Raw genomic sequence first — 57671 nt, 5'->3', positions numbered from 1 at the left:
CCGCCAGCATCACGCTGTTGGAAATTCCCAGCAGCGCATTGCGCGATCCGCCGTCCAGATGATCCACCAACTGGTGAACCATCACGTCGACTGAGGCCAGCGTTTCCACCAGGTAAACCACCAGGGTTTCGGTCGTGGCTTCTGGGTTCACGGTGAACAGTGTGCCGGGAGTACGCGGCGTGGCTTTGATGTCGGCGATCGAGGGGAAGTGAAAGGCGAGGGCGCGTTCGGCGGCTTCGTTGAGCTTTTTTGAATCGGGTTCGTACGGGGAAACCGGATCGGTGTCCGGCGGGTTGGGTGTGACCTTGAACATCAACTAGATCCTTATATGGAGTGCCATCCCTTTTGCTGCTAAACGAAAGAGGAGGCAGCTGTACGCAGGTTAGCAGACCGGGGATCTAGTAAACCGGCGCGCCCGAAGGCGCCCTGCGCACAGCTACCATCAAGTGCAAGCATGGGAATGCCTGACTGATAGCGCCTATGCACTTCACTAGAAAACCACCGGGCTGCTAAACCCGATCACTGATGAGCAGTGACACGAATCAAGTTACCGATGGCCCCCCAGGCGCACAAGCCGGCGGATTCTGGCGCAAGCGTAGGCAACGGCGCAAGGTCCTGTGGCTTTCATGAAGTAACCTTAAACACCATTAAACACGCGCTCGCGAGGTGCCGTGTTGCGCGATTTGAGATAGGGTTGTGGCCAGGAATACGCGCGACAGGAGAACGCCATGCGCTACTCAGCCTTGACCCAACGAATCGCCGGTGACGGAGCGGCAGCCTGGCGGATTCACGATCGAGCGCTGGCGCTGCGCGAGCAGGGTGTCGATGTCTTGCTGCTATCGATCGGCGACCCGGATTTCGACACCCCACAACCCATCGTCCAGGCCGCGATTGGCAGTTTGCTGGCCGGCGACACGCACTACCCGGCGGTGCGCGGCAGCCAAGGCTTGCGCGACAGCATCGCCCGCCATCATCGCCGGCGCAGCGGCCAGGCCGTGGATGCGCAGCACGTGATCGTATTCCCCGGGGCGCAATGCGCGGTGTATTCGGTTGCGCAATGCCTGCTCGACCCGGGGGACGAAGTGCTCGTCGCCGAGCCGATGTACGTGACCTACGAAGGCGTGTTCGGTGCCTGCGGGGCGAAAGTGGTACCGGTGCCGGTGCGCTCGCAGAACGGCTTTCGGGTCGATCCGGCCGATGTCGCGGCACTGATCACGCCGAACACTCGCGCGATGTTGCTCAACAGCCCGAACAACCCCTCCGGCGCCAGCCTGTCGCTGACGGCCTGGAAAGCGCTGGCCGCATTGTGCATTCGCCATGACCTGTGGTTGATCAGCGACGAGGTGTACAGCGAACTGCTGTTCGAGGGCGAGCACATCAGCCCCGCGAGTTTGCCGGGCATGGCCGAACGCACGGCGACGATCAATAGCCTGTCGAAATCCCACGCCATGAGTGGCTGGCGGGTGGGCTGGGTCATCGGGCCGCAATCGCTGTGTGAACATTTGGTGAATCTGTCGTTGTGCATGCTGTTCGGCATTCCGGATTTCATCCAGAACGCCGCGCAATTGGCGCTGGATGAAAACCTGCCGCACGTGGCGCAGATGCGAGAGGAATATCGCCAGCGTCGCGACCTGGTGTGCGCCAGTTTGAATCTGTGCCCTGGCATCCAGGCGATTCGCCCCGATGGCGGCATGTTCGTGATGGTCGACGTGCGCCAGATCGGGTTGTCCGCCCAGCATTTTGCCGAGCGGCTGCTGGACGGTTATGGCGTGTCGGTGCTCGCCGGTGAAGCCTTCGGGCCCAGTGCGGCGGGGCACATTCGCATCGGTCTGGTGGTGGACCGGGCGAAACTGGCGGATGCCTGCCGACGGATTGCGCTGTGCGCCACGGACTTGCTTGAGGGGCGGCGGGCTTGAGTTGCACCGCCTCCAGCATGCAAAAAAAAGTGGCGCTACCTGTCAACTTTGACAGTTACGCACTTTTCTAAAACACGGTTTACTGCTCCAAAGCGCAGAACGACGGGATGCGTTTGGTAGTGCCCGGTAACATTCGGTCTGCTTTTCCGGCCTGACGCCATGGCAAGCCCATGGCGCGAGGTTATGAATATGGAGAGCGACAACATGGCAGGTTCAGATAAAAAAGAGCAACAGTTTGCGGCACGCGAAGCTACCTCCGGCGGGGCGGCACCGTTGGAGGTCCAGTCCCCGAATGTATCGCACATTGTGATGGCCGGGAACCCGGTGGGGCTTATTCCCAGGGCAAGTCTGGATGCCGATCAAACCATCACCATTCAGGTGTGGGACGGGCCACTTCCAACCCGACCCACACAAACTGACAGGTTCAAACTGGAAATCGCCCGCAGAGGCAGCAACGAATGGACGTTGATTTCTCCTGAACTCACGTATACGGGCGATGATAAATGGGAGCCGCTGGTATTTACCTTGCCCAGTGCGTTCATGCTGAACCCGGACAATGAGGGCGCGTTCGACCTCAGGTATTGGCATATGAGCTATTTGGATGTGCCGGACCAATCCCTACCCGTGCCCATTCATATCGACAAAGTCCCGCCCAATGGCTCGATACCGCCGGCCAAGATGGGATACACGTTCACAACACCCATTACCGATTTAACGTTTGGCACTGATGATTTTCTTGAGTTTACGATTCCTGGCTGGACTGGCGATTCGGCTGACGTGAAGGTCGCGTTCGGTTGGCTCAAAGGTGAATTACCGGACGATCCAGCGGACATTGATCTCATTGGCCCGCAAGCCATTGTTGCGAACGGCAAGGTAAGAATTCCCAAAGACAAGTTCATCACGGCGGGGGACGGTGCATGCTGTGGCGGCTATGTTTTGATCGACAAGGCCGGCAACATCAGCCCGCTGTCATTGTATGAGCTGATGTCCGTGGCGCTTGGGCCAACGCCGACGCCAGTGCCATTACAGGCGCCGATTGTCACAGACGCCACAGGTGGTGAATTACTGCGCTCGGACATCGTCAACGGCGGTGTCATTGTCAGGTTTCCAAAGATCCCCAATGGCAAACCCACCGATGAAATTGCCCTGAAATGGGGCGGCGTCGAGGTTGCAAACAGAATTCCCGTTGGCGATAACCCGCAAACTCACAGTTTCTTTGTGCCCTGGGAACACATCAAGACGCGGTATGGTGCAGCCAAAGGTCCGGTGGCGACCGACGTCCAGTACATCGTGTACCGAGGTCTGGAATCTTTCGTATCTATCATCGTCCCCAAGACTTGCAACCTTTCCAATGCCGGGCCGGATAACCCAAACCCCGAGCCCGGTAACCCCAACCTTGAACCCGTCACGATTGTTGGCGAGTCAGGCGTTGACAACGAACTGGTCGACACGGATGAGGACAAAGAGGTTCTTGCCAAGATCGAACTCGTGGCGCCGTTGGCTGACGGCGACACCTACCAGGTGATGTGGAATGGAACCCGGGTTGCTGGACGTGGTTTGTGGCAGGTCAATGGCGCCGATCACCGTGCCGGGACTTGCGTCCCGCGGCACGTACAAGGTGCCCATGTCACGCTGGTAGTTCTTCATCGTCGGCCCGCCCGCCGGCACCCATTGGCAATTGGCAGACCAGGCCAGGGAGGGCAGGCAGGTAGCGGCCAGGACCGTGGCGCCCAGTAAACGGCGTTTCGAATTTTTCATGCTTGAGTCCTGATGGATGGCCATTGACGTCGACAGGCGAATATTGGAATCAGAGGCACGTGAGCTCCTGCAGGCGATAGCCCTGGTCTTGCTCCATGCTGTCCGGATCGATCATCAGCCGGCATTGTGGGGTCGGCTCCTCTCCCCAGTGAACGTCGAGCATCTGTGGTTGTGTATGAGTCGACAGCAACATTTGTCCGGCCTGACCGACCGTGCCAAGCACGCTGCCCTCGGCATCGCTGACCTGTGCACCAAACGGCAAGGGCTGTCCCGTGGCGGTTCGGGCGGTGATGACCAGGCGACTGACCTTGCGGGCAGCGAAGGTGGCCTTGACCACGGCACCGCGCCTGGGGACGACCTGGGTCACGCCATTGTCGATCTCCACCTCGGGGCCCACTTGGTTTGTTTGCAATTCGATCTGGTTCAGCCGATAGGGGCGCAGGTAAGGCACCAGGGCGTAACCGTGCCGGTCCGTCTTCACGCCGGTGGCGTTCACCACTTCGACCCCGGCAATGTCGGGTACTTCGAGCAATGCACTGGTTTCCCCAAGGTAAGGCCCGACGCTCAGGCCATCGGCATGCAGCAACATGGCACCGCTGGCGTTGATTGACGTACTACGGTAATCGCTGCCTTGGGTCAGCCCGGCGCCGAGTGTGCCGAAGGGCGCTTGATAGCCGAGCGTCAGGGCGCCTGCCTGCTGTCGATTGTCGTCGTTGCTGAGACTGACGCGGTAGTTGAGCCGGTTGTCGTGGGCATTGCCCCCCAGACTGGCCCGCTGGCTGTACCGGTCACCGTCGTTGTGCACATCGAACGTCGCCGAACCAGGGCGCCCGAAATCAACAGGCAGGGAAATGCTCAGGCCAAACTGGCGATCCGTGCCGCGTGTATTGCTCAACGACTGAGAGGCGTAGGCGTTGTAGCTGACATTGCGTAACTGGGTATTGAAATTGAACTGGAACTGCCGTTGTTCATGACGGCTACGCCAGTAATCCTGTTTGGACAGGGTCAAGCCCAGCGCACTGCGTTCGCCCACGGCCTGATAGAGGGAGGCCTCCAGGCGACTGCGCCGGCTGCCCAGGAATGTCGAGCTGTGGCTTTGCTGGCGCACTGCCTCGTCGAAGTCTCGATAACCTTCGGTCGAGTAGCGGTAACCGGCGAAACGCAAATTGGTGCGGGTTGAAAAGGATTTGCCGTACTTCAACGCATAACTCACCCCCTGGACACGCTGCGAGTCGGCTGTTTCGATTTCAGCATCGGAGCGCGTCACATCCAGGGCCAGGGCGCCGAAGCTGCCCAGGTCCCTTGCCAAGCCAAGTGTTCCCGCGCGGTAGTACTCGCTCGTCATCAAGCCGCCGTACAGCGTTGAGTTCCACACGGTGCCCATGGCCAGTGTGCCCTGCCAGAACAACGGGTCATCCAGGTCATTGGCGGCGTTGTATCGACCCACGGCAGCGCTGTAGCGCCAGACGCCTTCACGCAGCAGATTGCCGATAGTGGCGTAGTTCTGGGTAAAGCGTCGTACCTGTCCGTCGGCCTCGGTCAGCACGATTTCCAGCTCGCCATTGCCGCCGATCGTACTCAGGTCATCGATTTCATACGGGCCGGCACTGACATAGGTGGAATAGATGGGGTAGCCATTTTGCAGCACTTCCAGCTTGGCGCGGCTTTGCGCCACACCGCGAATGATCGGGGCATATCCCTGCATGGCATCCGGCAACATGTCGAGGTCCGAGCTGATTAGCGCGCCTTTGAAGGGCACGCTGCGGAATACATCGCCGCCGCTGAAGGTTTCACCGAGTGTCAGGCTGGCGTTTGTGCCGGGCAAGTCACGCTGAGCATAGGTGTAGGCGCGGTTCCAGACGCGTTGACCGCGTTCGTCCTGGCGCATCGACTGATTACCGCGCAGACGCCAGGGGCCCAGGTTGATTCCGCTGTTCAGATACACATCGTCACTGTTGGTGTTCCCGCCATAGCGGCTGGTGCCTTGCTGCGCCGAGACCTGGTAATTGACGAAGGCGGCGTTGATGCCGTAATCCCAGCGTTCGGGGTCGACATGACCCACCACAGTGCGGCGCATGGCAATCTGTGGAATGGAAATCGTCAGCACCAGTTTGTTGGGGTCGAAGTCGAGTTCGGATCCCGGTATCGCTGTTGCCAAATCGATGCACGACGCTTGCAACAGGGCGGGATCGGCCAGGCTGTCGAGGCGAACCCCCAGCTCATCCAACAGCGCGAACGACAGGCAGGGAGTCAGGTGATCACCCTCGGGGCTGAGTTCGAAGGCGAGCTCGCGTTCGCCGAAGTAACGAAGGTTGACCTGAATGGCCACCCAATATTGGCCTGGGCCGAGGTCGTGACCACGGGTCAAGGCATTGAGCGCGAAGACGCCGGCATCGCTGGGATGAGTTTGGGTTTGGCGCATGAAACCGCTTTGAAACTGCGCAGGTTGCGCAGCCAGTGCAAGCTTGGTTTCGAGCGCAAGGGTGCCGCTACCGCCGATCAGGAGCAAATATGCGAGGCGCAGGCGCTTAGGCCCGCCCGCGCAATCGCGGTCGAGTAATGAAGTCATGGTGGTATTCCTGGCAGTTAAGGCAGAGGGCGAAGCCTCAGGGAGCCAGTTGAATGGGCACGGTCAAAGGCTCGCTGTAACCGCCGTAATCGTTGATGGCCGAGAACAGAATCTGCGCACGCTCTTGCAGTTTGATGCCGTTGAGGGCGTAGGTCTGGCTGCTGAACGGTTCGACCATGACGGCATTGGGTACAATCTGATTCTTGATGTCGCCGAGAACTTCGAGGCGGACAAAGGACACATGAAAAGGTGTCGGGTTGTTCACGATGAGCCGTCGTTCGCCCGCTACGTCCTTGAGTGACCATTGCAGGTCCTTGAGACGCGCCATCGGGTTGTCCTTGATCTGCGCGGGTCGATAAAACAGCTTGATCCGGGTGCGCAGTGCAATGTTCAAGGCATTGCCATCGCTGGTTTCGGCTTGCGGGATTTCCTGCACATTCAGGAAAAACAGTGACTCCCGATCATCCGGCAATGTATTGGGCAAACCGTTGATTTGCAGCTGTTGCTCCTTGCCTGGATTGAGTCGGAACAAGGAAGGTGAAGGGATAAACGGAACAGGGGTGACGTCATCGTCAGCGACTGTATTGACCCAGGTCTGCACGGCAAAAGGCCGGTTGCTGGGGTTGGCGACAATCACTGAAGTGCTGCGTTTGTTGCTGTCGAATACCACGCGTGTGGCGCCGAGCGTCAAGGCGGCCTGGGTCACGGGGGCATGGACCATCAGCAACAACAGGCTCATGCAGGCGCCAACGGTCTGTCGGTAAAGGGCGGTGTGCCGGGTCAAGCCAAACATGGAGTTCTACCTCTATACGTCCGGGCAAGCGAAACCTGTCCGGACGTATTGATAAAGTCACTTGCACGCGATGATCAGCATCGTGTGCAAGGCGAGCGGGTGGGTATGACTTGCGTGGCCGGTTGACCAGCTACGCCTGTGAGGGCACTCAACCCCCGGTCGATCCCTATAATAAGGCCATCATCAGTCAGTTGTTTTTGTTCAGCGCACTGGACAACCTGCAGGGTGTGATGACGACCTTTCCCGGTGGCAGCAACCGGGCCCTCTATACCTATGACACGGTTGATCCGGCGCAACTGCGTAAAGTGACGAATAACCACGACGATTACCCGGCAGAAATCCTGCTGGAATACAACGTCGACGGCCACCTGATCCGCGACGAAGCCAACCGCACCCTCGAATACGACCCCCTCGGCCGCTTGATCAGCGTCAGCGGCCCATCGGGTGGCGCAACCGGCTACAACTACGATCCGCTTGATACGCTGGCCGGTACGACCGACAGCGGTGGCAAGGAGCAGCGTTTTTACCAGGGCAATCAATTGGCCAACCAGATCACGGACAACACGAGCAGCACCTTCATCCGCGGCGACGATATGGTGCTCGCCGAGCTCAAGGCAGGTGCCGACCCAAAGTCTTTACTGCTGGCCAGTGACCACAAGAACAGTGTGTTGAGCGAGGTCAGCAAGACCGGGCGCAAGGATGTTGTTTATACGGCGTATGGACATCGGGCGCAGGATGCAGCGGTGAGTGGTGCGCTGGGGTACAACGGGGAGCGGCGTGAAGATCCAACGGGAAGGTATCTGCTGGGGAATGGGTATCGGGCGTTTAGTCCGGTGTTGATGCGGTTTACTGGTCCGGATGATTTGAGTCCATTTTATGATGGCGGACTGAACGCGTACGCATATTGCGGAGGGGAGCCGATGATGAACTCAGATCCTAGTGGACATATGTTCAGAGGCATAACACATCAGCCTCCAACGGCGTCACCGCCACGGAATCTTTTTCGGGCAAAAATCCAGACACAACAGCGGCAAATGGACGAGTTCATGAAAGGGAACACAATCCAGGCAGGCGACAAAGCACCGAAGAGAACGGAGATTCAAACAACGTCTGCCCAGAAAGGTGCAAGTCAGCGCGTGGGCAACCGATCAACTGGGGCCGACACTACAAGCAAAACCGGAGGGGCGTCTGAGGTCGAACGTACTGAAGCCCGGTTGGATGAAATCTACAAACAACATAGTGAACGGGTAATTAATGAACAGATCCTCATGTCCCGTAAGCTCGCAAAATATTCGTCCTCTGAATGGAAAAAAATCAGCAATGAAGAACGCGGTTCTCGTTTTGAGGAAACCTCGCGTCCGCATGTGGAGAAAAAAGTGAAATCTGTTAGGCGCCCTGAAGAGAAAACTGGCAAAAGAGGACTTTTCGGCTTTAGTAACTCCCAGAAGGAGGGCTGGACGTGATCGTGAAGTACCGAATGAAATATCCGGGAAAGGGCTTATGGTGACTCTTCACTCTTAGCCACAAAAAAACGCGCTTACCGCCAGGGTTCGTTTTCGAATCCTGGCGGTTTTTTAGCCTGCGGTTTGTTAAATTATTGTGCAATTCAATGCAACTGAATCAACCCCAACTCCAACGCCATCATCATCGCCACCCATCTCGAGCTGACATTAAACTTGCGCCGGATATTGCTGAAGTGGTAATTCACCCCGGCTTCCGAGCAGTTAAAGATGCGGCTGATTTCCCACGACGACTTGCCTCTGGCACTCCATAACAACGCTTCTTTTTCCCGTGCGGTCAGGGTGACGGCCGGCTTCTTGCCGGCATCCAGTTTCGGCGATTTAGCTTTGGGGGGGCGGGTACGAGCGGGGACTGGGGTCTGGTGGTTCATGACAGATATTCCCATTTCGATCAATGAGGCGGGCGCGGCGGTTCCTTCCTGACGGGGCGTGGTTCCAGCGTCCAGCGTGTAGCTTCAGCCCCGTTATAGCGTGGTTCCCGCGCGTTGAAACCTGTAAGAACTACCAGTTTTGCGATTTTTGATCGGCACTCGGGCAGGTGGCCGCGAGTGGCTTTTTTTGACGGATGTCATTGTTTTGGCTGGATTAACATCGAGGGCAGGGTGCAATGGGAAGCGGGTTCCGTTCGTCGCTTTTGCGCATGAGATTGACGAGGGCGGACTTGATGAGGTGTGTTGCTTGCACTGGCGACATCGCGAGCAGTGGTCGGTGGTGAACGTATGAATTGTGAACACCACTGAACCTGTAGGAGCGAGCCTGCTCGCGATGGCTGCCTTAAGGACAACGAATGTCTCAAGCCTTCCACACCCCGGGATTCACCAGATTCACCGGCCGCTCACCCGCCAGCGCCGCCAGCAGGTTGTCCACCGCACACCTGGCCATCGCTTCCCGTGTTTCATGGGTTGCCGAGCCCATGTGCGGCGTCGCCACCACGTTGTTCAATTGCAATAACGGCGAATCAAGGTTCAACGGTTCGCGCTCAAACACATCCAGCCCCGCCGCGCGAATCTGCCCACTGCGCAACGCCTCGACCAACGCCGCTTCATGCACGACTTTTCCTCGAGAAATGTTGATGAAGATGCTTTCCGGGCGCATCAGTGCAAATTCCTCGGCACCGATTAACCCTTCGGTTTCGGCCGTCAGCGGCAAGGTCAGGCAAATGAAATCCGCTTGCTGCAACAACTCGGGCAGGCTGCGGTATTGCGCGTTGAACCGTTTTTCGACCGCCAATTTCGGCGAGTTACTGTGATAGATCACCGGCATGCCGAAGCCGAAATGCCCGCGCTGGGCCAGGGCCTCGCCGATGCGGCCCATGCCGATGATGCCCAGGGTCTTGCCGTGTACGTCACTGCCGAAATGTGCGGGGCCGATGTTGCGGGTCCACTGGCCGTCGCGAACCATGTTCGCCAATTCCACCACGCGCCGCGCAGTGGCCAGGATCAGTGCGAAACCGGTGTCGGCGGTGGTTTCGGTGAGCACGTCCGGCGTGTTGCTGAGCAGGATGCGCCGCTCGGTAAGGTAATCGATGTCGTAGTTGTCGACGCCCACCGAAACGCTGGCGATGGCTTCAAGGTTGGGCGCCAGGTCCAGCAGTTCGGCATCGAGTTTCAGGCTGGCACCGAGCAGCCCGTGGGCACGGGGCAGGGCGTCGCGCAGTTTGCCGAGACCTTCGGCATCGAGGCTGTCGATCAGCGTCACATCGGTGTGCTCGTGCAGGCGAGCCATGAGCAGCGGCGAGAGTTTCTTGTACAGGACGACCTGCTTTTTCATCTTCGTGATCTCAACTTCAATTCAGGAATGAGCCGTGAGGGGGCGCGCTACCGTGGGCCGCTCCCGGTCGCTGGCGCCGGGCTTGAGGAACACCGTGAGCACCACCGAAAGCATCAGCGCACCGCTCATCAACAGATAGGATGCGCCGGGCGAACCGGTGGAGCTGTTCAGGTAACCGACCAGATAAGAGCCGCCAAACGAACCGAGCGCGCCCATGCTGTTGATCAGCGCCATGGCACCGCCCGCGACGTTGGCCGGTAGGATTTCCGGGATGATCGCGAAGAACGGACCGTACGGCGCATACATGCACGCACCGGCAATCACCAGCAGGGTGTACGACCACCAGAAGTGTTCGGCGCCCAGCGCGTAGGAACCGTAGAAAGCAATCGAGGCAATCAGCAGCGGCGGCCAGACGAAGCGTTTGCGCTTTTGCAGTTTGTCCGAACCCCAGGACACCAGCAGCATGCCGATCACCGCCGCCAGATAAGGCAGCGCCGACAGCCAGCCGGCCTCGACCATGTCCATCTGCGCGCCGGCCTTGAGGATCGACGGCAGCCACAACACGAAACCGTAGACACCAATGCTCCAGCAGAAAAACTGCAGCGCGAGGATGATCACTTTGGGTGAGCGAAACGCTTCGGCGTAGTTTTTCACTGCTTTGATGCCGACCTGTTCGGCCGCCAGTGCGCTTTCCAGATCCTGTTTTTCCTGATCGTTGAGCCACTTGGCCTGGGACGGACGATCATCAGCCAGGCGCCACCAGATGAACGCCCAGAGCACCGCCGGCAAACCTTCGACAATGAACATCCAGCGCCAGCTGTAGTGCTGCACGAGATAGCCCGAGACCACCGACATCCACAGCATGGTCACCGGGTTGCCAAGGATCAGGAAGGTGTTGGCCCGCGAGCGTTCGGCACGGGTGAACCAGTGGCACAGGTAGATCAACATCGCCGGCATCACCGCGGCTTCGACCACGCCGAGCATGAAGCGAATGACGATCAGCCAGTAGGCGTTGGAGACGATCCCGGTCAACGTCGCCAGGCTGCCCCAGAGGATCAGGCTGACGAAAATCAGTTTCTTCACGCTGTGTTTCTGCGCGTAGATCGCCCCCGGCACCTGGAAGAAAAAGTAACCGAGGAAGAACAGAGCGCCGAGCATCGACGACAGGCCCGGCGTGATCATCAGGTCGGCGGCCATCCCGGAGGCGGCGGCAAAACCGTAGTTGGCGCGATCGAGGTACGCCAGGCTGTAGGTGATGAACACGATGGGCATGATGTACCACCAGCGGCGGGTGGCGAGCGTTGCGGTTTTCATGGGTGATGCTCCTGAGCTTGTTGTTTTTGTCGCAGCAGGTAACGGTTTGTTCTTCAGTGCCTGTACTGGCCTCATCGCGAGCAAGCTCGCTCCTACAGGGGAATTACATTGGAATACGATCCAGTGTGGGAGCGAGCTTGCTCGCGATGGCGGCCTCAAATTCGCTGACCATTTCGGATCGGGTCGGCAACCCCTCCATATCCCCCCGACTCTGCACCGCACGGCTGCCAATCCAGTTGGCCCGCCGCACGGCGTCGGCAAAGCTGTGGTTTTCCAGGAGTGCACTGATCATGCCGACGGCAAACCCGTCGCCGGCGCCGACCGTGTCGACCACCGTTTCCACCGGCACGCCGGCGACGAAACCTTGATCAAGATGAGTACGGTAGTAAGCACCGTGCGGCCCCAGCTTGATCGCCACGGCTTCGGCGCCCTGGTCGAGGTAGAACGCGGCGATATCGGCAGGGTCTTCGAAGCCGGTGAGCAGGCGACCTTCGCTCAGCCCTGGCAACACCCAATGAGCGAGGGCGGCGAGGCGGTTGATTTCCGTGATCATCAGGCGCTCGCTGGCCCACAGGCTCGGGCGCAGGTTGGGGTCGAACGACACGCTGCGCCCGGCATCGCGCATGCGGGTCATCAATTCGAAGGACATCTGCCGTGCCGTTTCCGACAACGCCGCAGGAATGCCGGTGGCGTGCAGATGCCGGGCCTTGAGCAAGTCGGGCACGATCGAATGCGACGACAAGTGACTGGCCGCTGAGCCACGGCGAAAGTACTCGACGACGGGATCGCTGCCATCGTCGGTGCGCGACTTGAGTTGGAAACCGGTGGGGTGCGCGGGGTCGATGTCGACGTGGCGGCAATCCAGGCCTTCCTTTTCCAGCGTGTCGATCACGAATCGGCCCAGGGAATCGGCGCCGACGCGGCTCAGCCATGCCACGTTGAAACCCAGGCGCGACAGGCCGATGGCGACGTTGCTGTCGGCGCCGGCAATGCGTTTGTGGAACGCGTTGACGCTGGCCAGGTCGCCGGTCTGCTCGGCAACGAACATCGCCATGGTTTCGCCGAACGAGAGGATATCGATCTCAGACATGAGCATTCTCCAGCGACGATTGGCCGAGGTGGGCGAGGGCGGCGACATGCTCGGTTGTCAGCTGCACCAGGTCTTCACCTTGCAGCGGGTATTCCGCGGCTCGCATAACGCCTTGGTCCATGTGCCGCAGCAGGTGTTCCCACTGTTGCAAGTCGCTGGCGGCGGGTGGGATGGCAACCAGTTTGCCGTCGGCACGGCGCGTCACCGCTTTACAGTGCACATAACCGACGTGCCGTCCGAGCAACCGCGCGGCGCTGGCGGCGGACTGGTCCTGCCACTGCCAGTTGCCGATATCGAAGGTCATTTTGATCGGCAGGTTGTGTTGCTCGACTTCATTGAAGAAACGCTGGAACGGTTCGATGCGGCCACCGTGCAGGGTCTGGTCGTTCTCCACCAGCAATTGCACCGCACTTTCGCCGAGCATGCGGGCGAGGCGTTGCAGGTCGCTGTTGTCGGTGAAGTAACCCAGCGATACTTTCAGCCATTTGGCGCCGAACATTTGGGCGCGTTGCAGTGCTGTCAGCAATTCGGGATTGGGTCTGGATTGACCGGCCAGCCACAGTTCCATCGGTGATGAGTACACGCTTTCCAGGCCCTCGGCCTGAGTCGCGTCGGCCAGGTGCTCGGGATTCTCAAAGGTCAGCAGCTCTTCGCGCCATTCGATGCGCGTGGCCCCGGCGGCGGCCAGTACTGCGATGAAACTGCCCTGGCCGCGCTGGCGCACCAGATCGGCGCCGTAGCTGGAGAGGCTGATGGAAACGGCTGGTTTATTCATTGTTTTTCTACCTCTGAAACCGGTTTCATTTTTGTTCAAAAAAATATCAGTGAGTGATGTGTTGTTCTTTCGGGCCTCATCGCGGGCAAGCCCGCTCCCTCAGTGTTTTGTGTCGTACAAAAATGTTGTGTACCCCAGCGATTCCTGTGGGAGCGAGCTTGCTCGCGATGGGGCCAGTCCAGTCATCTGAAAACGCCAAGGGTCGACCCCCGCACAACCAGCTGCGGCGAAAAATCCAGCGTCCGCAACGCCCCGTCATCCCCCCGCAACCGCTTGAGCAAACACTCGAACGCACTCGCGCCAATCTCGGTGGTCGGCTGGGCCAAAGCGGTGATGCCACTGCCCACCAACGGGTACCAATCCAGATCGTCGAGGGCTATCAGCCCCACGTCTTCAAACAGATTGCACTTGAGCTCACGCAAGGCATGAGTGCTGGCCAGCGCCGCGATCCCGTTCGCGCAAAACAGCGCTTTCGGACCGGGGCCTGGCGTGTCGAGGAAGTTTTTCAGGTGCGCAGTCAGTTCGCTGCCGGTCTCAATCATCGTGCCGCGCAGGGCCGGGCGCTGTGCGATCTGTGCCTTGAAACTGCTGACCCGCTCGATCCGCGAACTGGTGCCGTCAAACGGCTCTGTCACCAACAGCACGTCGCGATAGCCGCGCTCTTCAAGGTGGGCAAGGGCCATCTCGACAGCCGCCGGGTTATCCAGGCCGACCATGTCACTCTCAAGATGCTCGACCTTGCGGTCCACCAGCACCAGAGGCATTTCCCGGTGCAGTTCATGCAACTCGTCACGGTGATGGCCGAGGGTGTTCACGATCAGGCCTTCGATGTTATACGAGCGCAGCAGGGCCAGGTGCTGACGCTCCTGCTCGTCGTCGCGATCGGTGTTGCACACCACCAGGCTGTAGCCGTGCTGACGGCAGGCGGTTTCCACCCCGTGCATCACGGCAATCGAATATGGGTTGCGGATATCGGCCACCAGCATGCCGATCAGGCGGGTGCGCCCCCGTTTCAGGCCACGGGCCATCTGGTTCGGGCGATAACCCAGTTCGGCAATGGACTGTTCGATGCGCTGGGCAATGGCATCGGAGAGCAGGGCGCGGTCTTCGCCGATGAACCGCGAAACGCTGGCCTTGGAGACCTTGGCGTGTTCGGCCACGTCGAGCATGGTCACGCGGCTTCGCTGGGCGGCGGAGAAATCGTTCACGGTCTGAAACCTTCTTATTGGATTTATAAGGCAGAGCGCATGGCGCTGAAACCGGTTTCAGGAAACACCAGAAATGAATCCGTCGTCAAGTGTTCGATGAATCACAGGCCGACAAAAAACGACCAATGGAACTCAGGCGAGCACGCTCAACCACGCCGAACCCAGCAACAACAGGCCCATGCAGCGGTTGAAGCGCTGCATCGCACGAGGTGAACGCAGCCAGCGACTGGAGCCGGCGCCGAGCACTGCCCAAGCTCCAAGACACGGCAGCGAGATCAGGAAAAACGCCAACGACAAATACATCACATGCACAAACCGGTCTTCACCCACCCCGGCAAACACGCTGACCACCGCCAGTGCCATCATCCAGGTTTTCGGGTTGATCCATTGCAGGCTCGCCGCGCCCAGCAAGCCGAGGCGCTTCTCGGCATTTTTGGCGGCAATGGCGACAGCCGGGGTGCGGAAGATTTGCCAGGCCAGATAACTCAGCCATGCCACGCCGGCCCACTGCATGAGCGTTTGCAGCGCAGGCCATTGGATCAGCGAAGTCCCGGCACCGGTGCCCACCAACAACACCAATATCGCCGCACTGGCACAGGCACCAAGAATGATCGGAACGGTAGCCATCAAGCCGAACCGGGCACTGTTGCTAAGCACCAGAATGTTGGTCGGGCCGGGGGTGATCGAGGCCACAAAGGCGAACAGCAGAAAGGGCAGCAACGTCGGAAAAGAGGACAGCATCGCAGGCAAACTCCGGTGAAGATCATTGAAGTTGATCTTCACAAGCCGGGCGCTTATCTGTCTGGAAGATTTGAGCAACGCTTGCGGTACAGTGCTGGTGTCAGACCGTAGGCGCGCACGAACCAGCGACCCAGGTGACTCTGATCGGCAAAGCCCAAGGTCATGGCCACGGTTGCAGGTTGCTCACCACGGGCCAGCATTCGACGCGCCGTAGCCAGGCGCAATTGCACCAGATATGCATGGGGCGCCATGCCGTATGCAGCCTTGAATGCACGGGTCAGGCGAAAGCGGTCGACCCCGGTGACGGCGGCCAGTTGATCGAGACCGATGTCCAGTTGTGCGTTGGCGTGCAGATAGTCCCGAGCCTTTTGCGCAACCAGGGGCAGGCGCGGATCTTCGCCATAGCGAGTGCGCCAGTGCAGATGGCTGGTGAGGCGTTCAAGCAAGTCATCGAGCGCGGTCTGGCGGACGATCTTCATTTCACCACCGTGCAGCGTCTCAAACGCAAGGCTGGTGGCGTGGGTCAGGCGCGAATCGCTGGCCAGGGTGTTGGCGAAACTCAACTCGCTGTTGTCCGGCGCGTTGTCAAACACCGCGCCTAACTCACGCTGCAACCACTGTGGGTCGAGGTACAGCATGCGATAGGTAAAACCATCCGCGGTCGGCGCCTCACCGTCGTGGATGTCGCCCGGTTCCAGCAAAAACACCTTCCCCGGCGTGCTTTGGTGTCTGGCTCGTCGACAATTGAATTGCTGCACCCCTTGCTCGGTGACACCCACCAGATAGCTGTCATGCCAGTGCGGGTCGTAGGCATGGCCCTCGAAATGCGCACGCAGGGTCTCGATGCCGGTATCGGCGTCCTGGGCCAGATCGAGCCAGTTTTGAGACGTCATGCTGAACCTGTGGGATCGTTTTTCCTGCTCATTTAACGCCCGTCTCGAGGGTAATGGTTAGAACATTTGTGCACTGGAGGGACGTTGTTACCATGCACAAGCCGGCCAGACTTAGCACAAATACACCGTCTTGCCACTCACAGTTCTGATAGTGGTGCAGTCGACGCAAATGTTTTTTACTGCGGCGACATTACTTGTGCAGAGTACCCATGACATGAAGCCGTTTGATTCCCGTTCATCCACTGTTGCCACAGGAGCGGTTGAGGTACAGATCTGTGCTCCAGGTCATCTGATTGGCGGACGAAACGGTCCGACAAGCGCCTTGTTGAGTTGGGACGAGCCCTATTCAACCTGCAACTTGTGTCCGAATGCAATTGGTTATGAAGTGTTCGGAGAAGGTATTCAAACAAGAAGTGTGACCCGACCGCCTTTTGAATTGACGGGGTTGAACGCAGATACCGAGTACTTGCTTTACGTCAGGGCAATAGCTGCCAGCAATAATGTTTCGCAGCCCAGTCCGTTACGCTTGTTCAAATTCAAATTACTCGCGCCCTCCAGACCGGGCCCTCTGGAGTTGAGCGAGTTAACCAGTACCTCTGTAAAAGTGAGCTGGACCCCGTCCACTGACAATGGCGGGGACATTCGCTATAGAGTTTTCCTGAACGACTTTCTCATCAAACAGACCGCCCAGCCGTATGTCCTGATTACGCACCTGCAAAATCATAGCGACTATCACGTCAAGGTACTGGCGATCAATGCTGCAGGCAGTTCCGAACCTGTTGCCACTGCTTTTAAAACCAGTCTGCGCCCGCCAACCAATCTGAGGTTCAGCCACCTTAACGGGATCTGTAGGCTGGCATGGGATCCGCTCTTCAAAAAACGCCCGGCACATGAAATATCCATCAATGGCGAAAATTTTACGGCTGCCCCTGGCCGCTGGGGCTACAACTTCAAGTTGTCGGATCTTTCTCCGGGACCTGCTCCGCATCACTTCAAGTTTGCGGTCCACGCACAACTTGACGGGGACACCTCGGCAGTGGTGACTCTGGAGGCGACGCTTGCTGACACGACCCCTCCAAGCCGGCCTGGAGCCCCCGTCGTCACTGAAATTACAGACACTTCCGCGTATTTGACCTGGCAGCCCTCGAACGACAATGCAGGCGTCACCGACTATCGGGTTACCCTGAACGGATTTGTATTGTTCAACACTCCGGACACTCACATGAACTTCAGTGGGCTGGCTCCTGGTGCCTATCACTATGTTTTCGTGCGCGGCCGCGACAAGGATGGAAATATCTCTCAACGCAGCCCGATGAGCGTCTTCAAAACGACAGGGCAGGCGCCAGCGCCTAGACCCAATGCACCGACCGTCAGTATCAGTGCACTGAGCTCCAGCTCAGCCAAGTTGGAGTGGACTTTCGCGCAGGGTGATGCGGCTACGGGTGTAAGGATCATGAAGGATGACGAGCACCTGCAAGACGTACTGTTCATTCAAGGCATTCACCTCAATAACTTGATCCCGGACACGGAGTACAGAATCAGCGTCAGTGCTTTTGATATCTACGGACAGTTGTCCGAACCCACTGTCGTTGTTTATGAACCCCAGGATCTTATCCCGCCCAGCGCTCCTGGAAACTTGCGCAAGATGGGATCGACCCTTGATTCCGTCACGCTCGCGTGGGATGAATCCACCGACGACGTCGGTATCTGTGATTACGTTATTTACAATAATCAGCAGTATTTCGATCGCACACCATTGACCCATTACACTGCCGTTGACTTGCCTTCCGGTACATACTCATTTGAGGTGTGTGCGCTGGATCTCAGCGGTAATCACTCCGCGCCTGCGTCAGTAAGTGTTGAAATCGAGGGCGAACTCTAGTTCGCCAAGCCCTGAAGTAACCACTCATGCCGATTTACTCAAATAACCCGGCGGCGATGTTGATCGAGAACCCGAGAATGGCCGTGTTGAACAGAAAACCGATCAACGACTGCGCCAGCACGATCTTGCGCAATTCCCGTGTCGCCACGCCGACATCCGAGGTCTGCACCGCCACGCCGACGGTGAACGAGAAGTACAAAAAGTCCCAGTAGTTGGGTGTCGTCAGACCTTCGGCAAAACGCAACGCCGGCTCTTTGCCTTCCCAGGTGTAAAACAGGCGCGCGTAATGCACGCTGAAAATCACCCCGATCAGCAGCCATGAACCGATCACCGTCAACGCGGTGAAGCCGTAGTGCAGCAGTTTGCGGGTGGTTTCCAGGTCTTTGCCGCCGGCCAGTTCGAGGGTGATGGCTGCCAGGCTGGCAATTGCCGCAATGCACACCACGAACAGCACCAGCCCGGCGTTCTCGTCCTCGATTTCGGCAATGCGTTTCACATCAGTCGCTTTCGAACGCACGACGAGCCAGGACATCAGGATCAGGTAAGTCCAGACCCCGGCATTCCAGCCGATGAGTATTTTGCCGATGACCGAATCGGCCGGAACCAGGATACCCGCCGCGATACCGAGCGTCGTGGCGGCGGACAGGCGAGGGTGGGTGTGGCTGAGGTAGGGCATGAGCGCTCGATGGGTCGGAGTATTGCAAACACCTTAGCCCAGGTAAGCACAATCTTGAAATCACCGGGATCCCCTGTGGGAGCGAGCTTGCTCGCGATAGCGGTGTAACAGTCAACATGGATGTTGAATGTGACGGCCTCATCGCGAGCAAGCTCGCTCCCACAGGTAATCGGTGGTGTTGGTTAGATGTTTTTATGGCGCTTGGGCACCAGCTTCATCACCACCACAAAAAACACCGGTACGAACACCACGGCCAGCGTCGCGGTGATCATCCCGCCGATCACCCCGGTGCCGATGGCCTGCTGGCTCGCCGAACTGGCGCCGGTCGCGATCGCCAGAGGCACCACGCCAAGGATGAACGCCAGGGAGGTCATGACAATCGGCCGCAACCGCAGGCGTGCCGCTTGCAGGGTCGCGTCGATCAGGTCGTGGCCGTCGTCGTACAGGCTCTTGGCGAACTCGATGATCAGGATCGCGTTCTTCGCCGACAGGCCGATGATGGTGATCAGCCCGACCTTGAAGAACACGTCGTTGGGCATCCCGCGCAAGGTCACGGCCAGCACCGCGCCGAGCACGCCCAGCGGCACCACCAGCAGCACCGAGGTGGGGATCGACCAGCTTTCGTACAACGCCGCCAGGCACAGGAACACGATCAACAGCGACAGCCCCAGCAGGATGGGCGCCTGGCTGCCGGACAACCGTTCCTGCAACGACAACCCGGTCCATTCCTGGCCCAGTCCCGCCGGGCCTTGCGCCACCAGCCGCTCGATCTCGGCCATGGCCTCGCCGGTGCTGTGGCCCGGGGTCGGTTCACCGGAAATGCTGATCGCCGGATAGCCGTTGTAGCGGGTCAACTGCGCCGGGCCCTGAGTCCACCTGGCCTGTACGAAGGCTGACAAGGGCACCATTTTTTCGTGGGTGTTACGCACGTGAATCTTCAGCAGGTCTTCCACCTGACTGCGCTGGTCGCCCTCGGCCTGCACCACGACGCGCTGCATCCGCCCCTGATTGGGGAAGTCGTTGATATAGGCTGAGCCCACGGCCGTGGACAGCACATTGCCGACGTCGGCAAATGACACCCCCAGTGCGTTGGCCTGCTTGCGGTCGACGACCAGTTGCACCTGCGGTGCCTCGGCCAGGGCACTTTCGCGCACGTTCATCAGGATCGGGCTTTTTTCGGCTGCCGCGAGTAACTCGGTGCGCGCTTGCATCAACTTCTCATGGCCGAGCCCCCCGCGATCCTGCAGGCGGAACTCGAATCCGCTGGACGTACCCAGGCCATCCACGGGCGGCGGCAGTACGGCAAACGTCACCGCGTCCTTGATCTGGCTGAGGGCGACGTTGGCCCGGTCGGCAATCGAAGCCGCCGAGTCGTCGCTGCCTCGCTCGGACCAGTCTTTGAGCGTGCTGAACGCCAGCGCCGCATTCTGCCCGCTGCCAGAGAAGCTGAATCCGAGAATTACCACGCTGTCCCGAATGCCCGGTTCCCCTGCGTTGTGCGCTTCAACCTGCTCGGCCACCTGCACCGTGCGATTCTTGCTCGCACCCGGTGGCAACTGGATGTCGGTGATGGTGTAACCCTGGTCTTCCACCGGCAGGAACGAGGAGGGCAAGCGACTGAAGGCCAAGCCCAGGCCGATCAGCAGCACGCCGTAGATCAGCAGGTAGCGCCCGGTACGTTTCAACGCATAGGCGACCCAGCCCTGATAGCGCTCCGTCAGTTGTTCGAAGCGACGGTTGAACCAGCCGAAGAACCCGGTCTTTTCGTGGTGCTCGCCTTTGGCAATCGGCTTGAGCAGTGTCGCGCACAGGGCCGGGGTCAAGGTCAGGGCGAGGAAGGCCGAGAACAGGATCGAGGTGGCCATCGACAGCGAGAACTGCTGGTAAATCACCCCGACCGAACCCTGCATGAACGCCATCGGAATGAACACAGCGACCAGCACCAGAGTGATGCCGATGATGGCCCCGGTGATCTGCTGCATGGCCTTGCGCGTGGCTTCCTTGGGCGACAAGCCCTCGGTGGCCATGATGCGCTCGACGTTTTCCACCACCACGATGGCGTCGTCCACCAGAATGCCGATGGCCAGCACCATGCCGAACATGGTCAGCACGTTGATCGAAAAGCCGAGCGCCAGCATTGTCGCAAAGGTGCCCATCAGCGCCACCGGCACCACCAGCGTCGGAATCAGCGTGTAGCGGATGTTCTGCAGGAACAGGAACATTACCGCGAACACCAGCAGCATCGCCTCGAAGAGGGTGTAGACCACTTTGGTGATCGAGACCTTGACGAAGGGTGAGGTGTCGTACGGTATCGAGTACTCGACGTTCGCCGGGAAATAGCGCTTGAGTTCGTCCATCTTCGCCCGCACCAGGGTTGCGGTGTTCAGGGCGTTGGCGCCGGGCGACAGTTGCACGGCGACGGCGGTGGACGGTTTGCCGTTCAGGCGCGTGGAAAACTGGTATTCCTGGCTACCGATCTCGACCCTCGCCACATCGCTGATGCGCACGGTCGAGCCGTCCGGGTTGGCCTTGAGGACGATGTCGGCAAACTCTTCGGGGGTCGACAACTGGCCCTTGACCAGAATGGTCGCGGTGATTTCCTGGGTGGTGCGGGTTGGCAGGTCACCGATGCTGCCGGCCGACACCTGGGCGTTTTGCGCGACGATGGCGGTGTTGACGTCCGCCGGCGTCAGGTTGAAGGCAAGCAGCTTCTGCGGGTCGATCCAGATCCGCATCGCCCGTTCGGCGCCGTACAGTTGCGCCTTGCCGACGCCGTCCAGACGCTTGACCTCGTTCATCACGTTGCGCGCCAGGTAATCGCTGAGCGCCACGTCGTTGAGTTTGCCGTCGCTGGAGGTCAGGGTGATCAGCAGCAGGAAGCCGGATGAGACTTTCTCCACCTGCAAACCTTGCTGGATGACCGCTTGTGGCAGGCGAGACTCCACGGCTTTCAGGCGGTTCTGCACATCCACCTGAGCCAGTTCCGGGTTAGTGCCCGGCTGGAAGGTGGCCTTGATGGTGGCGCTGCCCAGGCTGCTCTGGGATTCGAAATACAACAGGTGATCGGTGCCGTTGAGCTCTTCCTCGATCAGGCTGACCACGCTCTCGTCCACGGTTTGCGCCGAAGCGCCGGGGTACACGGCGTAGATTTCGATTTGTGGCGGTGCAACATCGGGGTATTGCGCCACCGGCAATTGCGGAATGGCCAGCGCACCGGCCAGCAGGATGAACAGGGCAACCACCCAGGCGAACACCGGGCGGTCGATAAAGAACTGCGGCATAAAAAAGCGTCCTGCTTACTGACCAGTCGCCTGGGCAAGTGGAAGAGGGGTGTCGTCGATCTGCACTTTCTCACCGGGGCGGGCGTGCTGCAGCCCTTCGATGACGATGCGGTCGCCCGCCTTCAGGCCTCCGGTGACGATCCAGCGATCGTTCTGCACGGCACCCAGTTCGACCGGTCGCTGCCCGACCCGCTGTTCGGCGTCGAGCAGCAGCACCTGGGCGATGCCGGCGCTGTCGCGCTGGATGGCCCGTTGCGGCACGCTGATGCCCTGCTGGTTGATCGCTTGTTCCAGGCGTACGCGCACGAAACTGCCGGGCAGCAAGTCGAGGTCGGGGTTGGGGAACTCGCTGCGCAGGATGATCTGGCCGGTGCCCGGGTCGACGGTGATATCGCTGAACAGCATTTTGCCCGGCAGCGGGTAGAGGCTGCCGTCATCCTGAATCAACGTGGCCTTGGCCTGGTCCTGGCCGACCTGCTGCAACTGACCTGAGCGGAAGGCGCGTCGCAGATCGTTGAGTTCGCGGGTGGACTGGGTCAGGTCGGCATGAATCGGGTTCAGTTGCTGAATCAGCGCCAGGGGCGTGGTTTCGTTTTGTCCGACCAGTGCGCCTTCGGTGACCAGTGCGCGACCGATACGCCCGGAAATCGGCGCGGTGACCGTGGCGTAACCGAGGTTCAACCGGGCGCGTTCCACCGCCGCCTTGTTGCCGGCGACGTCGGCAGCGGTCTGCCGGGCGTTGGCCCGGGCGTTGTCGTAGTCCTGGCCGCTGATGGCCTTGTCGTCGATCAACCGGGCGTAGCGCTGTTCCTGCAATCTGGCCTGGAACGCGTTGGCTTCAGCCTTGCGCAACGCGGCTTCGGCGCTGTCCAGGTCAGCCTTGAACGGCGCCGGGTCGATGCGGAACAACACTTCGCCCTGTTTCACGTCACTGCCTTCACGGAAGGTGCGCTGCAAGACTACGCCAGCCACCCGGGCACGCACTTCGGCCATGCGCGGTGCGGCAATCCGCCCGCTCAGTTCACTGCTGATGGTCAGTGGCCGAGCTTCGATGGTCTCGATGCGAACTGTGGCCAGCGGCGCCTGTTCCTCGGCATTCGAGGGCTTGTCACACGCGCCCAGTGTCAACGCCAGTGCAATCAGGCTGAGCCTGGCAAGCAGATTCTTCGACATGTAATACCCCAATAAAGACCCCCAGCATCCTACTGGGCGAAGGCGAGGGTAGCGGTGAAGCTTTGTTGGTGCTGTGTGAAATTGTGTAAGGGTTTTACTCAGGTGTGCGTGAGGGCGTATATCCTGCAGTCCTTGATTTCTATTGCGCCAGATAGATTGCCATCGCGAGCAAGCTCGCTCCCACCGGGATTTGATGTGAACACGAATGTTGTGAACAACACCGACCACTATGGGAGCGAGCTTGCTCGCGATGGCGGCATATCTGGCGCCACGGCTCTTTCTGGAAACACCCCATGCCCAACATCCTCCTGGTCGAAGACGACACCGCCCTCGCCGAACTGATTGCCAGTTACCTGGAACGCAACGGTTATTCCGTCAGCGTGATCGGTCGCGGTGACCATGTGCGCGAACGTGCGCGGCTCAATCCGCCGGACCTGGTGATCCTCGACCTGATGCTGCCCGGCCTCGACGGCTTGCAAGTCTGTCGCCTGCTGCGCGCCGATTCGGCGACCCTGCCGATCCTGATGCTCACCGCCCGCGACGACAGCCACGACCAGGTCCTGGGCCTGGAAATGGGGGCCGACGACTACGTCACCAAACCCTGCGAGCCGCGGGTGCTGCTGGCCCGGGTGCGGACCTTGTTGCGCCGCAGCAGCCTCAGCGAGCCGCAGACTGCCAACGACCGCATTCTGATGGGCAACCTGTGCATCGACTTGTCCGAGCGTACCGTCACCTGGCGCGGGCAATTGGTGGAATTGTCCAGCGGCGAGTACAACCTGCTGGTGGTGCTGGCCCGGCATGCCGGAGAGGTGTTGAGCCGCGACCAGATCCTGCAACGCTTGCGCGGCATCGAATTCAATGGCACCGACCGTTCGGTGGACGTGGCGATTTCCAAGCTGCGACGCAAGTTCGACGACCACGCCGGCGAGGCGCGCAAGATCAAGACCGTGTGGGGCAAGGGTTACCTGTTCAGCCGTTCCGAGTGGGAATGCTGAGCCGATGTTCAGAATCCTCTTTCGTTTGTACCTGGTGACAATCGTCTCATTCAGCGCGGCGATCTATCTGGTGCCGGATCTGGTGGTCAAGGTGTTCCAGGAACGCTTTGTCACCTACAACCTCGATTACTCGCGAGGGCTGCAAACGCTGATCGTCAAACAGTTCCAGGGGGTCCCGGCCGAACAGTGGCCGACCCTGGCCGCTGAAATGGACAAGGACTTCTCTCCTCTGCACATCGTGCTCAGTAGCAATGACGACAGCAGCCTGACGCCCGATGAACAGCAGCGCTTGCGCCGCGGCGAGAACGTCGTGCGCGTGGGCGACTGGGGCTGGCGCACGCTGGCGGTCGCGCCGCTGAACGAGCGCACCGTGGTGCAAATGGTCGTGCCACCGGATCCGCTGGACGTCAATCTGTTGTACTGGAGCATCAACGTCCTGATCGGCGCGACCATGCTCGCGTGCCTGTTGTTGTGGCTGCGCCCGCACTGGCGTGATCTGGAGCGCCTCAAGGGCGCCGCCGAACGCTTTGGCAAGGGCCACTTGGGCGAGCGTACGCAAATTTCCCCGAGTTCCAACATCGGCAGCCTGGCCAGTGTGTTCGACACCATGGCCGGTGACATCGAGAACCTGCTCAACCAGCAGCGAGACCTGCTCAATGCGGTGTCCCACGAGTTGCGCACGCCGCTGACGCGCCTGGATTTCGGCCTGGCGCTGGCCCTGTCCGACGACTTGCCGGCGGCCAGCCGCGAGCGCTTGCAAAGCCTGGTGGCGCACATTCGGGAACTCGATGAATTGGTGCTGGAGCTGCTGTCCTACAGTCGCCTGCAAAACCCGGCGCGGCTGCCGGAGCAGGTCGAAGTGTCGATGGATGAATTCATCGACAGCATTCTCGGCAGCGTTGACGAAGAAATGGAGTCTCCGCAAATCGTCATCGACGTGTTGCTCCACGGCCAGCTCGAACGCTTCAGCCTGGACCCGCGCCTGACCGCGCGAGCCCTGCAAAACCTGCTGCGCAACGCCATGCGCTATTGCGAGAAGCGTATTCAGATCGGTGTGCAGGTCTATGCCAGTGGCTGTGAAATCTGGGTCGACGATGATGGCATCGGCATTCCGGATGACGAACGCGAGCGGATCTTCGAACCTTTCTACCGCCTCGACCGCAGCCGCGACCGCGCCACGGGTGGTTTCGGACTGGGACTGGCGATCAGCCGCCGAGCACTGGAAGCCCAGGGCGGCACGTTGACGGTGGAAGCCTCGCCGCTGGGCGGGGCTCGGTTTCGTTTATGGTTGCCGGCTTCGGCCTGACGCGCTTCGCAGGCGCTGCCGCAGCGCCTGCGTTGTGCCAGGGATTCTCAGGTGCTCAGGCGACTACGCAGCAGTTTCGCCATCTCCTCCAGGTCCGCCATCGGCTGATGCCCGATCAGCATCCAGGCGTGTTCCATGTCAGCCCAATACACGATGTTCAGCTCGCGCCGCTGTTCCCGTGCGAAATGGCGGCTGCCGCTGTTGGAGCGGGTAACACACAGCGCCATGGGGCCATGGGCCGGATCGAGGTAGGTGATCTGGGCGATGGTTGCACCGTCGTACTCGAGGATTTGCGCGCGCCTGAACTCGGCACGGGGCAGGCTCAGTTTTGCCGGCGCGAGGTTGAGGCCCAGACGCGCATCGATCGTGCGCAGTTGTGCCCGTTGGGCAGCTTCATCGCCGGGCAGGTGATCCAGGGTTTCCGGCACATAGAGCGCCATGTAATCGGCCACCAGGCCGCGCCAGCTATGTGACTGTTGGCTCGCTTGCCAGCCGAGGAACAAACGGTCCGCCAGCACGCCGCCGGCCAACAGCCCGGCCGCGGCGGCCAGGAACCAGCGTCGATTGAGCCCGGGGCGGGCGGGTGAGGGCAGTGTGGCAAGCATGGTTTGCAGGCGATCGACCGGCGCCTGTCGGGCCAGTTCATCGTAGGCGTCCTTGAACGGCAGGCTGCTGCGATCCAGCCATTGCAGGCGCAGGCCGAGCATCGGGTCGGCGCTGATGGCCGCGTCGATGCGCGAGCGCTGCTCGGCATCGAGTTGGTTGTCGAGGTAAGCCACCAGTTGTTCGTCCGAGGGTATCGCGTTCATCAATGTTCTCCTCGGTTAGGGGTGGGCACCGTGTGCAACGGTGGATATTCGGCCAGTTTCGCCCGAGCGGCGGCCAGGCGACTCATGACGGTGCCGATGGGCACTTGCAGCACCTCGGCGACTTCGCGGTAGGACAAGCCTTCGACATAGGCGAGAAACACCGTTTCGCGCTGGGCCTCGGGCAAGGCATCGACGCGGCGGATGACCTGCGCTGCCAACACGTGGGTTTGCGCCACGGATTCTCCATCGAACGACAAGGCCTGATCGGCGTCTACCTGGCCCTGCCCCTGGCGCACCCGCCGGGCGCGGACTTCGTTGAGCCAGATCGAATGCAGAATGCTCAGCAGCCAGTGGTCCATGCGCGTCCCCTGCACGTATTGCCCGGCCCGTTCCAGCGCCCGCAGGCAAGTGGCTTGCACCAGGTCATCGGCGACATGCCGTTGCCGGGACAGCAGCAGGCCGTAGCGCCATAAACGCGCCAGATGCTGGTTCAGTTCCGTTCGTATTGCCTGATCGCTGGCGATGGCGACCTCCGTCCGCTCGGGTTGTCAGGTTTTCGATGAACCGTTGATGGCTTCGGCCAGGTCCTGGTACTCCTCGCACTGGGTACTGCCACAGATGGATTCGATCTGCCGCAGTTGCTCCTGTGCAAGATCCAGCCGGCCTTTGACCACATAGGCTTCGCCGAGGTATTCGCGGACCTGCGCATATTGCGGGTCGAGCTTCACCGATTGCAGGTAATAGCCGATGCCTTCGTCGGTACGTCCCAGTTTACGCGTGGCGTAGCCGCGATAGTTCAACGCTTTTGCGGTATTTGGCTGTTTCAGCGTGTCGAGCAGGGCCAGGGCTTCTTCATAACGCCCGTCCTTGGCCAGTCGATAGGCATAGTTGGTACGGTCTTCGTCCGGCACCAGGCTACTGGTCTGCCGGACGCAACGTTTCGATTTGCTGTCGAACACCTGACCTTTCGGGCAGTTGGGTCTGATGGGCGCGTCGTCGTCCCCGCCACCGCCGTTGGCCAGGGCGAGGGAACCGGACAACGCAACGGCCAGCAACAGAGGGGGCGTCAGAACAGCAAAACGAATATTCATGGGCTTTGCTCCAGAGCTTCATGGGTTCAGATCGGGGCGCGTCCCGCTAGACGCAGTGCAAGGTTGATGTGACGAGAACACCGCAGCATGAACAATTATTCGTTACGCCCTGATGGTGTTTTCAAGGAAAACTCATATCGGGGCGGATGCATGGTTTTTGTGCCTCGTGCAGCGTTGTGTGCGCCGAAGAGTCCCTGTGGGAGCGAGCGTGCTCGCGACGCGGAGTGTCATTCAACTTTGATTTCGACTGATACACCGCTATCGCGAGCAAGCTCGCTCCCACAGAGGATTTGTGCCGGGCACAATTACTGCGTTCGCCGATGTAACCCTGTGGGAGCGAGCTTGCTCGCGATGCGGAGTGTCATTCGACGTTGATGGCGACTGAGCCTCCGCTATCGCAAGCAAGCTCGCTCCCACAGAGGATTTGTGCCGGGCACAATTGCTGCGTCCGCCAATGTAGTCCTGTGGGACCGAGCCTGTTCGCGATGAACGATGACGCGGTATCAACCCAGCAAACGAATCGGAGCACCCGCCGACCAGGCCTGAATGTCCTCGATCATTTGCGAGAAAAACAGCCGGTAGTTCTGTTGGCTCACGTACCCGACATGGGGCGTCGCCAGTACATTGTCCAGGGTCCGGAACGGATGGTGGGCGGGTAGCGGTTCCTGCTCGAAGACGTCCAGGGCGACACCGGCCAGCCGTTGTTTCTGCAGCGCCTTGATCAGCGCCGCTTCATCGACAATGGGGCCACGAGCGGTGTTCACCAGCAGCGCCGAGGGCTTCATCCAGCCAAGGGCTTGTGCGTCCACCAGACCGCGACTGCGCTCGCTGAGCACAAGGTGCACCGACAGCACGTCGGCCTGTTCGAACAGTTCCTGTTTGCTGACACGGGTCACACCGACCTGCGCCGCGCGTTCGGCGGTGAGGTTTTCACTCCAGGCGATGACACGCATGCCGAACACCTGACCGAACTGCGCGACTCGCTGACCGATGCTGCCCAGACCGAGGATGGCCAGTGTCTTGCCATGCAAGTCGCCACCCAGGCCTTGCTGCCATTGGCCGGCGCGCAGGGCATTGGCCTCGACCACCAGGTTGCGGGTCGCGGCCATGATCAGCGCCCAGGTCAGTTCCGGTGCGGCGTGTTTGTAGCTGTCGGTACCGCTGACCTGAATACCCAGCGCGGCAGCGGTTTTCAGGTCCAGGGCCGCGTTGCGCATACCGCCGGTCACCAGCAGCTTGAGCTTGGGCAAGCGCCTCAGCAGGTCTTCATCGAAGCGGGTACGCTCGCGCATCACGCAGATCACCTCGAACCCGGCCAGGCGCTCGGCCAGGGATGAGGTATCGGTGGGGTAGTCATGGAGAAAACTTACCTCACCGACGCTGTCCAGTGCCGACCAGTCCACTACATTGCGCGCCACATCCTGCCAATCATCGATCACTGCAATCTGCACAGGCATCAGCCTTTCCTCTTCAATGCACGGGGTTGGTCTTGCTCAGCCAGGCGAGCAGGGCCTGGTGGAATCGGGCCGGTTCTTCCATCTGCGGCGCGTGGCCCATGCCAGGGAATTCGACCAGCGTGGACTGGGGAATCAGCCCGGCTATCTGTTTGCCGAGGACGTCGTAGTGCCCGATCTTCGCCTTGACCTCGGGAGGGGCGATGTCACTGCCGATGGCGGTGGTGTCGGATGTTCCGATCAACAGCAAGGTCGGCATCTTCAGGTTCTGGAATTCGTAATACACAGGTTGAGTGAAGATCATGTCGTAGATCAGTGCCGAGTTCCACGCGACTTGCGTATGCCCCGGGCCTTTGTTCAGACCGGCGAGCATGTCGACCCAACGATCGAACTCCGGCTTCCAGCGACCGCCGTAATAGGTGGTGCGTTCGTAGTTGCGGATACCCTCGGCACTGAGTTTGAGTTCGCGCTCGTACCATTGATCAACCGTGCGATAGGGCACACCGAGGGCTTTCCAGTCTTCCAGGCCGATGGGGTTGACCAGCGCCAGTTGCTCGACCTGTTCGGGGTATTGCAAGGCGTAGCGAGTGGCGAGCATGCCGCCGGTGGAATGCCCCAGCAGGGTGGCTTTCTGGATGCCCAGCGCCTTGAGCAATTGCTGGGTGTTCGTCGCCAGTTGCTGGAAGCTGTACTGATAGTGCGCCGGCTTGCTGGAGGTGCAGAAGCCGATCTGGTCCGGGGCGATGACCCGATAGCCGGCGTCGCTGAGGGCTTTGATCGAGGTGTCCCAGGTGGCACCGCAGAAATTCTTGCCGTGCATCAGCACCACGCTGCGGCCATTGGCCTTGCCGTTGGCGGCGACGTCCATGTAACCCATTTGCAGGGATTGGCCCTGGGAATCAAAGGCGAAGTGCTTGAGCGTGTAGGGGTAGTCGAAACCTTGCAACTCGGGGCCGTATTGCGGCCCTTCGGCGTGGGCGATGACGGGCAGGACGGCGGTCAGTAACAGGCTGGGTAACCAGCGGGAGAAGGGGCGCGACATCGGAGAGCTCCATGGGAATCCGCCTATATTGGATCGACACGATTAGGGCGGCATTAATCACAGGCAATCGCCGCCCTTGAAGGTTCAACCCATCCAGCCCAAAGTCGCCAACGCCAGCACGCTGTAGCGGGCGCCTTTGGCCAGGGTGACGATCAGCAGGAAGCGCCCCAGCGGCTCGCGCATGACCCCGGCGACCAGCGTCAGCGGATCGCCGATCACCGGCAGCCAACTGAGCAGCAATGACCAATGGCCGTAGCGTTGGTAATGAAGCCGGGCCTTTTCCAGATGCCGGGGGCTCACCGGAAACCAGCGTCGGTCGTGGAACCGCTCGATCCCACGCCCCAGCCACCAGTTGATTAACGAGCCCAGAACGTTGCCGAACGTTGCCACCGCCAGCAGTGCCCAGAGCCAATAGCGATCGCTGAGCAGCAGTCCGACCAGCACGGCTTCGGATTGCAACGGCAGCAGCGTGGCGGCACCGAATGCCGCGAAAAACAATCCGAAGTACGCGCCGGACATCAATGGGCGGGGTAGTCCGCAACCACCACGTCAGTGCCGTCCTTTTTCAGGCCGATGACCTGATAGGCATCGCTCATGCCGTCCATTTTCATGCCGGGCGAACCCATGGGCATGCCGGGGGCCGCGACGCCCAGCAGATCGTCGCGTTTGCTCAAGGCCAGGACCTGATCGGCCGGGACATGGCCTTCAACGAATTTGCCATTGATCAATGCGGTGTGGCACGACGCCAGGCGTGGCGGCACGCCGTGCTGTTGCTTGAATTCGCTCATGCTGGCTTCTACGTGGTCATCGACCTTGAAGCCATTGGCCTCCAGGTGGGTGATCCATTTTTTGCAGCAACCACAATTGGCGTCGCGATGAACCTCGATCGGAATGAGGTCGGCGGCCTGGACCAGGGAAGACATGAACAGGGCGCTCAGGGCGATCAGACGCAGAGGGTTTCGCATGGGATTCGTCTCGGCTAACGGGCAAAAAACGCATTCTGACCATTTTTATGGGTCAGGTATTCAAGGAGTGTTTCCAGTTGCTACAAGATAGGCCATTCAATGATGGTAGATCAACGCTGTCAGGGAGATGAGGGGGACATTACAAAATTGTCAGCTTGAAATGTGGAGGGTAAGTATTGGTGTTGATATAAACCAACTATCCGCCCTGTACGAAAAGTCTGAAAGACTATTCATCAATCTTCCGAAGCCCAATAAACATGAAGTTTTACAGCATGTATCTTAATTGTACGAAAATTGTTAAAGCGCTGAATTAAAGTTTGGTGGCGTTAGTGCTCCGGCCGATACTTCTGACCTTCTAACTTGATCAAAAAGAAGGAGTTTTCAATGACTATCGGTTATACCGGCGCCTGGACCCCGAAGGCGGGCTTGTTGGTTCGAGATACCGCCAGCAGCTCAAAGTCTGTTCCCCAGAGCGTCAAGGTCAGGCAGATGCTTGACCTGGTGGGCAACAATCCAGTTGAACTGGATACGGTCAAGATGGACAAGATGAAATTGCGCAAGCAGATGAAGGGTTTTGATCCCACTAATATTTCAGTCAAATCCATGGGCAGTCTCAGTGTCTTACTGAAAGAACGCGGCCTGATCAGTGATGTGACGGCCGTCACGCTGAGTAATGCCGGTGACAAGTTCGACCGGTTTGGCATCAAGGACCCTGATGCGAAGTTCAATGCACTGGAATATTTCGCGACGCAACTGGAGAACATCCAGAACAACAATCTGAAGGGTAACAAGTACGCCAATTACTTGGTTCCCGAGTTCAAGAAAGCGATCTACGTGCTGCAAAACCTGGAAACTTATGGCAAAAGCAACGGCCCCATGGTGAGGCCGGGCACTGTTCTCTCGGACGAAGCCTGACGCCCTGTTGCCCGGCCCGCCCGGTTCATTGAGCGGGCCGGCGACCCTTAGCGGTCGAGCAGCTTCATGACTTCTTCCGGATAACGCAGGCCAGCGGTGGCATTTGCCGTAAAGACCGCATCCAGCGCGTGCAGTTCTTCGGCGCTCAGCGTCACCTCCAGAGCGGCCACGTTTTCTTCCAGGTATTTACGTTGCTTGGTGCCCGGAATCGGAATCAGGTAATCACCCTGGGCCAGTACCCACGCCAGCGCCAGTTGGCCCGCCGTCACGCCTTTTTCTGCCGCCAGCGCTTGTACCTGTTGCACCAGCAGCAGGTTTTTCACGAAGTTTTCGCCCTGAAAGCGCGGGCTGAAACGACGGTAATCGTCGGCCGCGAAATCATCCGGGCTTTTCAACGCGCCGGTCAGAAACCCTCGGCCCAATGGGCTATAAGGCACAAAGGCGACGCCCAGGCGTTGGCAGGCCGCCAGGCAACCGTTTTCTTCCTGATCGCGGCTCCACAACGAGTACTCGCTTTGCAACGCACTGATCGGATGAACCTTGTGCGCTCGTTCCAGGGTCGCCGCCGAGGCCTCGCTCAAGCCCAGATAACGTACCTTGCCGGCACTGACCAGTTCGGCCATGGCACCGACGGTTTCTTCGATGGCCACCTGCGGGTCGATTCGGTGTTGGTAATACAGGTCGAGGGTGTCCACGCCCAGGCGCTTCAACGTGCCGTCGATGGACTGGCGAATGTATTGCGGCCGACCGTTGACGCCACGGGCGGTGGGGTTGGCCGGATCGCGGACGATCCCGAACTTGCTGGCCAGGAACACCTGATCGCGCTTGCCGGCAATGGCCTTGCCGATCAGCTCTTCATTGGTGTGCGGGCCGTACATATCGGCGGTATCGAGCAGGTTGACGCCCAGTTCCAGCGCGCGATGCAGGGTGGCCGTGGCTTCGCGGGCGTCGGTGCCGGTGGTGTAAAAATCCGGCAACTGGAGGAGGGGCGTTTGTGTGAAGTGCTGAGGGAAGTGCCGCCACCGGGCATGCCGATGACGGCGCTTTATCCGCCGCACCGCCAGTTATCCCGGCGGGTGCGTGTGTTCGTCGATTGGTTGGTGGGACTGTGCGCCCAGCCGGGCAATGACTTTTACCGAAAGGATTCAGGCCGTTGAGCCACTGTTAACGATGTGGGTAGTAACCTGGTCCGCCATGGTTGGCATAGTGATCGTGATGCCAGCCCCCGTGGGGGAAAACAATGCATCCGCTCAGGGTCAGGATGGCAAGCAGGGGAATCAGCAATGTGATTCGACGCAACATTTGAAAGTCCTCATGGTTATCGCCGTAATGAAGCCAAAACTCTTCATCGGCTGTAACATGAGACCCCGCTTGTAGCCGCTTATCCCCGAAACAGGGTAAGCGCTTGGCATGCGCGTCGATACAAACCGGATACATTTTCAGATTCAGGAACCCGCAATGACTCAGTCGCAACGTTTGAAATACTCGATTCTGATCTCCCTGGTGGTGCTGGGGATCATGTTTGGCCTTTCCTGGTTGCAGAACACCGGCGTCATCAGCGAAAAACTGTTCCAGTACATCGCCATTGGCGTGGCGGTGGTCGTGGTGGTCATCAATGGCGTGATGCGCCGCAAGGTCAAAGCCTGATCATTCGATCATCGGTTACGCAAAATGGCAGCAGCCTGGGGATGCAGGCTGTAGCTCTTGTCGGGGTTGAGGACAATCACGCCTTCGCTGCACAAGCGCTTCAGCACTTCACGCACGCTGAGAAAGGACAGGGGAATATCCAGGTCCAGCAATTGGCTGTGCACGCCACGCACACCAAGGCTGCGGTCGTTTTCGGCGGCCGTCAGCAGGGCATCGATGACTTTCAGGCGGATCAGACTGGTTCGAAGGCCAAAGCTTTTGAGCAGGACCCTGATCCGCTCGTTGCCGTGGCGATCGGTACGCGGCTCGAATACGCCGACTCCCATGGAAGTACCCTTTGGCGCGTTGCTACCGTCCGTTGGCAGTTGCGAGTTGTACATTGCAAAACTCCTTTCAGAGCCTGATCAGGAAAAAATGGGCGCTCTTACAGCATTAGACGTATGAGCAGCCCGAATCATGAAGGCTCGAATGTAGAAATTTTGTCGCCATCGCGTGATCAACCTGTCAGACCATGGGGCGTTGCGCAGTAATCTCTAAAATTTTTGTAGTGAGCTTCGTCCCTACAGGGAGGCCCGGTGCGCGTGGGTAGGCGCAGCCGTGACCATCGTTTTTTCGATCAGGAGCGAGCGTGATTATTTCCAGCCAGTTAACCAGGTTGAGCCTGGTGGGTGTGACTCTGGGGTTGAGCCTGGGGCTGAGCTTTGCGGCGAGCGCGAGTGATACGCCTGCGCAAACGAGCGCCGAGATCCGCCGCACCGGTTTCGGCGTGCCGCACATCCGCGCCGACAACGAGCGCGGGCTCGGCTACGGCATCGGCTATGCCTACGCCCAGGACAACCTGTGCCTGTTGGCCAACGAAATCATTACGGTCAACGGTGAACGTTCGCGGTATTTCGGGCCGGATCAGTTCACCGTCGAAGAGCGCGAGAACCTGGCCAGCGATGTATTTTTCACCTGGCTGAACACTCCGCAAGCCGTCGCCGGTTTCTGGCAGGCCCAGACCCCGCCAGTGCGTGAGTTGGTCGAAGGCTATGTGGCGGGGTACAACCGCTCCTTGAGCGAGCGTCGCGTCCAGGGATTGCCGCCGCAGTGCCAGGGAGATTGGGTGCGCGACATTACCACGTCGGATCTGGTCAAGCTGACCCGGCGCCTGTTGGTCGAAGGTGGCGTCGGCCAGTTTGCCGAAGCCCTGGCCGGTGCCACGCCGCCCCAGGCCGTGGCCCGGGCGTCGAGCGCACAGGCAGCGTTCCAGGTGGCCGCTACGCGGATGCAGCGTTTTGCCCTGGACCGTGGCAGCAACGCCATCGCGGTCGGCAGCGAGCGTTCCTTCAACGGACGCGGCATGTTGCTGGCCAATCCGCACTTTCCGTGGGTGGGCGGCATGCGTTTTTATCAGATGCACCTGACCATTCCCGGCAAACTGGACGTGATGGGCGCGGCGTTGCCCGGCCTGCCGGTGATCAACATCGGTTTCAATCAACATCTGGCCTGGACCCACACCGTGGATTCGTCCAGGCATTTCACGCTGTATCGCCTGCAGCTCGATCCCAAGGATTCGACCCGTTACCTGCTCGACGGCCAGTCCTTGCCGATGGACAAGCAGACCGTGACCGTCAACGTCAGGCAGGCGGACGGACAGGTCCGGGCAATTTCCCACGAGGTCTACAGCTCGAAATTCGGTCCGGTGGTGCAATGGCCGGGAAAACTGGATTGGGATCATCAATACGCCTACAGCCTGCGCGACGCCAATCTGGATAACGACCGGGTTCTGCAGCAGTGGTATGCGATGAACCGCGCTGAAAACCTAAAGGATTTCCAGGCTTCGGTGCACGAGATCCAGGGCATTCCGTGGGTCAATACGCTGGCAGCGGACGATCAGGGGCAGACGCTGTACATGAACCTCTCGGTGGTGCCCAACGTCAGTGTCGACAAGCTGGCGCAATGCAGCGATCCGCGCGCTGGCTTGCAGATGATCATTCTCGACGGCTCCAACAGCGCCTGTGCCTGGGACATCGACCCGCAGGCTGCACAACAGGGTATCTATGCTGCGGACAAGTTGCCGCAGTTGCTACGCAAGGACTTTGTCCAGCACTCCAACGACTCGGCATGGATGGCCAACCCGGCGCAACCGCTGACCGGCTATTCGCCGTTGATCAGCCAGGACAGTCAGCCACTGGGGCTGCGCTCGCGCTTTGCCCTGGACCGTTTGAGCGCGCTGGCCCAGGCCGGCAAGGTCGAGGCAGCGGACTTGCAACACATGGTCATGGACGATCGGGTTTATCAAGCCAGCCTAGTGATGCCGGACCTGCTGCAATTCTGCGCGGCGGATCTCGGTACCGATGCCAAAACGCTCGCGCCACTGTGCGCCAGCCTCAAGGCCTGGGACCGCAACGCCAACCTGGGCAGCGGTTTGGGCTTTGTGCACTTCCAGAATGTCATGGAGGCGTTGGAGTCGGTGCCGGACGTATGGCGTGTGGCATTCGATCCGCGGGATCCGCAACATACCCCACGGGGTCTGGCAGTCGATCACCCGCAGGTGGCGAAGGCGCTAAGGGCAGCGATGCTGGCTTCGGCTGAACAGGTCAAGGCGGCAGGACTCAAGCCGGACAGTCGCTGGGGCGATATCCAGGTGGTCAGCAGCGGCGGACAACAGACACCGATCCACGGCGGGCCGGGAACGTTAGGGGTCTACAACGCCATCCAGAGCGTACCGCGCAGCGATGGCAAGCGCGAAGTGGTCAGCGGCACGAGCTATCTGCAAGTGGTGACCTTTGACGAAAACGGACCGCAGGCCAAAGGGCTGCTGGCATTCTCGTTGTCCAGCGACCCGGCCTCGAAGTATTCACGGGACCAGACGCAGGCCTTTTCCAGGAAGCAATGGAGCGTACTGCCTTTCACCGAGCAACAGATCCTGTCCGATCCGGACTATCAGGTGCAGACGATCCGCCGGCAGGATGCAAAAGTGGCCGCGCAGTAAGGTAGTGGGGTTTCGCATGAATGCTGAAGGCCGCATCCGCAAGGGTGGCGGCCTTTTCAGCTTTTCGGGGAGATTTGCGGAATCGCGTTGACCACCAGATTGCCGTTCTGGTTACGGGTCAGGTAGACCGGCAGGACCCGCGGCAAGGACTTTACCAGGCCGTTGATCTCTTTGATGTTGTAGATGCCGCCGATATGGATCGAGCCGGTGCTGTGGTCAGCCACCATCAACGGTTTGTCCAGGTAGCGATTGATCAACGGCAGCGCATCGCTCAAGGCCAGATCGTCGAGCACCAACTTGCCCTGGCGCCAGGCCAGCGAGCTGTCATTGTCATAGGTCTGGCTGATGCGGGGAATGAAGTCGCCGCGGCGATACCTGGCCTGCATCGCCGGGCCAAGGCGCAAACCATCGCCTTGCAGGTCGGCGTTGCTGCTGACCAGTACCGATCCTTCGATCAGGTTGACTTTGACCTGGTCTTCATACATCCAGACGTTGAATTGGGTGCCGGTCACGCGAATCCGGCCTTCGGCGGCCTTGACCACGAAGGGGTGGCGGGTGTCATGGCTGACCCTGAAGAAGGCTTCGCCTTTATCCAGCGTGACTTGCCGCTGATCCTTGTAGTTGCTGTACGTCAGCTCGCTGCCCAGGTTCAGCTCCACCTGGCTGCCGTCTTTCAACGTGACGGTACGCACATTGTCGGTCGCTTCGAAATGCTGGTACGCGTTCGGTACCCAGCCCAGGTGCCAGCCGCCATAACCGGCCAAAGGCAGTGCCAGGGCACATACCGCCGCGGCAATGGCCAGGCGGCGCCACGGGGTTTCGGGTTGGCGGCGAACCAGCGGCACGACGGGTTCGGGACGAGGCAACTCGCCGGCGACATCCCAGATCTCCAGCATCGCTTCGTACTCGAAGGCATGGAGCGGATGTGCATCACGCCATTGCTCGAACGCCTGGCGCTCTTGCTCGGTGCAGTCACTGGCGTGCAGACGCATGCACCAATGCGCGGCAGCATCGGTGATAGCGTCGAATTCGGCTTCCGAAAGTGTGTGGTCGGTCATTGGCCCTTCCTGATTTCCTGCATTCTAACCTTGGGGGAAGTCTGCGAGAACATCAGTCATGGCATTTAACCATCAATGTGTTGTTTTTTTTCAACGCATCGCCTTTGGAACATCTGTTGTCGAATAAACAGTATCCATAGGGTGCGTGAAAAAAACATCAAGTCAAACACCGTTGTGCTGCGCAGACCCGGGGATCTGCGCGTTGTTACGCCGCGGTCAGGTTTCAGCGGTCGGAGTGACCGGCACCGGGTCTAGTTGCCGGCCCAATTCGCAGATCAAAAAGGCGATCGAGTCGGCATTGTGCAAAATGACATCGGTTCGGAACTTCGATTCCTGCCTGTTTAAAAAAGCTTCCCGTGCCTTATCCATGGTCTGGCTGCCCGTCAGCCGTAGAATGGCCTTGCCAATGTGATAAGAATCCGGAATCGAATCCAGGCTGATCCAGGATTGCAGGCCACTGTTCCAGCGTGCGAACAGTTCCTCTTTCGGCGTTTTCATCGATAAGGCTTCTCGCTGGAAATCCAGCTGAGACTGTTTCTTTGCCGCGCCATAGCCGGTGACCGACGCTACCAGATCGCTGAACGGCAGCCTGGCCTCAAGGTATGCAATGTCAACGGCCCCGGAAAACAAATGAGCGAATTCGTGTATCAGGGTCGCGGCCTGGCTGTGGCCGTCGACATCGAAGGGCTGTGTCAGGCTGGATTTGTACCAGTCGAGTTGTTGATTGAAGAATTTTTCCGTGAAATGGACATTGCGCTGTAGATCCTTGTCCACGACAAACGCGATGAGGTTGTCCTTCGGGTCCCGACTTGAACCCACGATAAAGCGTTGCGAGTTCATCCAGTCTTCATCGGGATCGACCAGCGCGTTGCAGACGGGGACGATGGCCTGTTTGATTTTTTCGAGCAGTGCTTTGTCGACCTGACCAACATCAAAGAACTGTTTGAGGAAGGTATCGAGCCGTGTGCCCGGGAGGAGTTTCCTGAGTTGCACCAGATTGTGCAGGCTGTTGAACGCATAATAACGAGCCATGTCGATGGCCTGCACGATCATGCGGGCTTTAGCGGGATGCTTTGCCCGGATTTCGTCCATCCCCCGGGCCTCGATGTTCAGGACCGCCCGCGCAACATAGGCGTTGGCATACTGATTGTGCATTTTCGAGACGACTTTGCCGAAGTGAACGGTGTGGAAATCCGGGTCGATGACCAATTGTTTGTCAGGAGTAGTCGTTAACACGGGGCCTTCTTCCTTGCCTTTGACCGTTCTCCAGACCGCTCCGGTCTTGTTCACGCCGTACACCTTTCCGGCAATGGCGGCATAGGTTTTCTTGCTGCCCGCGTCCAGATAGGTGCCGTCAGTGCTGTTTTTCGCCAGGTCCTTGAGTTCAACCGTGGTTTCGAACGGTTGCAGCCGGGTGCGCATTGCTGCTGTCGACCGAATCTTCGACCAGGGTTGAGCGATCACGAGGGTGACAGCCGGTGGAGCAACGGCTTCACCGGTTTCCTGGGCGCTTTCGCCCCATCCATCAAGTGACAGCCGGCCCAATGACAGGATTTGCGCCGTCCCGGCAATAAACTCGCGCAACGCGGTCATCCAATGATGGTCCTGCAAGGCTTCGGCCGAATTGAGGGCATCCTTGTAGGCTTTCCAAAGAAACTGCACGTATGCGAGTTTGCCCGGCAGCAGGCTTGAAATGCGCTCGATGCCGGCGCCGAACAGGTGTTTAACGGCCTCCCAGTCCGACTGACCGCTAGCGTGTGACTGGGTGGCGAGCATCTTCACCAACAGTTGGGTGTTGTCATGGAACAAATGGGTGAGCAGGTTTCCGTCGATGGGGTTGGACGCAAGGGTGATTTCGCTCGACTGGCCGACGGTGGACTCCAACAGGTTGCGAAACACCGTTTGCTCACTGTCCGGCAGGCGACGTATCAACATGTCCTGCAATGGCCCCGGTGTGTTGAGTGCCGAAACAACGCTGGCCTCATTGTTGAATTCAACGAAGGGTGAACCACCCGGGTGGTAAGGGGCATAGAGGATTTGCGGGCCTGCCTTGCCCGAGCCTGGACCAATCAGGTACAGGCCCAGCGCCTTGACGGCGGCGGCGCCGGTTGTCTTGATCAGTTCCAATGGTCGGGCAATGGCGTGAGCACCTTCTACGGTCGCCCGGGCGATGGCGTCCGGCATGTCGAATACTTGCCGAAGCAAATCGAAAGCGCTGTCGGAAAGCCGTTGCTGCAGTTTCAGTTCGTGCGCGTGTTGCAGCAGTTGCCAGGGCAGTTGCTTGACGAAGCGCAACATCTTGCTTTCGACGTCGGCCGCTTGATTCGACAAGCTGTCCGTGACCTGTTTGGCGTAGTTTTGCGCGATGTCCAGTGATCGCAACAGTTGGCGGACAGCCGCCTGATCCAGATTCCGGGGCAGCGTTTGAGTGGTCGACGACCCGACCTTGAACCCTGTGCCTTGCGCAATGTTGATGTGCTGCAAGGCGAACTCGGTGAGGCTCCGGGCGGGGCCGACCAGGGCCAGGTCCGGGGTGATTTCGATATTGTCAGGGTCCAGCGCTGTTGCGGGGAAGCGGCTGGCGAGCAACGATTTCAGTGTTTCCTGCACATACGACTTGAGGGGGTTGGTCCCGTGTAAATAGTCTTTGTCCTCAACAACGCTGTGGCGGTATTGCTCCAGCAGTTCAAGGTGCAGTCGCTGCTCTTGCAGCGGAGCCATTCCCAGCCAGGCGGGCAGGGACTGCTGCTGGCTGATCGCCCGGGCAATCGACGTGGCTCTTCCCAGGTTGGTGTTGAGGACCGTTGTGGTCAGGTCTTCAAGGGCTTTTTTCTGCTTCGTGTCGCTCAGGTCGAAAGTACGTACGTGTTCGCAGCGAGCCAAAAAGTGCTCGATGGACGATTGCGCGACCCGTTCCAATACAGACCCTTCAATCAGCCGCAACGGTCCCAGTGAGTAGCGTTGGTGAAAGACGCGCTGGGCCGGGGTCAGGTTTTCCAGCAGCGCCAGGCGTTGCTGCGGCTCGAGCAGGCGGCGGTTCAGTTCCAGCCGTGCACGACTGATGGTGTCAAAGACTTCCAGGCCCTCGGCGGGCGTCCACAGGATCGTCCGGCCGGAATGCGAGGGATCGAGTCCGCCACGCTCGGTCACGAGTAGACAATGGGCCAGGGGCAGGACATCCTGCTGGCCGGAGCGCTCCAGCGTCAACGAGTAGGCATCGGGGCGGAAACCCTTGAGTGACAGGCGGTTTTGCCGGTCGGGCTGGTCCGGGTTGAAGACTGTTTCGACAATGGCCCGATCCGCATCCCGCAATGTTGCACCAAGCACCCGCAGGCTGGCCTCGCCACGCAGGCCAACGGCAAGTGCATGGGCCAGGCGGGGTTTCATGTTTTCCAGATAGACCCGTTGCAAGGCCATAGACGCAACCGGTTGTGCTGCAAAATCCGCGTTGATCAGTGTTTCGATGTCGCGGAAGGTTTTGACGAAAGCTGCCGCTGTATCGGCCAGCACGGTGGAGGGATGCTGATTGCCGGATAACACGGGGCGTGTGCTCCAGCGTCCGCCGGCATCCAGCGTCAGCAGTCGCTCGCTGATCATCGAGCGGATATCCAGCGCCTTGTCGAACAGGGCGTGGATGTCCACGCTGCCGTCACTGTGACGGAACACCTGCAGGGCATATTCCATGTTATGCCGTTGCTTGCTGATGATCCCGTCGAAGAGCTTGGGGATGATCGCGCCGCCAATCACTTCCCCGGTCACATTCGGCCGGTCAAAACCAATGAAACGCTGGCGTTCATCCAGGCTCAGCAGACCATAGAGTTCATCCTCATGACCGGCCGCACTGAACTTGCTCAGCACCGTATCGCACAAGTCCTGATAGTTCTCGAGCACCTGCAGGCCTGCGGTGGGCGTGTAGAGAAACGCATTGCCGGCGCTGACCATCAGTGAGCCGGCCAACTCTACATAGTTGGCCTGGTACTCCCACAGACGCACGGTTTCGACCGTCATAGCTTTGTTCGTCCGGCTGGCCGTCGAGATCAACGCGTGCAAGTCCTGGCTTTGCTCAGGGGTGATGATCCCGGCTTCGCGCTTGAGCAGCAGTTGTACCCTCGCCTGGTCGGCGATGGCCTGGCCGAAGAACTGGCGACGCGATGCACCTTCGGTACTCGCCGCAGCCCAGAAACCTTCGAGCTGCCCGATCAGCAGGCCGATCAGTTGGCGCGAGATTGTCGTGACGGCTGTTTCCCAGAGTGGCTGGTCGGCTTTTGCCGGGGACTTTCCCGGATGGGAAAATTCATGGGACTGCCCGGATGGCCAACGCTGATGGCGATAGTGCAGGAGTACCGCGTCACTCAGGGAAAGGGTGTTGACCCAGCGTCGCGCCGGATGGCTTTCGCCCGCATTTTCTGGCGTTGTAGCCAGGTAGAAGTTCACTTGGGTCCGGCTCTGATCCAGACCGGGAAACGACGCCGCCAGACGTTGACTCAGCAATGTGTCGAGCAGAGAGGTCAGGGACGGCAGCGCTTTCAATTCGTCGAGCAGGGCCTGGTCGTTAAGTTGCTGCTGGGTGGAGAGGGTGTTGCGCTGGTCTTCGAACACGTCCCCGTCGATGGTTTGAAAGTCCAGTTCGATTTCGGTGGCGCCCACCACGGCCTTGCGTTGAGACAGCGCCATGAAGGCCAGCAGGTCGTCGTCTTCACCGGCCGCTTTGAGTTGCGTCACCAGTTGTTCGGTCAGGGCCGTACGGTCGACGAACTTTTTTATTCCCGCGTACGGGGTGTAGAGAATCACGCCATTGTCATCGGGTGTCGCAGTCAGCAAAAAGCTGCCGGCCAGCGCCACGGGTTCCAGTCCAGGGATTTTCAGCAGGATTTTCTTCGCCAGCATGGGCGGCGTCTGCTCGTCGCGCAGTGCCTGGGTGGCCAGTTCGATATGGCTGAACCATTCGAAGTCCCTTCGCGTCAGCCCGTGGGTTTGGCCAAGTTCTCTCCAGAGACCGCGCAACGTCAGCGCCTCGGGGAAAAACAGCGGAGTTAATGGTGTAGACATCGTCGAGTCTCGTTCTAGGTGCCACTCAAAGGCGCCTGTGGATTGAGCATCGAGACTAAAAGCCGGTGCGTTGACGCGGGTGGTAAATAGATAACGCACGGGTCGCGGGCGTTTGTGACAGGGATAGACCTCATCGACCCTGAGCGAAAGGTTGACAGGTCGCACGCCGCGCGTTGTTAATCGGCGGGTCTTTGTACGCTGTTGTTCCCTCCAATAATCAGTCTGGAGCTTCAGATGTCTGCGCCACACGATCACGCCTCTACCGCGGTCCCGTCACACCTGTCACTCGAAGCGCTGAGCGCTTTGCTGGAGAAGATTTTTCTGCGTCACGGCACGTCGGCCGAAGTTGCCCGGGTGCTGGCGCAAAACTGCGCCGGTGCCGAGCGCGACGGCGCGCACAGTCACGGGGTATTCCGCATTCCTGGTTATGTTTCGACGCTGCAAAGCGGCTGGGTCAATGGCCAGGCCGTTCCGCTGGTCGAAGATGTGGCTTCAGGGTTTGTGCGGGTCGATGCCAATAACGGTTTTGCGCAGCCGGCCCTGGCGGCGGCACGCGAGTTACTGGTGCAGAAGGCCCGAAGTGCCGGCATCGCGGTGCTGGCGATCCGTAACTCGCACCATTTCGCGGCCTTGTGGCCGGATGTCGAACCCTTCGCTGAAGAGGGCCTTGTGGCATTGAGCGTGGTCAACAGCATGACCTGCGTGGTGCCCCACGGTGCCGACCGGCCGCTGTTCGGCACCAACCCGATTGCCTTCGCTGCACCGCGGGCCGAGGGCGGGCCGATTGTCTTCGACCTGGCCACCAGCGCCATTGCCCATGGCGATGTGCAAATTGCCGCCCGCGAAGGTGAACGCTTGCCGGAAGGGATGGGCGTGGACAGTCTCGGCCAGCCGACCACGGACCCGAAGGCGATTCTCGAGGGCGGCGCGTTGCTGCCTTTCGGCGGGCACAAGGGCTCGGCGTTGTCGATGATGGTCGAGTTGCTCGCGGCGGCACTGACCGGTGGCAACTTTTCCTTCGAGTTCGACTGGAAGAACCACCCTGGTGCCAAGACCCCCTGGACTGGCCAGTTGCTTATCGTGATCGATCCGGACAAGGCAGCGGGGCAAAGCTTTGCCGAGCGCAGCCAGGAACTGGTGCGGCAAATGCACGGTGTTGGCCTGAAGCGTTTGCCGGGTGACCGGCGTCATCATCAACGCGCGAAGTCGCAGGTCAATGGCATTGAGCTGGATGCCAAGACACTGGCGAACTTGCGGGAGCTGGCGGGGGAGTGATCCGTTAGATACGCCCCAACCCCCTGTGGGAGCGGGCTTGCTCGCGAAAGCGGTGTGTCAGCCAATATCCAAGTTGCTGACACACCGCTTTCGCGAGCAAGCCCGCTCCCACAGGGTTCAGTCTTTGCCAGTGCTTAGCGACGTCCCAGCAACAACCCCACCACCAGGCCGAACCCGGCGGAAATCGCCACGGTTTGCCATGGATGCCCGCCGATATAGGTTTCAGTGGCCTCGACCGCGGGCAGGGTGCGGTCGCGTACGCTGCTCACCGAATCCCCTGCCTGTCGGAGTTTCAGGGCGATTTGTCCACGAAGGGTCTCTGCTTCTTCCCCGACCAGCGAGGCGCCGCTTTTCAGCAGCTTTTCCGATTCTTCGATCAGCGTTTGAAGTTCGCTGAAGGCTTGATCCTTGATTTGATCTTCGGCGGCTTGCACGGCGGTTTTGCGGGCCATTGAAGTACTCCTTGCAGGTAAGTGGACAGTGAACAATGGAGTCTGCCGTCGTCGGAAAAGTTGCAGCTATTTTGCCCGGGGAGGCCATCTTGCTGAAAAACCGGCGCAGGACCTTTCGTCCTACAGTGTAAGATGTCGCCTATTTTACGCAGCAGGAAATTCCCATGAGCTTCAATCTGGCCGACAAACCCCTCGCCGAGCGCGCAGCGCTTGAAGACGAGAAATCCCGACTGTTCGAACTCTGGCAAAACAACCTGGGCAAGGCCAAGGGTGAGGCTGCGAGGTTGTTCGGCGAACGGGCCAAGCGCAAAGGCAAATGGGCCGAATGGGTGCGCGCCGAACTGGACGGCATGTCGCCGCCGGAATACGCCAACATGGTGCGCAGTGAAGTCAATCGCCTGATGGCGGCCAACAAGTAACAACGGCTGTCAGGCGAAACTCGCGACGATTGCCTCGCGCACTTTCAAGAGCACCGGGTCGAGCTGGGTGCTGGTCCGCCAGCCCAGTTCGATCGGGTAGCGCGGCAACGCCAGGGGGCAGGGCAGCAGCACCAGCCCGCTGAGCGTTGCGATGCTTTGGGCGGCATGGGCCGGAATGGTCGCCACCGCCCGACTGCCTTTTAGCAAGTGCGGCAACGCGGCAAAATGCGTGGTCGAGGCGCACACCCTCCGGCTCAGCCCCAGCGCCGCCAAGCCCTCATCGGTAATCCCGATAAAACCGCCGGACGACACCAGAATGTGTTCGCGGGCCACAAACTCCTCGAGACCGATGCTCTGCTGGCCCTCGACCAGGCTCGACGGGTCCACCAGGCACAGATAGCCACCTTCCCCCAGCACCTGACGGCTGAGCAACCGCTCGGCAAACCCGCCCGCGGCAATCGCCAGGTCAATACTGCGCTCCATCAACGCCTGGGCGACGATCTGGCTGTGGGTCTGGCGGAAAATCAGCCGCAGTTTCGGCGCGCAACGGGCGATCTCTTCGATCAGCCGCCGGCCGTAGGAAATCTCGAAATCATCCGACATGCCGACCGTGACCGAGCGACCTTCGTACTGTTGCGCAGCCGGATCGACCATCGCCAGGCTCTGCCGGCATTTGTTCAGGGCATCGCTGACCACTGGTTTGAGCTGATTGGCCTTGAGCGAGGGGGCCAGGCCGCGTCCGGTGCGCACGAACAGCTGATCGCCATACAGCTCGCGCAAGCGACGCAAGGCCGCGCTGACGGCCGATTGCGTCACGCCCAGGCGCAGCGCGGCACGGCTGGCGCTGGACTCTTCGTGCAGCGCTTCGAAGACTTTGAGCAGGTTGAGGTCGACGTCGGTGATATTCATTTCGTTCATATCATTCAGCAGTGAATCGGTCTTTATTGATGATTACCTGACGCAGGAGAATGAGCAACACCTGATGCGAATGGAGTTTCCAAGATGGCCAAATCAATTGTCGCGGCCCTGCAGATCGGCGCCTTGCCCGGCGGCAAGGCTGAAACCCTGGAACAGATCCTGTCCTATGAAAACGCAATCATCGAATCCGGCGCCGGGTTGGTGGTGATGCCGGAAGCGTTGCTGGGCGGTTATCCCAAAGGCGAAGGCTTTGGTACGCAATTGGGCTATCGCCTGCCGCAAGGGCGCGAAGCCTTTGCCCGCTATTTTGTCAATGCCATCGATGTACCCGGCGCGGAAACCGAGGCGTTGGCGGCGCTCTCCGCTCGCACCGCAGCCAATCTGGTGATCGGCGTGATCGAGCGCGCCGGCAGCACCTTGTACTGCACCGCGCTGTACTTCGATCCGCAGGCCGGGCTGGTGGGCAAACATCGCAAACTGATGCCCACCGGCACCGAGCGGCTGATCTGGGGCAAGGGCGATGGCTCGACCTTGCCGGTGATCGACAGTCAGGTCGGGCGTGTCGGTGCGCTGGTGTGCTGGGAAAACATGATGCCGCTGCTGCGCACGGCGATGTACGCCAAAGGCGTGGAGGTATGGTGCGCGCCGACCGTGGACGAACGGGAGATGTGGCAAGTCAGCATGCGCCACATTGCCCATGAGGGGCGCTGTTTCGTGGTCAGCGCCTGCCAGGTCCAGGCATCGCCCCAGGCCCTGGGCCTGGACATCGCCAACTGGCCGGCGGATCGACCGTTGATTGCCGGTGGCAGTGTGATCGTAGGCCCCATGGGCGACATCCTCGCCGGACCGTTGCGCGACAGTGCCGGGCTGCTTACAGCGCAAATCGACACCGACGACCTGGTGCGCGCCCGCTACGACTATGACGTGGTCGGCCACTACGCGCGGCCGGATGTGTTCGAACTGATCGTGGACGAACGCGCCAGGCCCGGGGTGCGCTTCACCTCCTGATGCCCAGCGGGCTTTGGCCAAAGCAGTCAGACAACTTGATAGCTTTGACCATTGCCCGGTAACCCGCGCAGAGCGAGTATTTCCCTGTTGATTACGGTTCCCCCCAACCTAATAAAAAACACAGTGGGATTCTGGCAATGCGCGATTACTTGTCTGCTACTTCTCAGTTCAATTATCAGCACACCGTCGATGCCGCGCTCGCGGGCGACTTGACGGCCCTCAACGCCTGTGTCGAATGCTGTGACCGGCATGCCTTTCCGGGTCGCATCGCGCTGTTCTGGGAAGGACGCGATGGTACTGGTGCTTCGTACACCTTCACCGACTTGCAGGACAAGGCCGCGCGTTTCGCCAACTACCTGCTGGCCCAGGGCGTGAAGAAAGGCGACAAGGTCGCCGGCCTGTTGCCCCGCAATATCGAACTGTTGATCACCGTGTTCGCCACCTGGCGCATCGGCGCAGTGTATCAACCGCTGTTTACCGCATTCGGCCCCAAGGCCATCGAGCACCGCCTGGGCAGCTCTGGCGCCAAAGTGGTGGTGACCGATGCAGTGAACCGGCCGAAACTCGCCGAAGTCGCCGATTGCCCGACCATCGTGACTGTCACCGGTGCCAAAGGGCAGGGCCTGGTGCATGGCGATTTCAGTTTCTGGGCCGAACTGGCCAACTATTCCGCCGACTGTGAACCGGTGCTGCTGACCGGCGAAGATCCGTTCCTGCTGATGTTCACCTCGGGCACCACCGGCCCGTCGAAAGCGCTGTCGGTGCCGCTCAAGGCCATCGTAGCGTTCCAGAGCTACACCCGCGATGCGGTGGATCTGCGCCCGGAAGACGCCTTCTGGAACGTCGCCGACCCGGGCTGGGCCTACGGCATTTATTTCGGTGTCACGGGGCCAATGTCCATGGGCCATCCGATCACCTTTTACGATGGCCCGTTCACCCTCGAAAGCACCTGCCGGGTGATCAACAAATACGGGATCACCAACCTCACCGGTTCGCCCACGGCCTACCGCTTGCTGATTGCCGGCGGCGATGAATTCGCCAAGTCGATCAAGGGCAAGCTGCGTATCGTCAGCAGCGCCGGCGAGCCGCTGAACCCGGAAGTGATCCGCTGGTTCGCCGATAACCTCGACGTGGTCATCCACGACCACTACGGCCAGACCGAACTGGGCATGGTGCTGTGCAACCACCACGGCCTGGAGCACCCGATTCACATGGGCGCCGCCGGTTTTGCCTCGCCGGGCCACCGCATTGTGGTGCTGGATGACGAGTACAAGGAACTCGGCGTTGGGCAGCCGGGCATCCTGGCTATCGACCGCAGCCAGTCGCCGATGTGCTGGTTCGCCGGCTACGAAGGCGGGCCGACCAAGGCCTTTGTCGGCAACTACTACTTGAGTGGCGACACCGTGGAGTGGAACCCGGACGGCAGCATCAGCTTCGTCGGTCGCAGTGATGACGTGATCACCACCTCCGGCTACCGGGTAGGTCCCTTCGACGTGGAAAGTGCGCTGATCGAACACCCGGCCGTGGTCGAGGCCGCCGTGGTCGGCAAGCCCGATCCGGAGCGCACCGAACTGGTCAAGGCGTTCGTCGTGCTCAGCCCGCAATACCGCGCCGCCTCCGAGTTGGCCGAAGAGCTGCGCCAGCACGTGCGCAAGCGTCTGGCGGCGCACTCGTATCCCCGTGAAATCGAATTTGTCAGCGAATTGCCGAAAACCCCCAGCGGCAAATTGCAGCGCTTTATCTTGCGCAACCAGGAAATCGCCAAGGCTCAAGAGGCCGCGGCGAAGAACCTTCCAGCTTGAATCCAGGGAATTAATGATGCAGATCCAGAACAAGATTTTTATCGTCACCGGTGGCGCTTCCGGCCTCGGTGCCGCCACCGCCGAGGTGCTGGTCGCCGCCGGCGCCAAAGTGATGCTGGTGGACATGAACGCCGAAGCCGTTGCAGCCCAGGCCCAGCGCCTTGGTGCACAAAGCGTGGTGGCGGACATCAGCAACGAAGCAGCGGCCGAAACTGCCGTGCAGGCGACGGTCAAGGCCTTTGGTGGCCTCAATGGCCTGGTCAATTGCGCCGGCATCGTGCGTGGCGAGAAGATTCTCGGCAAGACAGGTCCGCATGCACTGGCCAGTTTCAGCCAGGTGATCAACGTCAACCTGATCGGCAGCTTCAACATGCTGCGCCTTGCGGCCGCGGCGATTGCCGAGACCGAAGCGGATGCCGATGGCGAGCGCGGCGTGATCATCAACACGGCGTCTGCCGCGGCTTACGACGGCCAGATCGGCCAGGCGGCTTACTCGGCGTCCAAGGGCGCGATTGTCAGCCTGACCTTGCCGGCGGCCCGTGAGCTGGCGCGCTTCGGCATCCGTGTCATGACGATCGCCCCCGGCATCTTCGAGACGCCGATGATGGCCGGCATGACCCAGGAAGTCCGCGATTCCCTGGCCGCTGGCGTGCCATTCCCGCCGCGTTTTGGCAAACCGGGCGAGTATGCCGGGCTGGTCAAGCATATTATTGAAAACAGCATGCTCAATGGCGAGGTGATCCGTCTCGACGGTGCCTTGCGCATGGCCGCCAAGTAAGGAGGATTTGTCATGACAATGTCCAACGATCCAATTGTTATCGTCAGCGCCGTCCGCACCCCGATGGGCGGTTTCCAGGGCGAACTGAAAAGCCTGACCGCACCGCAACTCGGTGCGGCCGCCATCAAGGCCGCCGTCGAACGTGCCGGTGTTGCCAGTGATAGCGTCGACGAAGTGCTGTTCGGCTGCGTGCTGCCGGCAGGCCTTGGCCAGGCCCCTGCGCGTCAGGCGGCGCTGGGTGCGGGGCTGGATAAATCGACCCGCTGCACCACCCTGAACAAGATGTGCGGCTCCGGCATGGAAGCGGCGATTCTGGCCCATGACATGCTGCTGGCGGGCAGCGCCGACGTGGTGGTTGCCGGTGGCATGGAAAGCATGTCCAACGCGCCTTACCTGCTGGATCGCGCCCGTGCCGGATACCGCATGGGCCATGGTCGGGTGCAGGACTCGATGTTCCTGGACGGCCTCGAAGACGCCTACGACAAGGGCCGCCTGATGGGCACCTTCGCCGAAGACTGCGCCGAAACCAACAGCTTCAGCCGTGAAGCCCAGGACGCGTTTGCCATTGCCTCGACCACTCGCGCGCAACAGGCGATCAAGGACGGCAGCTTCAAGGCCGAAATCGTGCCGCTGACTGTGACGGTCGGCAAAGAGCAGGTGGTGATCAGCAACGACGAGCAGCCGCCAAAGGCCAGGCTGGACAAGATTGCTTCGCTGAAGCCGGCGTTCCGCGAAGGCGGTACGGTGACGGCAGCGAACTCCAGTTCGATCTCCGACGGTGCCGCCGCGCTGGTGCTGATGCGCCAGTCCCAGGCACAGAAACAAGGCCTGAAACCCTTGGCGGTGATTCATGGCCACGCTGCGTTCGCCGACACCCCGGGCCTGTTCCCGGTGGCACCGATTGGTGCAATCAAGAAGTTGATGAAGAAAACCGGCTGGTCGCTCAATGACGTGGATCTGGTGGAAGTCAACGAAGCCTTCGCCGTGGTCGGCATGGCCGCGATGACTCATCTGGAAATCCCTCACGAGAAACTCAACGTGCATGGCGGTGCTTGCGCCCTCGGGCACCCGATCGGTGCGTCCGGTGCGCGGATTCTGGTGACCCTGCTTTCGGCCCTGCGCCAGAAAGGCTTGAAGCGTGGTGTTGCGGCGATTTGTATCGGCGGCGGTGAAGCGACGGCCATGGCCGTGGAATGCCTCTACTGAAACTGACGCTATCCCATGTGGGAGCGGGCTTGCTCGCGAAAGCGGTGTGTCATCCGACGATGATGTCGACTGACACGGCCACTTCGCGAGCAAGCCCGCTCCCACAGGGTTCTGCGTCGTAACCAGATTTAAGGATTCACCATGATCCCCAATGACGACCAACAACAGATCCGCGACATGGCCCGGGACTTTGCCCAGGAACGGCTGAAGCCCTTCGCTGCCGAGTGGGACCGCGAGCACCGTTTTCCCAAGGAAGCCATCGGCGAAATGGCCGGGCTGGGCTTCTTCGGCATGCTGGTGCCGGAGCAGTGGGGCGGATGCGACACCGGGTACCTGGCCTATGCCATGGCGCTGGAAGAAATCGCCGCCGGCGATGGCGCCTGCTCGACCATCATGAGCGTGCACAACTCCGTGGGTTGCGTACCGATCCTCAACTACGGCACCGATGAGCAGAAAGAGCGCTTCCTCAAACCGCTGGCCAGCGGTGCGATGCTCGGTGCCTTTGCGCTGACCGAGCCCCAGGCCGGTTCCGACGCCAGCGGCCTGAAAACCCGTGCGCGCCTGGAAGGCGATCATTATGTGCTCAACGGCTGCAAGCAGTTCATCACCTCCGGGCAGAATGCCGGGGTGGTGATCGTGTTTGCGGTGACCGATCCGAGTGCCGGCAAACGTGGCATCAGCGCCTTTATAGTGCCGACCGATTCGCCGGGCTACAAAGTCGCGCGGGTTGAAGACAAACTCGGCCAGCATGCGTCCGACACCTGCCAGATCCTCTTCGAAGACGTGAAGGTGCCGCTGGCCAATCGCTTGGGCGAGGAGGGCGAAGGCTACAGAATTGCCCTGGCCAACCTTGAAGGTGGCCGCGTCGGCATCGCTTCGCAATCGGTGGGCATGGCCCGTGCCGCGTTCGAAGCGGCGCGCGATTACGCCCGTGAGCGCGAGAGCTTCGGCAAGCCGATCATCGAGCACCAGGCCGTGGCCTTCCGCCTGGCGGACATGGCGACCCAGATCGCCGTGGCGCGGCAAATGGTGCACTACGCCGCCGCTCTGCGTGACAGTGGCAAACCGGCCCTGGTCGAAGCGTCGATGGCCAAGTTGTTCGCCTCGGAAATGGCCGAGAAGGTATGCTCCTCGGCGCTGCAAACCCTGGGCGGTTACGGTTACCTCAACGACTTCCCGGTGGAGCGGATCTACCGCGACGTACGGGTCTGCCAGATCTACGAAGGCACCAGCGATATTCAACGCATGGTCATTTCGCGCAATTTATAAGAAGGAGTCCCCTGTGAGCTACGAAACGATTTTGCTGGAAACCCACGGCCGCGTTGGCCTGATCACCCTCAACCGTCCACAAGCGCTGAATGCGCTGAATGCGCAGATCGTCAGCGAACTGAACCAGGCCCTTGATGGTTTCGAGGCTGACTCGAACATCGGCTGTATCGTCCTGACCGGTTCGAAAAAAGCCTTCGCCGCCGGTGCCGACATCAAGGAAATGGCGGAGCTGACCTACCCGCAGATCTACATCGACGACCTGTTCAGCGACAGCGACCGCGTAGCCAACCGCCGCAAGCCGATCATCGCGGCGGTCAACGGTTTCGCCCTGGGCGGCGGCTGTGAGTTGGCGTTGATGTGCGATTTCATCCTGGCCGGTGACAACGCCAGATTCGGCCAGCCGGAAATCAACCTCGGCGTGTTGCCGGGCATGGGCGGCACCCAACGCCTGACCCGCGCCGTGGGCAAGGCCAAGGCCATGGAAATGTGCCTGAGCGGCCGCTTGATCGATGCCGTGGAAGCGGAACGTTGCGGCATCGTGGCGCGTATCGTGCCGAGCGATGAGCTGCTGGATGAAGCGCTGAAAGTCGCCGCGTTGATCGCTAAAAAATCGTTGCCGATTGCGATGATGGTCAAGGAAAGCGTCAACCGTGCTTTCGAAGTGAGCCTGGCCGAAGGCGTGCGCTTTGAGCGTCGGGTGTTCCATGCGGCGTTTGCGACGCAGGATCAGAAGGAAGGGATGGCGGCGTTCATTGCCAAGCGTGAGGCTGAGTTCCAAGGCAAGTGATGTAGTCACCTTTCGGACGCTTTCGCGAGCAAGCCCGCTCCCACATTGGACCTCAGCATTTATGAGATCCTCTTGTAGGGGCGAGCCTGCTCGCGAAAAACCTGAGGGCACCGGGTTGATTCAGGTGCCCCGCGTTATCGTTGGCCACCATCGCGAGCGAGCTCGCTCCTACAGGTACAGGGCATCAAATCAAGTAGTTCTTCAGCTCGCGGGCAATCACCATCCGCTGAATTTCGCTCGACCCTTCGTAGATCTGCGTGATCCGCGCATCCCGGTAGTACTTCTCCACCGGATAGTCTTCCAGATACCCGTAGCCGCCATGAATCTGAATCGCGGACGAGCAGACCTTTTCCGCCATTTCCGACGCAAACAGCTTGGCTTGTGACGCCTCCGACAGACAGGGTTTGCCGGCCGTGCGCAGGCGTGCGGCATGCAGGATCATCAGTCGCGCGGCGTTCAACTGCATGTGCATGTCGGCCAGCAGGTTGGCGATGCTCTGGTGTTCATTGATCGTTTTGCCAAACTGCACACGATCACGGGAATAAGCCAGTGCCGCTTCAAACGCTGCGCGGGCGATGCCCAGTGCCTGGGCGGCGATGCCGATGCGGCCGCCTTCGAGGTTGGACAAGGCGATGGCCAGGCCCTTGCCGCGTTCGCCCAGCAAATTGGCTTCGGGGATGGTGCAGTTGTTCAGGGTCACCGCGCAGGTGTCGGAAGCACGGATGCCCATCTTGTGTTCGGTACGGTCGACGATAAAACCGGCGGTGTCGGTCGGTACCAGGAACGCCGAGATGCCACGTTTGCCCAGGTCCGGATCGGTGACGGCAAACACAATCGCCAGTTTGGCGCGCTTGCCGTTGCTGACGAATTGTTTGGCGCCATTGATCACCCACTGGCCGTCGCGCAGTTCGGCGCGGGTGCGCAGGTTGTGCGCCTCGGAACCGGCCTGGGGTTCGGTCAGGCAGAAACAGCCGATGACCTGGCCGCTGGCAAGGTCCGCCAGCCAGGTCTGCTTCTGTTCTTCGCTGCCGTAGTTGAGCACCGGCCCGCACCCCACGGAGTTGTGGATGCTCATGAAGGCGCCGGTAGCACCGTCGCCGGCGGAAATTTCTTCTACCGCCAGTGCATAGGCCACATAGTCGACATAGGTGCCGCCCCATTCCTCTGGGACCACCATGCCCAGCAAGCCCAGTTCGCCCATTTTCGCCACCAGACCGTCATCGATCCAGCCGGCCTTTTCCCAGGCCTGGGCATGGGGCGCGATTTCGCCGCGGGCAAAATCCCGGGCCATGTCGCGGATCATGACTTGTTCTTCACTCAATTCGATATCGTGCATGGCTCAGCTCTCGCTCCGGTCAAACTCGCTGAAGAAGCTCGCCACGTGTTCGGCGTCCAGTGCCTGGAGGGTGGGCGGGTTCCAGCGTGGTGTCTTGTCTTTGTCGATCAGCAAGGCGCGCACGCCTTCGATCAGGTCGCCGCGCTCGAACCACTGACGGTCCAGGTGCAGCTCAAGGGCGAAACATTGTTCAAGGGGCAGCTCGCGTCCGCGACGGAGCATTTCCAGGGTCACGGCCATGGCCAGCGGCGAGCGGGTTTCCAGCAGGTCGGCGGTGGTGACGGCCCACTCATGGCTGTCGGCGACCGTTACCTGGCGTAGTTGCTCCACAATACTCGGCACATCGGGTTGGGCGAAGAAGTGGTCGATGGCCGGGCGCAAAGTCGCCAGTGGCGCATCGGGCAGTTGCTGCACGGCGAATTTCGCCAGCAGGCCTTGCAGGTCCTTGAGCGGCGTATCGTGCCATTCGAGCTGGTCGAGTTTTTCGTCCAGGACGCCAAGCTTGCCGCTTTCCAGGTACCAGTCGGCCAGGCCGCAATACAGCGCATCGGCGGCGCGAATCTGCACGCCGCTGACGCCGAGGTAAATCCCCAGTTCACCGGGGATGCGCGACAGGAAGTAACTGCCGCCGACGTCCGGGAAATAACCGATGCCGACTTCCGGCATTGCCAGGCGGCTTTTCTCTGTGACCACGCGCAGGTCTGCGCCTTGCACCAGTCCCATGCCGCCGCCGAGGACAAAACCGTCCATCAGGGCCAGCACCGGTTTGCGGTAGTGGTGGATCGCGAGGTCGAGGGCGTATTCCTCGACAAAGAAATCTTCGTGCAGGGTGTCGCCGCTTTTGAAACTGTCATGCAGCGAGCGAATGTCGCCGCCGGCGCAGAAGGCTTTTTCCCCGGCACCGCGCAAGACCACGGCATGGACTTGCGAATCCTGGGCCCAGGCGTCGAGCTGGCAGTGCAGGTTGCGCACCATGTCCAGGGTGAGGGCATTGAGGCCGGCGGGGCGGTTGAGGGTCAGGTGACCAATGTGGTTGCGAACCTCGGCCAGCACTTCGTTTTGCATGGCATCCATGGACTGAGTCCCGGGAGAAAAAACCTGAGCAGTCATCACTAACTCCCTGCTTTTATTGTTCTTTATCAAGATGCTCGCGCGCGAGCGATGGCGGATCGTATCAGTGCAAATTTGCCTTGTACAACCCGGATAAGTGCAGGTTATCTGTGCATTTTTGCATGGCAGTGTCCGGCATTGTTACAGCGTAGACCACGACGTAGTCAGGCAAACGCCGCGAGCAGATCCTCTTCGAATGCCTTTTGTGCATCGCCGGCCACTTGCGCCCGGTGCCGGGCCAGATGAAACGCGACATCGAAACTCATGTCGCCTCGACGCACGGCCCTGAGCAAACCCTTGTTTTCCCAGGCATGGGCGAAGTGGCTGGGCAAATAACCGACATGCTTGCCGGAAAGGATAAAGGCGAGGGTGCCTTCGACTTGTTCCGAGCGCGCCGAACACAGCTTGCCCTGGAAGGGTTCGTCACTGCGCAGGAAACGGTAGGGGTGATCGACCCGGTCGCTGGCCTGCAGATCCTGATCGCAGGGGGCCGGGTTGGTGAACAGCGGATGGCCGGGGGCGCAATACAGATGCTGGGTTTCAATGAACAATTGGCGGTAGTCAAACGCGCTTTGCACTTGCGAGAAATAGCCGATCGCCAGGTCCAGCCGCTGTTGCAGTAGCAAGCGCTCCATTTCGCCGGGCATGGCGCTGATCAGTTCGATGCGCACTGACTCGTCCCGCTCACGGAAGCGCCGGATCGCCTCGGCCACCCGTTGCAGCACCGATTGATCCAGGGCTTCGGACAGACCCAGGCGCACTTCACCGATCAAGCGCCCGGCCACGCCGTTGGATTGATGACGGAAGGCTTCGATGGATTCGAACAGGGGGCGTGTGGCGCTGAGGAGTTGTTCGCCCTTGGCGGTGACCTTGAATCCGCCCTTGCCGCGGCTGCACAGGCGATAGCCAAGGCGGGTTTCCAGCTTGGCCATTTGCTGGCTGATGCTCGACTGGCTCAACCCCAGCTCACCCTGTGCGGCACTGAAACCGCCGCACTCCACCACGCTGACAAACAGACGCAGCAATTGCAGGTCCAGATCATGGAGTTGGCCGAGCATCAAACATTACTCCGTCATAAAGTCAGGTTAATTAACTTGATATTTTACCAATGTATCCGACGACGCATCCTGCAACCACTTCCTCTGGTCAGGTGTTCGTCATGGCTCCCATGTTCAAGCTGTGTTTACCCGCGCTGTTGCTCGCCGTGGCTGTTTCGGCCCAGGCCGAAGACAAGGTGGTCAATCTGTACAGTTGGGCCGATTACGTGGCCCCCGAAACCCTGCAGCGGTTCGAGCAGGAAACCGGCATCCATGTGCGCTACGACACCTTCGATTCTTCGGAAGTACTGGAGACCAAGCTGCTCACCGGCGGCAGCGGTTATGACGTGGTGGTGCCGTCCTCCAGTGTGCTGGCCCGGGGGCTTGCAGCCGGGGCGTTGAAACCGATTCCCCACGAAGGACTCAAGGGTTACGCCAATCTCGATCCGGACTTGCTGGAAAAACTCGCCGCTGTCGATCCCGGCAACCGCTATGGCGTGCCTTATACCTGGGGCACGCTGGGATTGGGCATGAACGTCGAGGCGATCAAGCAGCGCTTGCCGGACGTGCCGCTCAATAGCCTGGACCTGCTGTTCAAACCCGAGTACGCGAGCAAGTTGAAGGACTGCGGCATCGCCATTCTCGACTCGCCCCAGGAGGTGATCGGACTGGCGCTGCATTACCTGGGTAAAGATCCCTACAGCACGGACAGGAATGATCTGTCAGCCGCCGAGGCGTTGCTGCATCAGCTACAGCCGAACGTGCTGTACGTCGCCACCGGGCGGCAGATCAGCGACCTGGCCAATGGCAGCGTGTGCATGGCGTTGACCTACAACGGTGACGCGAGCATGGCCGCCGACCAGGCACGCAAAGCCAATAAGCCCTATGAAATTGCCTACCGGATTCCCAGGGAAGGCACCCTCGTGTGGCAGGACAACCTGGCGATTCCCAAGGACGCGCCGCACCCCGAAGCCGCCCGCGCCTTTATCGAATTCATGTTGCGCCCCGAGTCCGTTGCGGCACTGACCAACACCTTGTTCTTCGCCACGGCGAACCAGGCCGCCACGCCGCTGGTGGATGAAGCGGTGCGCACCGATCCGGACATCTACCCGCTGGCCGACGTGCGCGAACGGCTGTACGCCGACCGCAGCATGAACCTCAAGGACATGCGCCTGCGCACGCGCTTGTGGACCACTTTCCGTAGCCGCCAATAACTATAAAAGAAGGAGCCTTCAATGGACGTCCCGATGCAGAACGATCAAGCCCTTACCCGTGACAGCCTTTATGGCACGGCCGCTGAAAGTACCTACGCCGGTATCACCAGTTTCATGCGTCGCCGTTACAGTCGTGACTTGCGTGGTGTTGATGTGGCCGTCAGTGGCGTGCCGTTCGACACGGCCACCAGCAACCGCCCCGGCGCACGCTTCGGGCCCCGGGGCATTCGCGCCGCCTCGGCCGGGATCGCCTGGGAACGGCACTGGCCGTGGACGTTTGACCCGTTTGATCATCTGGCAGTCATCGACTACGGCGATTGCGATTTCGACTATGGTTCGCCGCAATCGACGCCCGAAATGATCGAAGCCCACGCCGAGCACATCCTCAATGCG

General features: G+C 60.2%; 48 protein-coding genes and 3 pseudogenes (2 of these 51 cut by a window edge). 20 read left to right on the top strand and 31 right to left on the bottom strand.

Translation table 11 applies throughout. The annotated features are described in order from the left end of the window. Positions 1–313, bottom strand: partial view of a DUF6124 family protein gene (locus tag ABIE16_RS10665; protein ID WP_218498147.1) — the 5' portion only. It extends 47 nt beyond the left edge of the window; 313 of the gene's 360 nt are visible here — the first part of the coding sequence; it begins with the start codon at positions 311–313; its stop codon lies off the left edge, out of view. A 415-nt stretch (positions 314–728) separates the two neighbouring features. Here ABIE16_RS10665 and ABIE16_RS10660 point away from each other — a divergent pair, with 415 nt between their 5' ends. Then, positions 729–1916 (top strand): pyridoxal phosphate-dependent aminotransferase, encoded by a 1188-nt coding sequence (locus tag ABIE16_RS10660; RefSeq protein WP_429521094.1) that lies wholly within the window; start codon positions 729–731, stop codon positions 1914–1916. A gap of 183 nt (positions 1917–2099) precedes the next feature. Beyond that, on the top strand, positions 2100–3653 hold the full coding sequence (locus ABIE16_RS10655; RefSeq protein WP_429521093.1) for a hypothetical protein: 1554 nt from the start codon (positions 2100–2102) through the stop codon (positions 3651–3653). A gap of 70 nt (positions 3654–3723) precedes the next feature. On the opposite strand, the gene ABIE16_RS10650 is transcribed toward ABIE16_RS10655, so the two are convergent. Both ABIE16_RS10650 and ABIE16_RS10645 read right to left on the bottom strand, forming a co-directional pair. Further along, entirely contained in the window at positions 3724–6243 is a 2520-nt protein-coding gene (locus ABIE16_RS10650) for a fimbria/pilus outer membrane usher protein (RefSeq protein WP_429521092.1), read from the bottom strand. 37 nt (positions 6244–6280) lie between these two features. Next, complete coding sequence (locus tag ABIE16_RS10645; protein WP_429521091.1) at positions 6281–7036, bottom strand: fimbrial biogenesis chaperone; 756 nt, start codon at positions 7034–7036, stop codon at positions 6281–6283. Positions 7037–7158: 122 nt separating this feature from the next. Between ABIE16_RS10645 and ABIE16_RS10640 the strand changes: the two genes are divergently transcribed. Beyond that, on the top strand, positions 7159–8499 hold the full coding sequence (locus ABIE16_RS10640) for an RHS repeat-associated core domain-containing protein (RefSeq protein WP_429521090.1): 1341 nt from the start codon (positions 7159–7161) through the stop codon (positions 8497–8499). 143 nt (positions 8500–8642) lie between these two features. Here the strand turns inward: ABIE16_RS10640 and ABIE16_RS10635 are convergent, their stop codons facing one another. The 8 genes from ABIE16_RS10635 to ABIE16_RS10600 all read right to left on the bottom strand — a co-directional run bounded on the left by ABIE16_RS10635 (position 8643) and on the right by ABIE16_RS10600 (position 16347). After that, a complete protein-coding gene (locus ABIE16_RS10635) occupies positions 8643–8927 on the bottom strand; it encodes a helix-turn-helix transcriptional regulator (RefSeq protein ID WP_429521089.1) in 285 nt (94 codons plus the stop codon). 421 nt (positions 8928–9348) lie between these two features. After that, the gene (locus ABIE16_RS10630) at positions 9349–10326 is read right to left on the bottom strand and encodes a 2-hydroxyacid dehydrogenase (protein WP_429521088.1); all 978 of its coding nucleotides are present in this window, start codon (positions 10324–10326) and stop codon (positions 9349–9351) included. A 21-nt stretch (positions 10327–10347) separates the two neighbouring features. Next, on the bottom strand, positions 10348–11640 hold the full coding sequence (locus ABIE16_RS10625; protein ID WP_057714686.1) for an MFS transporter: 1293 nt from the start codon (positions 11638–11640) through the stop codon (positions 10348–10350). A gap of 103 nt (positions 11641–11743) precedes the next feature. Continuing rightward, entirely contained in the window at positions 11744–12730 is a 987-nt protein-coding gene (locus ABIE16_RS10620) for a sugar kinase (protein ID WP_429521087.1), read from the bottom strand. Beyond that, positions 12723–13505: a sugar phosphate isomerase/epimerase family protein gene (locus ABIE16_RS10615; RefSeq protein ID WP_154909135.1), complete on the bottom strand. Its 783-nt coding sequence runs from the start codon at positions 13503–13505 to the stop codon at positions 12723–12725. The genes ABIE16_RS10620 and ABIE16_RS10615 overlap by 8 nt, the downstream gene beginning before the upstream one ends. Before the next feature lie 182 nt (positions 13506–13687). After that, positions 13688–14713 carry a LacI family DNA-binding transcriptional regulator gene (locus ABIE16_RS10610; protein WP_340312047.1) on the bottom strand — a complete coding sequence of 342 codons (1026 nt, stop codon included), beginning with the start codon at positions 14711–14713 and terminating at the stop codon, positions 13688–13690. Positions 14714–14845: 132 nt separating this feature from the next. Continuing rightward, on the bottom strand, positions 14846–15454 hold the full coding sequence (locus ABIE16_RS10605; RefSeq protein WP_429521086.1) for a LysE family translocator: 609 nt from the start codon (positions 15452–15454) through the stop codon (positions 14846–14848). 53 nt (positions 15455–15507) lie between these two features. Then, positions 15508–16347 (bottom strand): AraC family ligand binding domain-containing protein, encoded by an 840-nt coding sequence (locus ABIE16_RS10600; protein ID WP_429521085.1) that lies wholly within the window; start codon positions 16345–16347, stop codon positions 15508–15510. Between the two features lie 214 nt (positions 16348–16561). Between ABIE16_RS10600 and ABIE16_RS10595 the strand changes: the two genes are divergently transcribed. After that, positions 16562–18229, top strand: a complete 1668-nt coding sequence (locus ABIE16_RS10595) for a fibronectin type III domain-containing protein (RefSeq protein WP_429521084.1) — start codon at positions 16562–16564, stop codon at positions 18227–18229. 34 nt (positions 18230–18263) lie between these two features. Here ABIE16_RS10595 and ABIE16_RS10590 read toward each other — a convergent pair whose 3' ends face one another. The 3 genes from ABIE16_RS10590 to ABIE16_RS10580 form a co-directional block, all read right to left on the bottom strand. Further along, positions 18264–18905 carry a DUF1345 domain-containing protein gene (locus ABIE16_RS10590; RefSeq protein WP_218498138.1) on the bottom strand — a complete coding sequence of 214 codons (642 nt, stop codon included), beginning with the start codon at positions 18903–18905 and terminating at the stop codon, positions 18264–18266. A gap of 182 nt (positions 18906–19087) precedes the next feature. Beyond that, the gene (locus ABIE16_RS10585; RefSeq protein ID WP_429521083.1) at positions 19088–22186 is read right to left on the bottom strand and encodes a multidrug efflux RND transporter permease subunit; all 3099 of its coding nucleotides are present in this window, start codon (positions 22184–22186) and stop codon (positions 19088–19090) included. Positions 22187–22201: 15 nt separating this feature from the next. Next, positions 22202–23359 (bottom strand): efflux RND transporter periplasmic adaptor subunit, encoded by a 1158-nt coding sequence (locus tag ABIE16_RS10580; protein ID WP_429521082.1) that lies wholly within the window; start codon positions 23357–23359, stop codon positions 22202–22204. Positions 23360–23652: 293 nt separating this feature from the next. Here ABIE16_RS10580 and ABIE16_RS10575 point away from each other — a divergent pair, with 293 nt between their 5' ends. Then, complete coding sequence (locus ABIE16_RS10575) at positions 23653–24354, top strand: response regulator transcription factor (RefSeq protein ID WP_057714693.1); 702 nt, start codon at positions 23653–23655, stop codon at positions 24352–24354. A 4-nt stretch (positions 24355–24358) separates the two neighbouring features. Beyond that, the gene (locus tag ABIE16_RS10570) at positions 24359–25660 is read left to right on the top strand and encodes an ATP-binding protein (protein WP_218498136.1); all 1302 of its coding nucleotides are present in this window, start codon (positions 24359–24361) and stop codon (positions 25658–25660) included. Positions 25661–25707: 47 nt separating this feature from the next. Here the strand turns inward: ABIE16_RS10570 and ABIE16_RS10565 are convergent, their stop codons facing one another. From ABIE16_RS10565 to ABIE16_RS10535, 7 genes are all read right to left on the bottom strand, one after another. Then, positions 25708–26469 carry a transcriptional regulator gene (locus ABIE16_RS10565; protein ID WP_429521081.1) on the bottom strand — a complete coding sequence of 254 codons (762 nt, stop codon included), beginning with the start codon at positions 26467–26469 and terminating at the stop codon, positions 25708–25710. After that, the gene (locus tag ABIE16_RS10560; RefSeq protein ID WP_371318492.1) at positions 26469–26951 is read right to left on the bottom strand and encodes an RNA polymerase sigma factor; all 483 of its coding nucleotides are present in this window, start codon (positions 26949–26951) and stop codon (positions 26469–26471) included. Before ABIE16_RS10560 ends, ABIE16_RS10565 begins: the two co-directional genes overlap by 1 nt. A gap of 66 nt (positions 26952–27017) precedes the next feature. Then, entirely contained in the window at positions 27018–27560 is a 543-nt protein-coding gene (locus tag ABIE16_RS10555; RefSeq protein ID WP_057714697.1) for a tetratricopeptide repeat protein, read from the bottom strand. A 503-nt stretch (positions 27561–28063) separates the two neighbouring features. After that, complete coding sequence (locus tag ABIE16_RS10550; RefSeq protein WP_429521080.1) at positions 28064–29017, bottom strand: D-2-hydroxyacid dehydrogenase family protein; 954 nt, start codon at positions 29015–29017, stop codon at positions 28064–28066. 13 nt (positions 29018–29030) lie between these two features. Next, a complete protein-coding gene (locus ABIE16_RS10545; protein WP_429521079.1) occupies positions 29031–30056 on the bottom strand; it encodes an alpha/beta fold hydrolase in 1026 nt (341 codons plus the stop codon). A gap of 84 nt (positions 30057–30140) precedes the next feature. Next, complete coding sequence (locus ABIE16_RS10540; RefSeq protein WP_090455409.1) at positions 30141–30575, bottom strand: YqaA family protein; 435 nt, start codon at positions 30573–30575, stop codon at positions 30141–30143. Next, a complete protein-coding gene (locus ABIE16_RS10535; RefSeq protein WP_429521078.1) occupies positions 30575–31021 on the bottom strand; it encodes a DUF411 domain-containing protein in 447 nt (148 codons plus the stop codon). The genes ABIE16_RS10540 and ABIE16_RS10535 overlap by 1 nt, the downstream gene beginning before the upstream one ends. 384 nt (positions 31022–31405) lie before the next feature. Between ABIE16_RS10535 and ABIE16_RS10530 the strand changes: the two genes are divergently transcribed. Beyond that, on the top strand, positions 31406–31936 hold the full coding sequence (locus ABIE16_RS10530; protein ID WP_429521077.1) for a hypothetical protein: 531 nt from the start codon (positions 31406–31408) through the stop codon (positions 31934–31936). Between the two features lie 47 nt (positions 31937–31983). On the opposite strand, the pseudogene ABIE16_RS10525 reads toward ABIE16_RS10530, so the two are convergent. Then, positions 31984–32913 (bottom strand): annotated as a pseudogene (locus tag ABIE16_RS10525) (aldo/keto reductase); the annotation flags it as partial. Here ABIE16_RS10525 and ABIE16_RS10520 point away from each other — a divergent pair. Together ABIE16_RS10520 and ABIE16_RS10515 are read left to right on the top strand one after the other, a co-directional pair. Next, positions 32908–33093, top strand: a pseudogene (locus ABIE16_RS10520) (LysR family transcriptional regulator); the annotation flags it as partial. The pseudogenes ABIE16_RS10525 and ABIE16_RS10520 overlap by 6 nt on opposite strands. Before the next feature lie 301 nt (positions 33094–33394). Then, positions 33395–33583 carry a hypothetical protein gene (locus ABIE16_RS10515; RefSeq protein ID WP_090455405.1) on the top strand — a complete coding sequence of 63 codons (189 nt, stop codon included), beginning with the start codon at positions 33395–33397 and terminating at the stop codon, positions 33581–33583. Positions 33584–33591: 8 nt separating this feature from the next. On the opposite strand, the gene ABIE16_RS10510 is transcribed toward ABIE16_RS10515, so the two are convergent. Then, on the bottom strand, positions 33592–33963 hold the full coding sequence (locus tag ABIE16_RS10510) for a hypothetical protein (protein ID WP_057714705.1): 372 nt from the start codon (positions 33961–33963) through the stop codon (positions 33592–33594). 248 nt (positions 33964–34211) lie between these two features. On the opposite strand from ABIE16_RS10510, the gene ABIE16_RS10505 reads away from it, so the two are divergent. Then, positions 34212–36560, top strand: a complete 2349-nt coding sequence (locus ABIE16_RS10505; RefSeq protein WP_429521076.1) for an acylase — start codon at positions 34212–34214, stop codon at positions 36558–36560. A 56-nt stretch (positions 36561–36616) separates the two neighbouring features. Here ABIE16_RS10505 and ABIE16_RS10500 read toward each other — a convergent pair whose 3' ends face one another. Together ABIE16_RS10500 and ABIE16_RS10495 are read right to left on the bottom strand one after the other, a co-directional pair. Continuing rightward, positions 36617–37618, bottom strand: a complete 1002-nt coding sequence (locus ABIE16_RS10500) for a FecR family protein (RefSeq protein WP_429521075.1) — start codon at positions 37616–37618, stop codon at positions 36617–36619. Between the two features lie 216 nt (positions 37619–37834). Then, positions 37835–42667, bottom strand: coding sequence for a dermonecrotic toxin domain-containing protein (locus tag ABIE16_RS10495; protein WP_429521074.1), 4833 nt, complete (start codon positions 42665–42667; stop codon positions 37835–37837). Positions 42668–42901: 234 nt separating this feature from the next. On the opposite strand from ABIE16_RS10495, the gene ABIE16_RS10490 reads away from it, so the two are divergent. Further along, complete coding sequence (locus ABIE16_RS10490) at positions 42902–43942, top strand: Ldh family oxidoreductase (protein ID WP_150814030.1); 1041 nt, start codon at positions 42902–42904, stop codon at positions 43940–43942. 134 nt (positions 43943–44076) lie between these two features. On the opposite strand, the gene ABIE16_RS10485 is transcribed toward ABIE16_RS10490, so the two are convergent. Beyond that, complete coding sequence (locus tag ABIE16_RS10485) at positions 44077–44394, bottom strand: DUF883 family protein (protein WP_429521073.1); 318 nt, start codon at positions 44392–44394, stop codon at positions 44077–44079. 164 nt (positions 44395–44558) lie between these two features. Here ABIE16_RS10485 and ABIE16_RS10480 point away from each other — a divergent pair, with 164 nt between their 5' ends. After that, entirely contained in the window at positions 44559–44813 is a 255-nt protein-coding gene (locus tag ABIE16_RS10480; RefSeq protein ID WP_007970091.1) for a hypothetical protein, read from the top strand. A gap of 9 nt (positions 44814–44822) precedes the next feature. On the opposite strand, the gene ABIE16_RS10475 is transcribed toward ABIE16_RS10480, so the two are convergent. Further along, a complete protein-coding gene (locus ABIE16_RS10475; RefSeq protein WP_429521072.1) occupies positions 44823–45731 on the bottom strand; it encodes a LysR family transcriptional regulator in 909 nt (302 codons plus the stop codon). An 84-nt stretch (positions 45732–45815) separates the two neighbouring features. On the opposite strand from ABIE16_RS10475, the gene ABIE16_RS10470 reads away from it, so the two are divergent. The 6 genes from ABIE16_RS10470 (at position 45816) to ABIE16_RS10445 (ending at position 52581) form a co-directional block, all read left to right on the top strand. Further along, complete coding sequence (locus ABIE16_RS10470) at positions 45816–46739, top strand: carbon-nitrogen hydrolase family protein (RefSeq protein WP_429521071.1); 924 nt, start codon at positions 45816–45818, stop codon at positions 46737–46739. Positions 46740–46876: 137 nt separating this feature from the next. Next, the gene (locus tag ABIE16_RS10465) at positions 46877–48541 is read left to right on the top strand and encodes an AMP-binding protein (protein ID WP_429521070.1); all 1665 of its coding nucleotides are present in this window, start codon (positions 46877–46879) and stop codon (positions 48539–48541) included. 16 nt (positions 48542–48557) lie between these two features. Further along, positions 48558–49319, top strand: a complete 762-nt coding sequence (locus ABIE16_RS10460; protein ID WP_429521069.1) for an SDR family NAD(P)-dependent oxidoreductase — start codon at positions 48558–48560, stop codon at positions 49317–49319. 12 nt (positions 49320–49331) lie between these two features. Then, complete coding sequence (locus tag ABIE16_RS10455; protein WP_090455388.1) at positions 49332–50525, top strand: acetyl-CoA C-acyltransferase; 1194 nt, start codon at positions 49332–49334, stop codon at positions 50523–50525. Between the two features lie 141 nt (positions 50526–50666). Further along, entirely contained in the window at positions 50667–51794 is a 1128-nt protein-coding gene (locus ABIE16_RS10450) for an acyl-CoA dehydrogenase (RefSeq protein WP_057714716.1), read from the top strand. Positions 51795–51807: 13 nt separating this feature from the next. Beyond that, complete coding sequence (locus tag ABIE16_RS10445) at positions 51808–52581, top strand: enoyl-CoA hydratase (protein WP_057714717.1); 774 nt, start codon at positions 51808–51810, stop codon at positions 52579–52581. Positions 52582–52654: 73 nt separating this feature from the next. On the opposite strand, the pseudogene ABIE16_RS10440 reads toward ABIE16_RS10445, so the two are convergent. From ABIE16_RS10440 to ABIE16_RS10425, 4 genes and pseudogenes are all read right to left on the bottom strand, one after another. After that, a pseudogene (locus ABIE16_RS10440) lies at positions 52655–52732 on the bottom strand (outer membrane lipoprotein carrier protein LolA); the annotation flags it as partial. Between the two features lie 33 nt (positions 52733–52765). Further along, a complete protein-coding gene (locus tag ABIE16_RS10435) occupies positions 52766–53917 on the bottom strand; it encodes an acyl-CoA dehydrogenase family protein (RefSeq protein ID WP_090455384.1) in 1152 nt (383 codons plus the stop codon). Between the two features lie 3 nt (positions 53918–53920). Continuing rightward, positions 53921–55027 (bottom strand): enoyl-CoA hydratase/isomerase family protein, encoded by a 1107-nt coding sequence (locus ABIE16_RS10430; RefSeq protein WP_429521068.1) that lies wholly within the window; start codon positions 55025–55027, stop codon positions 53921–53923. A 164-nt stretch (positions 55028–55191) separates the two neighbouring features. After that, the gene (locus ABIE16_RS10425) at positions 55192–56085 is read right to left on the bottom strand and encodes a LysR family transcriptional regulator (RefSeq protein WP_429521067.1); all 894 of its coding nucleotides are present in this window, start codon (positions 56083–56085) and stop codon (positions 55192–55194) included. 101 nt (positions 56086–56186) lie between these two features. Here ABIE16_RS10425 and ABIE16_RS10420 point away from each other — a divergent pair, with 101 nt between their 5' ends. Together ABIE16_RS10420 and speB are read left to right on the top strand one after the other, a co-directional pair. Then, entirely contained in the window at positions 56187–57278 is a 1092-nt protein-coding gene (locus tag ABIE16_RS10420) for a polyamine ABC transporter substrate-binding protein (protein WP_429521066.1), read from the top strand. Positions 57279–57299: 21 nt separating this feature from the next. After that, positions 57300–57671, top strand: the 5' end (the start) of a protein-coding gene (speB, locus tag ABIE16_RS10415) for an agmatinase (protein ID WP_090455377.1). 588 nt of this gene lie beyond the right edge of the window; the window shows 372 of its 960 coding nt (coding positions 1–372); its start codon is at positions 57300–57302; the stop codon falls past the right edge of the window.

It is taken from the genome of Pseudomonas sp. 2725 (genome assembly GCF_050434585.1).
Taxonomy (GTDB): Bacteria; Pseudomonadota; Gammaproteobacteria; order Pseudomonadales; family Pseudomonadaceae; genus Aquipseudomonas; species Aquipseudomonas jessenii.
The sequence above is the reverse complement of the archived record's forward strand: the minus strand, read 5'-3'. Positions and strand labels throughout refer to the sequence as shown.

Bases quoted from the DNA above. Each gene is read 5' to 3' on its own strand.
- ABIE16_RS10490 (WP_150814030.1), top strand. From the start codon at position 42,902: ATGTCTGCGCCACACGATCACGCCTCTACCGCGGTCCCGTCACACCTG.
- ABIE16_RS10635 (WP_429521089.1), bottom strand. From the start codon at position 8,927: ATGAACCACCAGACCCCAGTCCCCGCTCGTACCCGCCCCCCCAAAGCT.
- ABIE16_RS10645 (WP_429521091.1), bottom strand. From the start codon at position 7,036: ATGTTTGGCTTGACCCGGCACACCGCCCTTTACCGACAGACCGTTGGC.
- ABIE16_RS10515 (WP_090455405.1), top strand. From the start codon at position 33,395: ATGACTCAGTCGCAACGTTTGAAATACTCGATTCTGATCTCCCTGGTG.
- ABIE16_RS10435 (WP_090455384.1), bottom strand. From the start codon at position 53,917: ATGCACGATATCGAATTGAGTGAAGAACAAGTCATGATCCGCGACATG.
- ABIE16_RS10655 (WP_429521093.1), top strand. From the start codon at position 2,100: ATGAATATGGAGAGCGACAACATGGCAGGTTCAGATAAAAAAGAGCAA.
- ABIE16_RS10615 (WP_154909135.1), bottom strand. From the start codon at position 13,505: ATGAATAAACCAGCCGTTTCCATCAGCCTCTCCAGCTACGGCGCCGAT.
- ABIE16_RS10555 (WP_057714697.1), bottom strand. From the start codon at position 27,560: ATGAATATTCGTTTTGCTGTTCTGACGCCCCCTCTGTTGCTGGCCGTT.
- ABIE16_RS10450 (WP_057714716.1), top strand. From the start codon at position 50,667: ATGATCCCCAATGACGACCAACAACAGATCCGCGACATGGCCCGGGAC.
- ABIE16_RS10510 (WP_057714705.1), bottom strand. From the start codon at position 33,963: ATGTACAACTCGCAACTGCCAACGGACGGTAGCAACGCGCCAAAGGGT.
- ABIE16_RS10550 (WP_429521080.1), bottom strand. From the start codon at position 29,017: ATGCCTGTGCAGATTGCAGTGATCGATGATTGGCAGGATGTGGCGCGC.
- ABIE16_RS10485 (WP_429521073.1), bottom strand. From the start codon at position 44,394: ATGGCCCGCAAAACCGCCGTGCAAGCCGCCGAAGATCAAATCAAGGAT.
- ABIE16_RS10420 (WP_429521066.1), top strand. From the start codon at position 56,187: ATGGCTCCCATGTTCAAGCTGTGTTTACCCGCGCTGTTGCTCGCCGTG.
- ABIE16_RS10500 (WP_429521075.1), bottom strand. From the start codon at position 37,618: ATGACCGACCACACACTTTCGGAAGCCGAATTCGACGCTATCACCGAT.
- ABIE16_RS10470 (WP_429521071.1), top strand. From the start codon at position 45,816: ATGGCCAAATCAATTGTCGCGGCCCTGCAGATCGGCGCCTTGCCCGGC.
- ABIE16_RS10540 (WP_090455409.1), bottom strand. From the start codon at position 30,575: ATGTCCGGCGCGTACTTCGGATTGTTTTTCGCGGCATTCGGTGCCGCC.
- ABIE16_RS10565 (WP_429521081.1), bottom strand. From the start codon at position 26,469: ATGAACGCGATACCCTCGGACGAACAACTGGTGGCTTACCTCGACAAC.
- ABIE16_RS10495 (WP_429521074.1), bottom strand. From the start codon at position 42,667: ATGTCTACACCATTAACTCCGCTGTTTTTCCCCGAGGCGCTGACGTTG.
- ABIE16_RS10530 (WP_429521077.1), top strand. From the start codon at position 31,406: ATGACTATCGGTTATACCGGCGCCTGGACCCCGAAGGCGGGCTTGTTG.
- ABIE16_RS10600 (WP_429521085.1), bottom strand. From the start codon at position 16,347: ATGACGTCTCAAAACTGGCTCGATCTGGCCCAGGACGCCGATACCGGC.
- ABIE16_RS10630 (WP_429521088.1), bottom strand. From the start codon at position 10,326: ATGAAAAAGCAGGTCGTCCTGTACAAGAAACTCTCGCCGCTGCTCATG.
- ABIE16_RS10430 (WP_429521068.1), bottom strand. From the start codon at position 55,027: ATGACTGCTCAGGTTTTTTCTCCCGGGACTCAGTCCATGGATGCCATG.
- ABIE16_RS10575 (WP_057714693.1), top strand. From the start codon at position 23,653: ATGCCCAACATCCTCCTGGTCGAAGACGACACCGCCCTCGCCGAACTG.
- ABIE16_RS10585 (WP_429521083.1), bottom strand. From the start codon at position 22,186: ATGCCGCAGTTCTTTATCGACCGCCCGGTGTTCGCCTGGGTGGTTGCC.
- ABIE16_RS10620 (WP_429521087.1), bottom strand. From the start codon at position 12,730: ATGTCTGAGATCGATATCCTCTCGTTCGGCGAAACCATGGCGATGTTC.
- ABIE16_RS10545 (WP_429521079.1), bottom strand. From the start codon at position 30,056: ATGTCGCGCCCCTTCTCCCGCTGGTTACCCAGCCTGTTACTGACCGCC.
- ABIE16_RS10590 (WP_218498138.1), bottom strand. From the start codon at position 18,905: ATGCCCTACCTCAGCCACACCCACCCTCGCCTGTCCGCCGCCACGACG.
- ABIE16_RS10480 (WP_007970091.1), top strand. From the start codon at position 44,559: ATGAGCTTCAATCTGGCCGACAAACCCCTCGCCGAGCGCGCAGCGCTT.
- ABIE16_RS10535 (WP_429521078.1), bottom strand. From the start codon at position 31,021: ATGCGAAACCCTCTGCGTCTGATCGCCCTGAGCGCCCTGTTCATGTCT.
- ABIE16_RS10460 (WP_429521069.1), top strand. From the start codon at position 48,558: ATGCAGATCCAGAACAAGATTTTTATCGTCACCGGTGGCGCTTCCGGC.
- ABIE16_RS10605 (WP_429521086.1), bottom strand. From the start codon at position 15,454: ATGCTGTCCTCTTTTCCGACGTTGCTGCCCTTTCTGCTGTTCGCCTTT.
- ABIE16_RS10425 (WP_429521067.1), bottom strand. From the start codon at position 56,085: ATGCTCGGCCAACTCCATGATCTGGACCTGCAATTGCTGCGTCTGTTT.
- ABIE16_RS10570 (WP_218498136.1), top strand. From the start codon at position 24,359: ATGTTCAGAATCCTCTTTCGTTTGTACCTGGTGACAATCGTCTCATTC.
- ABIE16_RS10475 (WP_429521072.1), bottom strand. From the start codon at position 45,731: ATGAACGAAATGAATATCACCGACGTCGACCTCAACCTGCTCAAAGTC.
- ABIE16_RS10465 (WP_429521070.1), top strand. From the start codon at position 46,877: ATGCGCGATTACTTGTCTGCTACTTCTCAGTTCAATTATCAGCACACC.
- ABIE16_RS10580 (WP_429521082.1), bottom strand. From the start codon at position 23,359: ATGTCGAAGAATCTGCTTGCCAGGCTCAGCCTGATTGCACTGGCGTTG.
- ABIE16_RS10650 (WP_429521092.1), bottom strand. From the start codon at position 6,243: ATGACTTCATTACTCGACCGCGATTGCGCGGGCGGGCCTAAGCGCCTG.
- ABIE16_RS10660 (WP_429521094.1), top strand. From the start codon at position 729: ATGCGCTACTCAGCCTTGACCCAACGAATCGCCGGTGACGGAGCGGCA.
- ABIE16_RS10455 (WP_090455388.1), top strand. From the start codon at position 49,332: ATGACAATGTCCAACGATCCAATTGTTATCGTCAGCGCCGTCCGCACC.
- ABIE16_RS10595 (WP_429521084.1), top strand. From the start codon at position 16,562: ATGAAGCCGTTTGATTCCCGTTCATCCACTGTTGCCACAGGAGCGGTT.
- ABIE16_RS10625 (WP_057714686.1), bottom strand. From the start codon at position 11,640: ATGAAAACCGCAACGCTCGCCACCCGCCGCTGGTGGTACATCATGCCC.